This is a genomic window from Streptomyces wuyuanensis (genome assembly GCF_900103455.1).
GTDB classification, from domain to species: Bacteria; Actinomycetota; Actinomycetes; order Streptomycetales; family Streptomycetaceae; genus Streptomyces; species Streptomyces wuyuanensis.
Genome location: NZ_FNHI01000034.1, coordinates 1 through 57,671, shown reverse-complemented (window position 1 = coordinate 57,671; position 57,671 = coordinate 1). Strand labels below are relative to the sequence as shown.

The 57,671-nt window shown below is 67.9% G+C and carries 38 protein-coding genes and 10 pseudogenes (1 of these 48 running past the window's edge); 27 read left to right on the top strand and 21 right to left on the bottom strand.

Annotation, left to right across the window (positions count from 1 at the left end; translation table 11 throughout):
• Window positions 1-302, top strand: the 3' end of a protein-coding gene (locus tag BLT82_RS34630) for an ABC transporter ATP-binding protein (protein WP_093662158.1). Its footprint begins 385 nt before the window's first position; 302 of the gene's 687 nt are visible here — the last part of the coding sequence; its start codon lies beyond the left edge, outside the window; it ends in the stop codon at window positions 300-302.
• Entirely contained in the window at window positions 299-2,620 is a 2,322-nt protein-coding gene (locus BLT82_RS34625) for an ABC transporter permease (protein WP_093662156.1), read from the top strand. Before BLT82_RS34630 ends, BLT82_RS34625 begins: the two co-directional genes overlap by 4 nt.
• Here BLT82_RS34625 and BLT82_RS38995 read toward each other — a convergent pair.
• A pseudogene (locus BLT82_RS38995) lies at window positions 2,565-2,804 on the bottom strand (hydrogen peroxide-inducible genes activator); the annotation flags it as partial. The gene BLT82_RS34625 and the pseudogene BLT82_RS38995 sit on opposite strands and share 56 nt — an antisense overlap.
• Before the next feature lie 321 nt (window positions 2,805-3,125).
• Between BLT82_RS38995 and BLT82_RS34615 the strand changes: the two are divergent.
• Window positions 3,126-3,899 (top strand): polysaccharide deacetylase family protein, encoded by a 774-nt coding sequence (locus tag BLT82_RS34615; RefSeq protein ID WP_093662152.1) that lies wholly within the window; start codon window positions 3,126-3,128, stop codon window positions 3,897-3,899.
• A gap of 26 nt (window positions 3,900-3,925) precedes the next feature.
• Here BLT82_RS34615 and BLT82_RS34610 read toward each other — a convergent pair.
• Window positions 3,926-4,198: pseudogene (locus BLT82_RS34610) on the bottom strand (transposase); the annotation flags it as partial.
• Window positions 4,199-4,252: 54 nt separating this feature from the next.
• Here BLT82_RS34610 and BLT82_RS34605 point away from each other — a divergent pair.
• A pseudogene (locus BLT82_RS34605) lies at window positions 4,253-5,526 on the top strand (IS256 family transposase).
• A gap of 534 nt (window positions 5,527-6,060) precedes the next feature.
• Here BLT82_RS34605 and BLT82_RS34600 read toward each other — a convergent pair.
• The 3 genes from BLT82_RS34600 to BLT82_RS34590 form a co-directional block, all read right to left on the bottom strand.
• Window positions 6,061-9,060: a trypsin-like peptidase domain-containing protein gene (locus BLT82_RS34600; RefSeq protein ID WP_093662150.1), complete on the bottom strand. Its 3,000-nt coding sequence runs from the start codon at window positions 9,058-9,060 to the stop codon at window positions 6,061-6,063.
• On the bottom strand, window positions 9,057-9,335 hold the full coding sequence (locus BLT82_RS34595; RefSeq protein WP_093662148.1) for a CU044_2847 family protein: 279 nt from the start codon (window positions 9,333-9,335) through the stop codon (window positions 9,057-9,059). Before BLT82_RS34595 ends, BLT82_RS34600 begins: the two co-directional genes overlap by 4 nt.
• A gap of 81 nt (window positions 9,336-9,416) precedes the next feature.
• Window positions 9,417-9,860: a 6-pyruvoyl trahydropterin synthase family protein gene (locus tag BLT82_RS34590; RefSeq protein ID WP_244529889.1), complete on the bottom strand. Its 444-nt coding sequence runs from the start codon at window positions 9,858-9,860 to the stop codon at window positions 9,417-9,419.
• A 290-nt stretch (window positions 9,861-10,150) separates the two neighbouring features.
• On the opposite strand from BLT82_RS34590, the gene BLT82_RS34585 reads away from it, so the two are divergent.
• From BLT82_RS34585 to BLT82_RS38905, 5 genes are all read left to right on the top strand, one after another.
• Complete coding sequence (locus BLT82_RS34585; RefSeq protein ID WP_208868125.1) at window positions 10,151-10,576, top strand: preQ(1) synthase; 426 nt, start codon at window positions 10,151-10,153, stop codon at window positions 10,574-10,576.
• 90 nt (window positions 10,577-10,666) lie between these two features.
• Entirely contained in the window at window positions 10,667-11,362 is a 696-nt protein-coding gene (gene queC, locus BLT82_RS34580) for a 7-cyano-7-deazaguanine synthase QueC (RefSeq protein ID WP_093662146.1), read from the top strand.
• 879 nt (window positions 11,363-12,241) lie between these two features.
• Window positions 12,242-17,002, top strand: coding sequence for a DUF6531 domain-containing protein (locus BLT82_RS34575; protein WP_143041586.1), 4,761 nt, complete (start codon window positions 12,242-12,244; stop codon window positions 17,000-17,002).
• 33 nt (window positions 17,003-17,035) lie between these two features.
• Window positions 17,036-18,118, top strand: a complete 1,083-nt coding sequence (locus BLT82_RS34570; RefSeq protein WP_093662142.1) for a hypothetical protein — start codon at window positions 17,036-17,038, stop codon at window positions 18,116-18,118.
• A gap of 133 nt (window positions 18,119-18,251) precedes the next feature.
• The gene (locus tag BLT82_RS38905) at window positions 18,252-18,635 is read left to right on the top strand and encodes a transposase (RefSeq protein ID WP_093662140.1); all 384 of its coding nucleotides are present in this window, start codon (window positions 18,252-18,254) and stop codon (window positions 18,633-18,635) included.
• Between the two features lie 129 nt (window positions 18,636-18,764).
• Here BLT82_RS38905 and BLT82_RS38630 read toward each other — a convergent pair whose 3' ends face one another.
• Both BLT82_RS38630 and BLT82_RS34560 read right to left on the bottom strand, forming a co-directional pair.
• The gene (locus tag BLT82_RS38630; RefSeq protein WP_280142517.1) at window positions 18,765-18,887 is read right to left on the bottom strand and encodes a hypothetical protein; all 123 of its coding nucleotides are present in this window, start codon (window positions 18,885-18,887) and stop codon (window positions 18,765-18,767) included.
• 6 nt (window positions 18,888-18,893) lie between these two features.
• Window positions 18,894-19,181: a hypothetical protein gene (locus BLT82_RS34560; RefSeq protein ID WP_143041585.1), complete on the bottom strand. Its 288-nt coding sequence runs from the start codon at window positions 19,179-19,181 to the stop codon at window positions 18,894-18,896.
• Window positions 19,182-19,389: 208 nt separating this feature from the next.
• Here BLT82_RS34560 and BLT82_RS37470 point away from each other — a divergent pair, with 208 nt between their 5' ends.
• The gene (locus BLT82_RS37470; RefSeq protein WP_167746169.1) at window positions 19,390-19,554 is read left to right on the top strand and encodes a hypothetical protein; all 165 of its coding nucleotides are present in this window, start codon (window positions 19,390-19,392) and stop codon (window positions 19,552-19,554) included.
• Window positions 19,555-19,868: 314 nt separating this feature from the next.
• Entirely contained in the window at window positions 19,869-21,404 is a 1,536-nt protein-coding gene (locus tag BLT82_RS34555; RefSeq protein ID WP_455431886.1) for an ISL3 family transposase, read from the top strand.
• A gap of 119 nt (window positions 21,405-21,523) precedes the next feature.
• Here BLT82_RS34555 and BLT82_RS34550 read toward each other — a convergent pair whose 3' ends face one another.
• Complete coding sequence (locus tag BLT82_RS34550; protein WP_093662134.1) at window positions 21,524-22,591, bottom strand: sensor histidine kinase; 1,068 nt, start codon at window positions 22,589-22,591, stop codon at window positions 21,524-21,526.
• Complete coding sequence (locus tag BLT82_RS34545; protein ID WP_093662132.1) at window positions 22,588-23,262, bottom strand: response regulator transcription factor; 675 nt, start codon at window positions 23,260-23,262, stop codon at window positions 22,588-22,590. The genes BLT82_RS34550 and BLT82_RS34545 overlap by 4 nt, the downstream gene beginning before the upstream one ends.
• Window positions 23,263-23,643: 381 nt before the next feature.
• On the opposite strand from BLT82_RS34545, the pseudogene BLT82_RS34540 reads away from it, so the two are divergent.
• Together BLT82_RS34540 and BLT82_RS34535 are read left to right on the top strand one after the other, a co-directional pair.
• A pseudogene (locus tag BLT82_RS34540) lies at window positions 23,644-24,704 on the top strand (alpha/beta fold hydrolase).
• Window positions 24,705-24,877: 173 nt separating this feature from the next.
• Window positions 24,878-25,393 carry an allene oxide cyclase barrel-like domain-containing protein gene (locus BLT82_RS34535; protein ID WP_093662130.1) on the top strand — a complete coding sequence of 172 codons (516 nt, stop codon included), beginning with the start codon at window positions 24,878-24,880 and terminating at the stop codon, window positions 25,391-25,393.
• Between the two features lie 135 nt (window positions 25,394-25,528).
• Here BLT82_RS34535 and BLT82_RS34530 read toward each other — a convergent pair whose 3' ends face one another.
• Window positions 25,529-26,155, bottom strand: coding sequence for a TetR/AcrR family transcriptional regulator (locus tag BLT82_RS34530; RefSeq protein ID WP_093662128.1), 627 nt, complete (start codon window positions 26,153-26,155; stop codon window positions 25,529-25,531).
• Between the two features lie 73 nt (window positions 26,156-26,228).
• Here BLT82_RS34530 and BLT82_RS34525 point away from each other — a divergent pair, with 73 nt between their 5' ends.
• From BLT82_RS34525 to BLT82_RS38985, 5 genes are all read left to right on the top strand, one after another.
• Window positions 26,229-26,927, top strand: a complete 699-nt coding sequence (locus tag BLT82_RS34525; RefSeq protein ID WP_093662167.1) for a hemerythrin domain-containing protein — start codon at window positions 26,229-26,231, stop codon at window positions 26,925-26,927.
• 687 nt (window positions 26,928-27,614) lie between these two features.
• Entirely contained in the window at window positions 27,615-27,905 is a 291-nt protein-coding gene (locus BLT82_RS34520; protein WP_208868124.1) for a hypothetical protein, read from the top strand.
• A gap of 330 nt (window positions 27,906-28,235) precedes the next feature.
• A complete protein-coding gene (locus BLT82_RS34515; RefSeq protein ID WP_093662124.1) occupies window positions 28,236-29,417 on the top strand; it encodes a metal-dependent hydrolase family protein in 1,182 nt (393 codons plus the stop codon).
• A gap of 393 nt (window positions 29,418-29,810) precedes the next feature.
• Window positions 29,811-30,440: a helix-turn-helix domain-containing protein gene (locus BLT82_RS38990; protein ID WP_455431885.1), complete on the top strand. Its 630-nt coding sequence runs from the start codon at window positions 29,811-29,813 to the stop codon at window positions 30,438-30,440.
• Window positions 30,410-30,853, top strand: a complete 444-nt coding sequence (locus tag BLT82_RS38985) for an IS630 family transposase (RefSeq protein WP_455431884.1) — start codon at window positions 30,410-30,412, stop codon at window positions 30,851-30,853. Before BLT82_RS38990 ends, BLT82_RS38985 begins: the two co-directional genes overlap by 31 nt.
• A gap of 154 nt (window positions 30,854-31,007) precedes the next feature.
• Here BLT82_RS38985 and BLT82_RS34505 read toward each other — a convergent pair whose 3' ends face one another.
• Complete coding sequence (locus BLT82_RS34505; RefSeq protein ID WP_143041584.1) at window positions 31,008-31,433, bottom strand: hypothetical protein; 426 nt, start codon at window positions 31,431-31,433, stop codon at window positions 31,008-31,010.
• A gap of 342 nt (window positions 31,434-31,775) precedes the next feature.
• Here BLT82_RS34505 and BLT82_RS37465 point away from each other — a divergent pair, with 342 nt between their 5' ends.
• Complete coding sequence (locus tag BLT82_RS37465) at window positions 31,776-31,928, top strand: hypothetical protein (RefSeq protein WP_167746168.1); 153 nt, start codon at window positions 31,776-31,778, stop codon at window positions 31,926-31,928.
• Window positions 31,929-31,981: 53 nt separating this feature from the next.
• Here BLT82_RS37465 and BLT82_RS34500 read toward each other — a convergent pair whose 3' ends face one another.
• From BLT82_RS34500 to BLT82_RS34485, 4 genes and pseudogenes are all read right to left on the bottom strand, one after another.
• Complete coding sequence (locus tag BLT82_RS34500) at window positions 31,982-34,900, bottom strand: helix-turn-helix transcriptional regulator (RefSeq protein WP_404205768.1); 2,919 nt, start codon at window positions 34,898-34,900, stop codon at window positions 31,982-31,984.
• Window positions 34,901-35,350: 450 nt separating this feature from the next.
• Window positions 35,351-37,003: a hypothetical protein gene (locus BLT82_RS34495; protein WP_093662120.1), complete on the bottom strand. Its 1,653-nt coding sequence runs from the start codon at window positions 37,001-37,003 to the stop codon at window positions 35,351-35,353.
• A gap of 115 nt (window positions 37,004-37,118) precedes the next feature.
• Entirely contained in the window at window positions 37,119-37,628 is a 510-nt protein-coding gene (locus BLT82_RS36965; protein WP_143041583.1) for a hypothetical protein, read from the bottom strand.
• A 139-nt stretch (window positions 37,629-37,767) separates the two neighbouring features.
• Window positions 37,768-38,040: pseudogene (locus BLT82_RS34485) on the bottom strand (transposase); the annotation flags it as partial.
• A gap of 651 nt (window positions 38,041-38,691) precedes the next feature.
• Here BLT82_RS34485 and BLT82_RS34475 point away from each other — a divergent pair.
• Window positions 38,692-42,231, top strand: a complete 3,540-nt coding sequence (locus tag BLT82_RS34475; protein ID WP_244529888.1) for a LamG-like jellyroll fold domain-containing protein — start codon at window positions 38,692-38,694, stop codon at window positions 42,229-42,231.
• A gap of 12 nt (window positions 42,232-42,243) precedes the next feature.
• On the opposite strand, the gene BLT82_RS34470 is transcribed toward BLT82_RS34475, so the two are convergent.
• The 3 genes from BLT82_RS34470 to BLT82_RS34460 all read right to left on the bottom strand — a co-directional run bounded on the left by BLT82_RS34470 (window position 42,244) and on the right by BLT82_RS34460 (window position 45,164).
• Window positions 42,244-42,573 (bottom strand): hypothetical protein, encoded by a 330-nt coding sequence (locus BLT82_RS34470; protein WP_093662110.1) that lies wholly within the window; start codon window positions 42,571-42,573, stop codon window positions 42,244-42,246.
• A gap of 394 nt (window positions 42,574-42,967) precedes the next feature.
• Window positions 42,968-43,774 carry an IS21-like element helper ATPase IstB gene (gene istB / locus BLT82_RS34465; protein ID WP_244529887.1) on the bottom strand — a complete coding sequence of 269 codons (807 nt, stop codon included), beginning with the start codon at window positions 43,772-43,774 and terminating at the stop codon, window positions 42,968-42,970.
• Window positions 43,767-45,164 carry a Mu transposase domain-containing protein gene (locus BLT82_RS34460; RefSeq protein WP_244529886.1) on the bottom strand — a complete coding sequence of 466 codons (1,398 nt, stop codon included), beginning with the start codon at window positions 45,162-45,164 and terminating at the stop codon, window positions 43,767-43,769. Before BLT82_RS34460 ends, istB (BLT82_RS34465) begins: the two co-directional genes overlap by 8 nt.
• Before the next feature lie 59 nt (window positions 45,165-45,223).
• On the opposite strand from BLT82_RS34460, the gene BLT82_RS34455 reads away from it, so the two are divergent.
• Both BLT82_RS34455 and BLT82_RS34450 read left to right on the top strand, forming a co-directional pair.
• Window positions 45,224-45,562 carry a LamG domain-containing protein gene (locus tag BLT82_RS34455; protein ID WP_093662106.1) on the top strand — a complete coding sequence of 113 codons (339 nt, stop codon included), beginning with the start codon at window positions 45,224-45,226 and terminating at the stop codon, window positions 45,560-45,562.
• Window positions 45,563-45,696: 134 nt separating this feature from the next.
• Complete coding sequence (locus BLT82_RS34450) at window positions 45,697-52,653, top strand: polymorphic toxin-type HINT domain-containing protein (RefSeq protein WP_093662104.1); 6,957 nt, start codon at window positions 45,697-45,699, stop codon at window positions 52,651-52,653.
• A 615-nt stretch (window positions 52,654-53,268) separates the two neighbouring features.
• Here BLT82_RS34450 and BLT82_RS34445 read toward each other — a convergent pair.
• Both BLT82_RS34445 and BLT82_RS34440 read right to left on the bottom strand, forming a co-directional pair.
• A pseudogene (locus tag BLT82_RS34445) lies at window positions 53,269-53,456 on the bottom strand (IS5/IS1182 family transposase); the annotation flags it as partial.
• 56 nt (window positions 53,457-53,512) lie between these two features.
• Window positions 53,513-54,300, bottom strand: a pseudogene (locus tag BLT82_RS34440) (transposase); the annotation flags it as partial.
• 7 nt (window positions 54,301-54,307) lie between these two features.
• On the opposite strand from BLT82_RS34440, the pseudogene BLT82_RS34435 reads away from it, so the two are divergent.
• The 4 genes and pseudogenes from BLT82_RS34435 to istB (BLT82_RS34420) form a co-directional block, all read left to right on the top strand.
• Window positions 54,308-54,640: pseudogene (locus BLT82_RS34435) on the top strand (transposase); the annotation flags it as partial.
• A gap of 116 nt (window positions 54,641-54,756) precedes the next feature.
• A pseudogene (locus BLT82_RS34430) lies at window positions 54,757-54,897 on the top strand (XRE family transcriptional regulator); the annotation flags it as partial.
• A gap of 58 nt (window positions 54,898-54,955) precedes the next feature.
• On the top strand, window positions 54,956-56,299 hold the full coding sequence (istA, locus tag BLT82_RS34425; RefSeq protein ID WP_167746167.1) for an IS21 family transposase: 1,344 nt from the start codon (window positions 54,956-54,958) through the stop codon (window positions 56,297-56,299).
• Window positions 56,296-57,066, top strand: a complete 771-nt coding sequence (gene istB, locus BLT82_RS34420; RefSeq protein WP_093662102.1) for an IS21-like element helper ATPase IstB — start codon at window positions 56,296-56,298, stop codon at window positions 57,064-57,066. Before istA ends, istB (BLT82_RS34420) begins: the two co-directional genes overlap by 4 nt.
• A 10-nt stretch (window positions 57,067-57,076) precedes the next feature.
• On the opposite strand, the gene BLT82_RS34415 is transcribed toward istB (BLT82_RS34420), so the two are convergent.
• Window positions 57,077-57,478: a hypothetical protein gene (locus BLT82_RS34415; protein WP_241695328.1), complete on the bottom strand. Its 402-nt coding sequence runs from the start codon at window positions 57,476-57,478 to the stop codon at window positions 57,077-57,079.
• Window positions 57,479-57,575: 97 nt separating this feature from the next.
• Here BLT82_RS34415 and BLT82_RS38410 point away from each other — a divergent pair.
• Window positions 57,576-57,671 (top strand): annotated as a pseudogene (locus BLT82_RS38410) (XRE family transcriptional regulator); the annotation flags it as partial.

The window sequence follows — 57,671 nt, the reverse complement described above, 5'->3', positions numbered from 1 at the left end:
AGCGCCTGGAGGTCGACGACCTCGCCGCCAAGCGTCCCGGCGAGGTCTCCGGCGGCCAGGGCCAGCGCGTCGCTGTGGCCCGTTCCCTGGTCACCGGCCCGCGGGTGCTGTTCGCCGACGAGCCGACCGGCGCGCTCGACTCCCTCAACGGCGAGCGCGTGATGGAGCTGCTCACCGAAGCCGCCCGGTCCACCAACGCCGCCGTCGTCCTCGTCACCCACGAGGCCCGCGTCGCCGCGTACTCCGACCGCGAGATCGTCGTCCGCGACGGAAGGTCCCGCGACATGGAACGTGCCGTATGACCGCCCGGATCTGGGCGCGCGACCTGCTGATGGGCGCCAGGTTCGCTGTCGGCGGCGGCCGGGAAGGCTGGACCCGCACCCTGCTCACCGGCATCGGCGTAGGCCTGGGCGTGGCACTGCTGCTGGTCACCACCGCCATCCCCAGCGCCCTCGCCGCGCGCGATCTGCGCGGCGACGCCCGCAGCGTCCAGACGGCGTCGGCGGGCGAAAAGGCGGGGGACGACTCGCTGCTCATGGGTGAGGCCGACACCCGTTTCGGCGGCCAGGACATCCACGGCAGGCTGCTGATGCCGCAGGGGTCCGACGCACCGCTGCCGCCGGGCCTGGAGAAGTTCCCTGCCCCCGGTGAGATGGCCGTCTCGCCGGCCCTTGACCAGCTGCTGAAGTCGGACGACGGGACCCTGCTGCGCGAGCGGTTGGACGCGAAGGTCACCGCGATCATCGGCGACGAGGGCCTGCTCGGCCCCGCTGATCTCGCCTACTACGAGGGCAGCAACGCGCTCGAGCAGCTCGGCGGAGAGTTGGTCACCGGTTTCGGCAGCTCCGCCGAACCCGTGACGATGGACCCCGTCCTCGCCCTGCTGATCGTGCTGGTCTTCGTCGCCCTGCTGACGCCGGTGGCCGTGTTCATCGCCGCCGCGGTGCGCTTCGGCGGTGAGCGGCGCGACCGCAGACTCGCCGCGCTGCGCCTGGTCGGCGCCGACGGCTGGATGACCCGCCGGATCGCGGCGGGCGAGGCACTCGCCGGAGCACTGGCCGGGCTGGTCCTCGGGGCCGGGTTCTTCGCGGCGGCACGCCAGTCGGCGTCCGCGATCGAGCTGTACGGGAGCGTGTTCCCCGGCGATCTCGATCCGTCCCCGGCACTTGCCGCCCTTGTCGCACTGGCCGTGCCCGCCGCCGCGGTCGCCGTGACGCTGCTGGCCATGCGGAGCGTGGTGATCGAGCCGCTGGGGGTGGTCCGTGCCGCGAAACCGTCACGGCGACGGATGTGGTGGCGGCTGCTGCTGCCCGTAGGAGGGCTCGCACTGCTCTATCCGATGATCGGCATGGGCAACGAGAACGGAGGGTTCAGCCGCGGGCAGGTGAGCACCGGCGTGGTGATGCTGCTGGTCGGGATCACGGCCCTGCTGCCCTGGCTGGTGGAGACCGTGGCCTCCCGGCTCGGCGGCGGCCCGGTCTCCTGGCAACTGGCCGTCCGCCGACTCCAGATGAGCAGCGCCGCCGCGGCACGACTGGTCAACGGCATCGCCGTCGCGATCGCCGGCGCGATCGCCCTGCAGATGATGTTCACGGGCGTCGAGGGCATGTACAGCAGGAACACGGGCAACGACCCCTCGCGCGCCGCGATCTCCGCCTCCGCCGGTCCCGGCGACGCCGCCGCCGGCCGCGCAGAGGCCATCGCCCGCGAGATCGGCGGAACCAAGGGCGTCGCCGAGGCGACCGCGCTGAGCGAGACCCACCTCGCCAGGTCTCCGAAGGACCGGACGATGATCGCCAATCTCACCATGGGCAGCTGCGACGCGCTGCGCGAGGTGGCGCACCTGCCCTCCTGTAAGGACGGCGATACGTTCGTGCTGCGCGGCGGCTGGAACGATGAGTCCACCGCGGCGGTGGCGAAACCCGGCCGGACGGTCTATGCAGTAAACCTCGGCGACGACAGCGGCCACAGGCCGGTCGCCTGGACCCTGCCAGCATCCGCGAAGGTGGCCACGAGCCGCAGCGACCCCACCGGTCTGGAACGCAGCGGCATCCTCGCAACCACGAAGGCCGTGCCGAAGGGCCTCGGCCGGGGACAGGGGGCGGACATCTACATCCGGCTGGACCCCTCCGTGCCGCAGGCCGCCGAGCGGGCCCGGACGGCCGTCCGCAAGGCCGATCCGACGCTGCGCCTGATGCAGCTCCAGGCCACCGAGCGGTCGGACCGCTTCGAGTCGATCCGCACCGGACTGTTCATCGGAGCGACCTGTGTACTGCTGCTGATCGGGGTCAGCCTGCTCGTCTCCCAGCTCGAGCAACTACGCGAACGCAGGAAACTCCTGTCCGCGCTCGTCGCCTTCGGCACCCGCCGCTCGACCTTGAGTATGTCGGTCCTCTGTCAGACCGCGGTACCGGTCGCCCTCGCACTGCTGCTCTCGTCGGCCGTGGGCGTGGCCCTCGGCACGGTGCTGCTAAAGATGGCGAGCGTCCGGGTGACCGTCGACTGGGTGCCGGTCGCCGCGATGGCCGGGGTCGGAGCCGGGGTCGTACTGCTGGTGACACTGCTCAGCCTGCCGCCACTGTGGCGCCTGATGCGCCCGGACGGGCTGCGGACGGAGTGACGTCGGCGGATCCCCGGTAGGTCAGCTTCTGCTCCGGGAGGTCCGCCAGGGCCTCCCGGAGCGCGACCGCGAACTCCTCGAACTCGCCCTGTCGGGCCGCTGCCCTGCGCATCGCCAGGGCGGCGACCCGGCATGCGGCAGCCGGATCCACGAAGTACCCGGTCGCCAGGGTCGGATTACGGCCGGGCCTCCCTACGCGCCCATCACCGAGGCGAACTTGCCAATTGTGAAGTCCATTTCCTTCAGTGGCGTGCGGCCGAGGCGAGGGCAGATGTTCTGGCGCTTCGACGGGAGCCGGTCCCGCCAGACGTGGGGGTTCCATCCTGTGGCCGTCCACTGGGATGACCTCCGGAAGGTCTCCACGCTCCACGGCAGCATCATTCTTACGGCCCGTCAATGATCGGGAAGCGATAAGCCGCTCCGCGAAGCCCGCTGTGCACCACATGTAGACATCGTGCGTATAGCCCGATGACCACCACTCAAGACCATCGAGGGGATATTCGGCATGCCCGAAAGCAGGAAGAAGTCCAAGGTCGCCGCCGTCGCGGCCGCCGTCGCAGCACTCGCGCTGACGCTCGGCGGCTGCTCGATGGAGACCACGTCGCCTTCGGCCGCCCGCGACAGCGCGTCGGATGCGGCGTCCCTGTCCCTGTCAGCCGCGGGCGGCACCGACTGTGCGAAGGCCAAGTGCATAGCCCTGACCTTCGACGCCGGGCCCGGCAAGCACACCCCGGAGCTGCTCGACACCCTGAAGGAGAAGAAGGTTCACGCGACCTTCTTCCTGCTCGGCAAGAACCACGTGCTCAAACACCCTGACGTCGTACGGCGTATCGCCGCCGAGGGCCATGAAGTGGCCAATCACACCTGGTCGCACCGCCGGCTCGACGAACTCGACACCGATGAAATACGCAACGAGCTCTCCCGTACGCAGGAAGCCATCGCGAAGATCACCGGCCTTCGACCTACCCTGATGCGCCCGCCGCAGGGCCGGACCAACGACGACGTCACCCAGGTCAGCCGGGAGCTCGGCCTCGCCCAGATCCTGTGGAGCGCCACCGCCAAGGACTACTCCACCACCGACTCCGAGCTCATCAAGAGCCGGATACTCGACCAGGCCGGGCGGGACGGCATCATCCTGCTGCACGACATCTACGACGGAACCGTGCCCGCCGTCCCCGGAATCATCGACGAACTGAAGAAGCGCGGCTACACATTCGTCACCGTGCCCGAGCTGCTCGCGCCCTGCAAGGCCAACCCCGGTGAGGTGTACCGTCCTTGAGGAGCCGCTAGATGAATGAGTCCGATGACGGCTTCGATCCACTGGCGGACACGGGCGATCTTCCCGTGGCGGGCCGGCTCGTCCTTGCGGTCGGGCCGCACGAGATGAACGCCGAGCCGTTCGGTGAGGTGAGCCTCGAACTCCTTCCCTGCGAAGCCCTTGTCCGCGAGGATCACCTGCCCGGATCGCACGAGGTGGTGGTCGCGTTCCAGCAGTGCGGCCATCACCTCCCGCTCCCCGATCTTCGGGTTGGCCAGGCACCAGGTGACGGGCATGCCCTCGGCAGTGGTGACCAGGTGGGAGTGTCTAATCAACGGCGGATCTGTTGATCATGGAGACGCCAAGTGAGTGAGATGAAGATCGAGCAAGAGCCCGCGGCCGAGTCGGTTGATGCGGCTGCGTCGGACGAGCCGTTGATCGCGATGCTGGTCGACCGGGCCCGGAACGAGGGCCTGCAGCTGACGGGCGAGGGCGGGCTGTTGCAGCAGCTGACGAAGCGGGTGTTGGAGTCCGCCCTGGAGGGCGAGATCACCGACCACGTCGGCTACGAGAAGCACGACCCGGCCGGGAAGAACAACGGCAACAGCCGCAACGGCACCCGCGCCAAGACGGTGCTGACCGACGTCGGCCCGGTCGAGGTGAAGGTGCCGAGGGATGTGGCCGGCACATTCGAGCCGCAGAACGTCAAGAAGCGGCAGCGCCGGCTGACCGGCGTCGACGAGATGGTGCTGTCCCTGTCCGCGAAGGGGCTCACGCACGGAGAGATCTCCGCCCACCTGGCCGAGGTCTACGGCGCCGAGGTGTCCAAGCAGACGATCTCCACCATCACGGACAAGGTCATGGAGGGCACGGCCGAATGGCAGAACCGCCCCCTCGACCGCGTCTACCCGGTCCTGTTCGTTGACGCCATCAACGTGAAGATCCGCGATGGGCAGGTGGCGAACCGTCCATTTACGTGGTGATGGCGGTGACCGTGGACGGCACCCGCGACATCCTCGGCATCTGGGCCGGAGACGGTGGCGAGGGCGCCAAGTACTGGCTGCACGTCTTCACCGAGCTGAAGAACCGCGGCCTGGACGACGTGCTGATGCTGGTCTGCGACGGACTCAAGGGCCTGCCCGACGCGGTGGAGACCGTCTGGCCTCGCACGATTGTTCAAACATGTGTCGTTCACCTGCTGCGGAACAGCTTCCGCTACGCGGCCCGCCAGGACTGGGACAAGGTCGCCAAGGCCCTCAAGCCCGTCGACACCGCACCCAGCGAGGACGCGGCGACCGAGCGGTTCCTGGAGTTCCAGGAGGCATGGGGCCGCAAGTATCCGGCAATCGTGAAGCTGTGGTCGGACGCCTGGGCCGAGTTCGTGCCCTTCCTCTCCTTCGACGTCGAGATCCGCAAGGTCATCTGCAGCACGAACGCGGTCGAGAGCGTCAACGCGCGGATACGCAAAGCCGTTCGCGCCCGCGGGCACTTCCCCTCGGAGACCGCCGCCCTCAAATGCGTCTACATGGCGCTGATGAGCCTCGACCCGACCGGCAAGGGCCGCAAGAGGTGGACCATGCGCTGGAAGGCACCCTTGAACGCCTTCCAGATCGCCTTCGAAGGCCGACTCACCCCGGCCAACAACTGAACCTCAACAACCAAGGTCAGCCGTTAAATTGACACACCCTCATCACGGAATCGCGGCCAGAGCCGAAATTCGGGATCGGCATCAGTGCAAGCGTCCACTTCGCCGCAGCCGGTGTGCGCGAAGGAAGGCCCGCCCAGCCGCACCGATCGCCACGCCGTACTCCCGCCGCAAGGCCCGCTCACCGGCTGGCCGGCCGCACGCCGGGCGGAATCCCGCCCGGGGCGATCCCTGGTGACCACCCGGGCGAAGCCCGGCCGGGCCCTGGTGCCAAGGGCTGCCGTGCGCGACACTGGGGACTTGGGACCAGCAGAGGAGTCGAGTTGGCACTAGATCACGAGCAGGAGCAACCCTCTGAGCCCGACGAGCCGGCGCGCTGGTCGGCATCGGCGATCGACGGTCGACTCCCCGCCGACCTCGTGGACAGTGTGGCTGCGCAGCTGAGCACCACCGTGGGCAGCGGCGAGACCTCCGCTGAGTCATCGAGCGATACGACGCCGGGAACGTCGGCGGGCGGCCCGGAAGCCTGATTACAGCTCACTCCTGCCTCAACTCGTCGAGTATCTCCTGCACCGCCTGCTCACCCCAGTGATAGCCGATCTCCGCGCTCATCTGTTCGATGAGTGCGAGCTCGGACCATGCGTTTTCACCGTTACCCGATTCATGGTGGAGTTGGGCGAGGATCATGTGCCCGTCGATTTCGGCGAGCCGGTAGCCGCCCGCGGAGGCCATCCGGAGAGCCTGTCCCAGGTACTCCTCCAGCGTTGCGATGGAGCCCCCGAACCGGTGCTCCCAACGGCACATCCCCAGCATGGCGTTGATGAGAACGTCCCGCCGGGTGATCCCCCGGGCGAGGCGCAGTGCATCCTCGTAGGCCCCCCTGGCCTCGTCCGCATCGTCCCTATCGAGGGCCAGGTCTCCGAGGCCCACCAGGCAGTTGGCCTCGTCGCCGGTCCAGCCGGCCGCGCGGCAGACGGTCAGGTTGGTCTCCTGGACCAGGCGAGCCTCCTCCGCCTGCCCGATTCTGCGCAGATGCTGTGCGTAGCGGGTGCCGCTGCTGCTGTACAGCGCCGGGATAGGCGTGTGCTCGCGGGCGAGGCGCAGTGCCTCGGCGAAGGCGCGTTCTGCTTCTTCGACTCGTCCCTCGAAATGCGCGAGGGCGCCGCTGAGCGTCTCGGCGACCAGGAGGTCCTCCTGGTCCGTCGACCGGCGGGCGAGGTCGAAGGCCTCCGTCACCACGGCCCTGCAGGCCGGGAGGGCGCCCAGGCTGAGATAGAGCTCGGCCAGGTTCTGGCAGCTCACAGCCGCGTCGTGCCAGGCGCCGACCGCTTTGAACGCCTGCATGGCGCGCCGCGTCGCCACGCCCGCCTCATGCAGACGGCCGAGCATCTGCAAACAAGTGGCGACCTCGTGCTGCACCCAGCCGCGCGACTCGCTGTCGCGCATCAGCGGCTGGCGTATCAGTTCGCCCCGCGGATAGAACTCTGCGAAAATCGACAAAGCGGTTTCGTATGCTCCCAGCTCACGGGTAATCAAGCCTCGTTCGCCTTGGTAGAGCCTCGAATGCATCAGTTCGCATGCGGTTCCGTAGTCGCGCGCACCGCAGGCGTGGTGAATGGCCTCGACCGCGGGGCCGAGGTCCTCCAGTGTCCTCGGTGCCGGCATGTCGTCAGCCAGGGCAAGGTAATGGCCCATCGCCCTGTGGTGAAGGGCCCGGCGCTGTTCGCCATCCTCGGCACGGGCCGCGAAGAAGTCACGCACCAGAGGATGCATACTCGTACGGCCCGCTACATCGCGACGCAGGACGCGTGCCGCGAGCAGGTGCCGGAACACCATGGTGCGTGCTCGCTGCCACTCCTCGTCGGCCTCCTCCCACGGCGTCTCCGGCAGCACCAGGCGCAGCGTCTCGTCCGGTACCGGGGTGCGGAAGACGCTGTACCGGACGAGAAAGGAGCGCTCTTCCCCGGAGAGGCAGGCGTCGTAGTCGTGCAGCACTCGGCGGACCTGTTGGTCGCGTGGCAGGGAGGGGTCGGGCGAGGGCAGGGAGGTGATTCGCCTGCTGTCTCCTTGGTGGCGTTTGGCCAGGATCGCCGCGATCAGGCTCAGGGTGAGGGCGTGTCCTCCCCAGTCGTGCACCACCTGCTCCAGTGAGCGGTCGGGACCGTGGATACCCAATTTGCGCAGCAGCTCCGTGCCGGCTGCGACGGACAGAGGTGTTACGTCGATCTGCTGGTAGGTGACATAGGGCACAAGGTCGAACACCGGGGCACGAGTAGTGATCAGGCATAAGGAACGGTGGCCGGGGGTGGCGAAGAACGTCAGGAAGTCATGCAGGTCGGAGCTGAGGAGGGTGCCGTAGTGATCACCGGTTTGATGCTGCATCACCTCCAGGCCGTCGAGCACGAAGAGGAACCGGCGCAGTCCCAGGAGGCCGGCCACGCATTCGGCCCGGGCGCGGCCGTCGGGCAGTTCGTCCGAAGAGATCCGGCCTCCGCTGACGAAGTCGAGGGCGGCCTCGAAGAAGTCGTCGGCACTGGCGCGCTCGGCGAAGCTCCACCAGAAGACGTCCGAGAGTCCGCTGTCCGGCTCGGCCAGGGTACGGTCCACCCAGCGGCGGGCGAGACTACTCTTGCCCTCGCCCCCGAATCCCACCAGGGCCACGACGAGGGAGTCATCAGCGGCTGCAACCCGGTCGAGCTCATCGAGCAGTGTCTCTCGTCCCACCCACTCGGGAAGTGGCAAGGGCGCCGAGTCCATCCGGCGGCCGGCCGAAGCGGGTGCAGCGCGCTGGAGCAGACTGGGCTGTACGTAGGCGGGTTCCGCGCTGACCAGTGGCAGTGAATCCGGTCGCAGATCCACGCGGACCGGGGAGAAGTCCAGCACTTGGGCATTGACCGCCCATGCGGTGTCCCGGTCCTTGCCCGCGTTCTCGGCGATCCACGTCTCGGACACCACTCCGACGACCAGATTCCGCTCGACGTCGAGCACGGCCGCACCACTCATACCGCCGTCGATATGGCTGGATTCAAGCTGCACGGGATCGAGCAGCAGCCGGCGCCCCACAGGAGGTTCGACATCACCGAGGATCACCCCGCGGGCCCAGGCCCCGATGTACCCCTCCAACTGGCGGTACCCGTAGCTGCGGAAGGAATTCCACTGGGACTCGGCCGCGGTGCCGAGTATGGCCACCCTGTCCGCGGGTAACGGCAAAGGCCCCTCCACCTGGAGACACACCAGGTCGTCCTCGCTGTCCGGGAAGGAGGCCGCCACCCAGGCCGGACGCAGCTCCGCTGCACGCGATCGATGGTTGGCTGCGGGAAAGTACACGTGAACCAGGGCCTCGCGGCTGGCCAACGGTTCTACTCCGCATTCCCGTACGACGTGGGAACAGGTGGCCACGATCCCGCCCCGGGAGATCACCACGCCGGTGCCCACCACCCGGTCGTTCACCGGATCGCGAATCTGTACCGTGAAATCGCGGATGTCCTGGAGGATGATTCGGGGCGCGACCCGCCTCCGGCCGCCGTCCCTTGTCATGTCGCGCTACCGGTTCCCCACATCAGGGTGACGTTCACCGAGGCCTCGACACCCGCCTTGGCGATGACCGCCCCGGCCTCCGTGTCGAACTTGATTCCGAAACTGACCTGCACACCCTCCGGCCGTATGGACATCTCGGCCACGGTCGAGCGGAGCCTTTCGGCCATGCCGCGGATGGTGCCCATCGCTTGGTCGACCGCTTGCGCGGACCGCTCGACCGCATCGGGAGCGTTCAAGGCGACCTGGCGCAGACCGCTTCGCTGCTGGAACTCCACCAGGATGGTGTCCTGTTTCTGTTCCCCATTGACACTCAAAGACACCGCAGCCCCCGCCTGGTGATGAGTTGGTGAGTCCCCTTATTGTCGGCCGGTCGGATTGGGCAGGTCAAGCGCCGCCTCGCGGGACCGACGTGAAGGAGCCACGTACTCCGCCCACGACGAGGCGGTTTCCGACACCCTCACCGCCGCCAGGCGGCCAGGAACGCGGGGTTCGACATTCTCGATGAACCACTCCGCCAGGTGATGCGCCAGATTCTCCGAGGTCGGCGAAACCGGAAGGACATCGTTGAGTATCCGGTGGTTTAAGTGTTCGTTGAGGTAAACTCCGAAGACCGCAAGATCGACGAAGTCCGTCACGAAGCCGGGCGGTACGAGATCATCCGCGGTCAGAACGATCTCAGCGGTGTACGAATGCCCATGCAGTCGAGCGCATTTGTGACCGTCGGGAAGGCCGGACAGCCGATGCGCGGCTTCGAATGTGAAGCGCTTGGCGATGCGGTGGTGTCCTGTCAGCGGGTCCACAGGGCTGCCTCTCCTGGCGCTGGTTGCTTTGGAGCAAACGACGCGGATCGCGGATTTCGGCGCCTCTCGGGGCGTGCCCGGGACGAGGCTGCGGCACCGCGGATGGCACGCTCCGTCATCGCGCGAATGAGCGTGCGCGGTCATGTGTTCGCCGCGTGAATGCGCCCCTGGCTGAGAGCCGGTCAGCTCACTAAACTTGAGCGGACGGAGTGTGGGCCAATCCTTCGTTTCGCGCTGCGGGGCAGGGGCGAGTGTCAAGTAGACGGTCGTGACGACTCAAAGGGGCAGTGATGGAAGAAGATCAGTCGGTCTCGACGATGACCGACGGGCTGACGTTTCTCGGCCGTCCGGTGTACGGCCCCATACGCGCCGACGACATCGAGACGATCCCGAGCGCTTCCGGCATCAGCGAGATCACGTTCTCCTCGACCGAACTCACGGCCGTGTGTCCCCTGACGGGGCAGCCGGACATCTATTCGATTCGCATCTCCTATCGACCTCGCGACCGCGCGATCGAACACAAATCGCTCAAGCTCTATCTCGTCGGGTATCGAGACCGCGGCATTTTCGCCGAACACCTTGCTGCGGAGATCGCTCGGGACCTCGCTTCCGTCGTGGATGTGGCGGTGCGCGTCCAGGTCACGCAGCAACCGCGTGGCGGACTTCGGCTGGAGGTGGACGCGGAAGGGACCCCGGGGCCGACCTCCCGGTCATGACGCGCGCTGCCGTCATGATCGGTACGCACCGGGCGTCCACGACCGTACGCCGCAACCACGACGCTCATCACCGGTGGAGGAGGTAGCGCCATGGACCGTCCTGCGATCGTGCTGCTCAGTGGCGGTCTCGACTCGACCACCGCGCTGGCCGTCGCCAAGCATCGAGGCTTCGTGCCCTACGCCCTCAGCTTCGACTACGGGCAACGGCACGGAGTCGAGCTCGAGGCCGCAAAGCGCGTCGCCGAGGCACAGGGTGTCGCACGGCACCTGGTCCTCAGTATCGATCTGAGACTCCTCGGCGGGTCCGCGCTCACCGCGGACATAGCCGTACCCAAACACGACCACGTGGACGAACTCGTACGCTCCAGTGTGCCCGTCACCTATGTGCCGGCCCGCAACACCATCTTCCTCTCCTTCGCCCTCGCCTACGCAGAGGTCGTCGGGTCGACGGACATCTTCACCGGAGTGACCGCCGTGCAGTACAGCGGCTACCCGGACTGCCGCCCCGAGTACATGGAGGCGTTCACCACGCTGGCCAACCTCGCCACGCGGGCCGGGGTCGAGGGCACCCGGGAGCTGAAGGTGCACTCACCGCTCATGGCGATGTCCAAGGCGGACATCATCCGCGAGGGGCTGCGGCTCGGAGTCGACTACTCACTCACCCACAGCTGCTACGACCCCGACGAGTCGGGCCGCGCCTGCGGCCACTGTGACACCTGCCTGATGCGCCTCAGGGGATTCGCAGGGGTCCGTATGGAGGATCCAGTGCGGTATCAGGATCTGTGACGCCTCGCCGCACCTCTGGGTCCCCCAGCGCATCGGTCGGCAACTCACCCATGGTGCTCGGCGCAGTACTGCTCGCCGGCGAGGTGCCGACGCTGCAGTTAAGACTCGGGGAGGGGGTGACCGTCGGCGGGGCGGGGGGCTGGGGCGGCCACTGGACGGGCGCGGGGTCGGCGTGGCCTTCACGAGCGGACTGGTGGGGGCTGTGGGAGCGGGAGGCCGGAGAGCCGGTGACTGCCGTCGGGCAGCCGTTGCGCTGGGGCGTCCGGCCGCATCACTGATCCGGTCCGGCCCTGCTCCGGCCGGGTGGGTGGCGGGACGTTCCGGTGCCGCGAGGCTTGCGGCGGGGCCCCATAGCAGCAGTCCGGCCGCCGCGGCGGCCGCGGGAAGCGGGTTGCGCACGGTCAGGCCCGTCAGCCGTTGCACGCCCGCACCGAGCACCCGGATGACAAGGTCGATGAGGACGAGCGCGTTGGGGGCGCTGGCTTCCCAGGCCGACCAGGCGCAGCAGGTCCTGGGCGACGGGGACCAGTCGATGACGGTGAAGCCGAAGGCACAATAGGCCGCTTTGCTCACTATGCCGGCCCTGGCGAGGGCGGAATCGCGCCACCGGGTCTCCCCAGTGGAACCGGGCGCAACTCCCGGCGGTCACGGGAGGCAACTCGGCGCAGCCATCCGGGTGACACGCGGGAAGAGCCGAGCCCGACACCGACTGGCGCGATCCGGCCGACCGGGTGCTGCGGGAGGCCGTCGTGCCCGCGCCGGAACTCCCGGACGTGCTGCCGCAAGCCACCCGGCACTCGCTCCCCCGCCGTCGAGGAGCCCGCCTGAGGCGGTGTCAGTGGCGCATGGCATGCTGTTGATCTTGCCTGATGATCTGTGGTGAGCGGGGGGCTTTGCGCTGTGGGCTATGTGATTCCCGAGGGCGTCGACACGATGCTCGACGTCATCGGCGTCGGCTGGCCGAACGTGGACGAGGACGCGTACCGCGACATGGCGGATTCCCTGCGGGAGTTCGCAGACGACGCGGACGGTGACGGGCACACCGCGCACGGGCACATCCAGCGGCTGCTGTCCACGGGGGACAGTAAGTCGCTGCAGGCCCTGGACAAGCACTGGTCCAAAGTGCAGGGCAAGCACAAGGACTTGGCGAAGGCGTCCCGTACGGTGGCCGGCGCGCTGGACCGGGTGGCAGACATCATCGTCGCCCGCAAGATCGCCGCGGTCGGTGAACTGGCCGACCTGTGCGCGACGGTGGGCATCACCCTCGCCTTCGCGCCGGTCACCGCCGGCCTGTCGACCCTGCTGGCCGGTGCGAAAATTGCGGCCACCCGCATCGCCTTCAAGCGGATCCTGAAGGAGATGGCGGAGGCGGCCGTGGCGGAGATCATCGCCACGCTGACCGAGCCCGCGGTCGCGGCGATCGAGAACATCGTGGCCGACCTGGCGATCCAGACCGCGATGAACGTCGCCGGCTTGCAGGACGGCTACAGCACCGACCAGACCGTGCAGGCGGGGAAGGACGGCCTCCAGCTCAACTCCGTCGGCGGCGGCGGTCGCGGCGGCGGCCCCCGCATCGACCACGACGCCCACGGCAACACCGGCATGCACCTGGCGAACGTCCAGGTCTCCATGCAGGACAAGACCAAAGGCAAGATCAGCAAGGCGAAGGGGCACCACGGCCGCGCCAAGGGCAAGGACTCCCTGACGGCCGTCCTGGACACCACCATCGACGGCGTCGTCGAGAAACTGGGTAAAGCCCTGGACGACCTCAGCGACCACGTCGGCAAGAAACTCCCCGACGCGATCAAGGGCAGCTCCAAGACCCACAAGGACACCGACACCGACGTCCACGACGCGGCCAAGCGCGTCAAGTCCCGCGACGGCAAGGACGACGGAGGCCTCGACGGCAAGCGGGGACAGTCGGGACCGGCCGGGCGCCACGGCGACGACACACGTACGAAGCCCAACTCGGTGCGTTCCGCCACTGACGACCCGCGATCCCATGCGGTTTCCCTGGACAAGACGGTCTGCAAGAACGACCCCGTCGACGTGGCCACGGGCAAGATGCTGCTGCCGCAGACCGACCTGACACTGCCCGGGGTGCTGCCCTTGGTACTGCGTCGTACGCATGTCTCGACCTACCGCTTCGGCCACTGGTTCGGCCGTAGCTGGGCCTCCACCCTGGATGAGCGGATCGAGCTCGACGGAGTGGGCAGCGCGATCTGGGCGCGCGAGGACGGTTCCCTGCTGGTCTACCCCCACCTGCCCCGGCCCGACGGGGAGCAAGTGCTGCCCCTGGAAGGCGACCGGCTCCCCCTCGTCCACGGTGGCGTGCACGGCGAGGAGACCTCGTACGAGATCCACGATCCGCACAACGGCCGAGTCCGCTCCTTCACCGGTAGCCCCTACCGCGCCTCCACCGCCTACTGGCTCTCCGGCGTCGAAGACCGCCACGGCAACAAGATCACCCTCTCCCGCCGTCCCGACGGGGCACCCGTCGCAGTCACACACTCGGGTGGCTACGTCGTGCAGTTCACCGCGGACGCTTCGCGCGTCACGGGTCTGGCCGTCCGCGGCCCGGAAGGCGCAGTCACGGTGGTGGGCTACGACTACGACCCGGCCGGCGACCTCGTCACGCTGACCGGTCCCGACGGTCCCGACGGGCCGGCCATGCGCTTCACCTACGACGCCGACAGCCGCGTCACGTCCTGGACCGACCGCAACGGTGCGACCTTCCAGTACACGTACGACGCCCAGGGTCGGGTCGCGGGCACCGTCGGCCCCGACGGCATCCTGTCCTCGAGGTTCGCCTACGACGTCCACCCCGACACCGGCCACCGCATCACCCGCTACACGGACTCGACCGGTGCCACCACCGTCATGGTACTCAACGACCGGCTCCAAATGGTCGCCGAGACCGACCCGTTGGGCCACACCACCCATTTCACCTGGGACGCGTACGACCGCCCCCTCACCCGAACCGATCCCCTCGGCCGCACCACCGAACTGACCTACGACGAGGCCGGGAATCTCGTACACGTGCTGTTGCCCGACGGCAGCACGGCGACCGCCCGCTACGACGAGCGCAACCACCCCCTGGAAGTGACCACCGTCGACGGCACGAGCTGGCGGCAGACCTTCGACGAGCGAGGCAACGTCACCTCCACCGCGGGCCCCGACGGGGCGACCACCCACTTCACCCACGATCGCACCGGCGCCGTCGCCTCCGTCACCGACCCTCTCAATGCCACAATCCAAATCCACTCCGACCGCGCCGGCCTCCCGTTGGAGATCACCGATGCCCGGGGCGGGACCACTCGTGTCGAACGCGACCACCGGGGCCGCCCCCTCACCATCACCGATCCCCTCGGCGGCCGCGACGAATACGTCTGGGACCACGACGACCGGCTGCGCACCCGGACAGCCGCAGACGGCACGCGCGAGGAATGGACGTGGGACGCGGAGGGCAACTGCACGGCGTACACAGACGCCGCCGGCAACCTCTGGGCCACCGAGTACGGCCACTTCGACAAGCCACTCGCCCACATCGCGCCGGACGGCACCCGCCACGAGCTGCGCTACGACACGGAGCTGCGGCTCCTTCAGGTGACCAACCCGCTCGGGCAGAAGTGGCACTACCGCTACGACGCGGCCGGCCGGCTGGTCGCCGAAACGGACTTCGACGACCGCTCCCTCACCTACGGCTACGACGCCGCGAACCGGCTGACCAGGCGCACCACACCGCTGGGCCAGACCGTCTCGTACGCCTGGGACGCGCTGGACCGGCTGGTGGAGCGTGACGCCGACGGCGCTGTCACCCGCTACGCCTACGACCGCGCCGGCGCGCTCGTCGAGGCCCGCACCGCCACGTCCACTCTCACCATCGAACGGGACTCCCTCGGCCGTCCGCTCGCCGAAACCGTCGACGGGCGCACCCTGCGCCACTCCTACGACGCGTCAGGCCGCCGCACCGCCCGTATCACCCCCACCGGCGCCGTCACCCATCTCGCCTACAACGCCGCAGGGGACCGGATCTCGCTGACCACCGGCGGCCACGCCCTGGCCTTCACCCACGACCACCTGGGCCGCGAACTCACCCGGACGTGGAGGACCCAGGAGACGGCCACCGGCCTGTCCACCGTCTGGGACCGGCTCGGCAGGCCCGTCGAGCAGACACTGACCGCGACCGGTTCACCCGAGCCCTTGAGCGCCCGGTCATACGGCTACCGGCCCGACGGCTACCCCGTCACCCTCACCGAGCACTCCGCAGGCCGCCCCGTCCGTGACCGCCACATCACCCTGGACCCGTTGGGCAGGCCGCTCGCCGTCGAGGGACCCGGCTGGTCGGAGAGCTACGCCTACGACGGTGCCGGCAACCAGACTTCCGCCCACTGGCCTGAGGCCGCCGGACATGTCGAGGCCCGCGGTGCTCGCTCCTACGAGGGCACACGTCTGATATCCGCCGGCGCCGTCCACTACGAGCACGACGCCGCTGGCCGCGTCACCGTCCGTCGCCGCACTCGCCTGTCGCACAAGCCCGACGTTTGGCGCTACGCCTACGACGCCGAGGACCGGCTGGTCTCCTGCACCACACCCGACGACACCCGGTGGACCTACACCTACGACGCGCTCGGCCGTCGCAGCGCCAAGCACCGCATGGCTGCCGACGGCACCACGATCGCGGAGACCATCCGGTTCACGTGGGACGGGCCGCTGCTGATCGAGCAGTACGACGAGACCGCCGGAACCATCCTCACCTGGGAGTACGAGGGCCACCGCCCGCTGACCCAGTACGAACGCCGTATGAGGGGCGACGACGAGGTCGACGCCCGCTTCTTCGCCATCCTCACCGACCTGGTCGGCACCCCCACCGAACTCCTCTCAGCAGAGGGAAAGACCGCCTGGCGCAGCCGGTCCACCTGCTGGGGCACCACCGGCTGGAACACCTCGGCCACCGCCTACACCCCCCTGCGCTTCCCCGGCCAGTACTCCGATCCCGAAACCGGCCTCCACTACAACTACTTCCGCCACTACGACCCCGACACCGCCCGATTCACCAGCCCCGACCCCCTCGGTCTCGCCCCGGCCCCCAACCCCTCGACATACGTCGTCAATCCCTGGGCATGGACCGACCCCCTGGGCCTCGCGCCCAAGCGATGCAAGATGGACGCCTACGACTGGGACGGCTCCATCCGCTACGGCAAGCTGGACCATCTCGGCCGTCCCACCGGCGTCCACGCCTGCCTGCGGCCCGAGATCATCGACGCGAAGAAGGGTACGGAGGCCGGCAGACTCAAGCCACCGGGCTGGCGCGGCGACGGCAACGCCTTCAACGAAGCCCGCGGCCACCTCCTCGCCGACCGCCTGGGCGGCGCCGGCAAGGGCCGCCTCGCCTGGCACAACCTGGTCACGCAGACCAACAATCCGACGAACTCGCCGGACCAACGCGACCAGGTGGAGCAGGTCATCTTCGATCAGGTGACCAAGAACAAGGAGGTGGTCCAGTACCACATCAAGCCGATCTACGCAGGTACCAACCCCATTCCGATCCGAATCGAATTCACCGCGTTCGGCAACAAGGGCTTCAGCTTCTCCCACAGCCTGGAGAACCCCGCCGGCAACGTCCGAACCGGCATATAGCATCGACGCCGAACAGCCTTGGAGGACTCCCGCATGACCCGCACCACGCCACCGCGCCCCGTCGACATCGAGGCGGTCTTCCCCGCACTCGCCGCCCACCGGCGGACCGCGACACGGCTGCACCCACGCCCCGGCGCGCCCAAGCCGCAGGAGAGCTCGCTCGCCGGACCGCTGCTGTGGCCGGCCGACGAACCGTGGCCGGTCTGCACCGCGGTCCACCCCAAGGGCACGGGCCACCTCCTGTCCGACGTGCGCCTGCGGCGGCGCATCCAGGAGGAGGCGCGAGGACGGGACTACACCGAGGAGGAGCGGCTGGTCCTGGACGGCATGGCCTCCGGCCTCCACGTCCCGGATCTGGGCGATGCCGACCCGCTGCCGCTCCTGGCCGTTGCCCAGCTCTACGCGCGGGACGTGCCGGACCTCGTCGGACCCGACGGATGCGACCTGCTCCAAGTGTTCTGGTGCCCCTTCGAGGTACACGGCCCGGACCGCACGATCGACGTGGTCCTCAAGTGGCGGCGTGCAGAGGATGTCGGCACCGTACTGACGACGCAGCCCGAACCGCCGGTCGCCGGCCGCGAGGAGTGCGTCCCGACCATGTGCGTCCTCCACCCGGAACAGGTCGTGGAACACGAGTACCTCGGCCTGCTGAGCGAGGACCTCCAGGACGAGATCGCCGAGTGGGAAGACGGCCTCCTCGACGAGGAAGACGCCGAGGACGCCCACGACTCCTCAGCTCCGCCGAGCTACGCCACCTACGAGGAGTACGAAGCAGCCATGAGCGCCGCCCGCGCTGAGCAACCGGACGAGATCGACTACATGAGCGATCTCTCCATCGCCCCCGGCTGGAAAGTCGGCGGCTACGCCTCCTGGCACCTGACCGACCCAGCGCCCGTCGACTGCGCCCAGTGCGGGACCGCAATGCCGCCGCTGCTCACCGTCGACAAATGGGAGTGCGACGGCAGCTCACGGAGCTGGCTGCCCATCGAGGACCACGCCGCCGCCGACGACCCGGGAGTCATCGATCCCGTCGGGGTCTATCTCGGCCGTGGCCAGATGCGCATCCACACCTGCCCGACCGACCCCACCCACCCACACCGTCTCAGCTTCCAGTGACCCCATCAGGCCGCACGGAGCAGGCGGACGCTCGACACCCGGACCAGTAGAGCTGGAAGGGCCCACTGAAGCTTCCCCTTGATCGCGGACACCTGGAGACTGGGTCGTGAGGTTCCAGAGGAAGTAGTGCCAGGTGGGAAGCAAGAGCAACCGCAGCAGGCGGTACACGGGAGAATTCAAACGGAACGCGGTCGCGCTCGTGCACTCCTCCAGGAGGACCGTCACAGAGGTGTCCAGGGAGCTCGGGGTCGGCGCCGAGGGACTGCGGAATTGGGTCAAGCAGGATGCGGTCGACGAAGGGCCGATTCCGGACAACATCAAGGGTTGGCTCGCAGGGTCGAGGGTCGGCTTGCTGTGGGCGCTGCGCGCGGAGCGGCTGGTGAGGGCGGCCAGGGCGACGGCGGTTAGCGCGGCGGCGTGGATGCGCGTGAGGGTCCCCCAGGGGAGTTGGCGCGGGCAGCATCATCCGGCGTGTGGGGGTCAGCGAAGGTGCCGCAGCGGAATGGTGACGCTCTGATCGGCGATCCCGCTGGCGCAGTAGCCGCTGACCGGCCAACGAGCGGTCCCGCCCATCAAGCCGTACGGTCGCTGGTGGCGCGCCCGCGTTGACAGGACCGCGGGCCGTCGGCCCTGCTTCCATCGCACGTTACGTGGGACTGCCCCATCTTGCCTGTGGCAGTGAGTCGTGGAAGTCGGCGAAGAGATTCCCCGTCTCCAGCTCCCGCACGATGCTCACCGCCAGCATCAGCCCCGTCAGCGCATTGGCCACCGTGTACTACGTCGGACCGGCCGTATGGACGGTCGCGTGACGGTTGAACGCCGTGGGCACCGGGGGTTCCCAGAAACTCTCGCACGCCTTCACGAAGGGCCCGAAGACACACGCCTGCCGGAACTCGATCACGGTTTCCTCGTCGTCGATCTCGGGCAGTCGGCTGGCCACTCCGGCGTAACTCCAGCTCTTGCCGCCATTGAGCTCGGGTTCCGCCCGCCAGACGGCGCGATACGCGGGGTCCGAGACGCTCGCGGCGAGCGCCTGAGCGCCCATATGCCCGCCGCTGGCCATGAGGTCTACGCACTCCTTTGAGGTTGGGTGTCGGGGTCTGGTTAGGGTTCGGCGTATGGCATCGGATGACGGTATATCGCGTGGGGACCGGAAGTGGCTGCTGGTGGTTGCCGCGCTGCTTCTTGGGCAGGTGGCGGTGTACATCTGGTACCAGCCGCACCTGACGGCCGCGTTCGACTATTGCGTGGACTCGGCGTGCCGGAGATGAGTGATCGCCGCCACTGACGCCTCTACCTACTGGCAGGTGGGCGGTGGCGTTGCTGCGTTTGCCGGTCTGCTGAAGGCTCCCGGCGGCAGGACGACGCCGTGGCGCATCGGCTGCGTGCTCGCCACGGTCGTGTGTGTCGTCGCCTCCCTGCTCCAGTTGGACTGACCGGGCCGCCTGGGGGCATTGGGGACCCTTCCAGACCGTTGCCGGGGGCGGTCTGTATCGGCGTGCACACTGTGGTCTCGGGCGCGACCCTGTCGGCCGCGCCCGAGCGCTGTGTCAGAGGTTTCGGACGGGCCCGGTCGTTGAGCGCCTCGCCAGGGCGCGTTCCGTCTGCGGGACCGCCGGCGGTACCGGCCGCGGCTTGCCGTACGCGAAGACCGCGGCCGGCGGTGCTTCCCCTGCTGGGTCTGTGTAGCGAACGGCCCTGTCTCACATTCGGTGGTGACGGAGCGTCGTGAGGGCTCGTTGACATTCACGTGAAGGATTTCAACGAGCTTGTCCAGACGGTGTTCTCGGGCTTGTCGCCGCTGGTCATCGAGGATGTGGCTGACGAAGGTGAGCGGATCCTGGTGCGGGCACGGACACCGCGGGACACTGCGGCCTGCCCGGTGTGCGGGGCCCCGTCGGAACGCGTGCACGGCTATCACTGGAGGATGGTGGCCGACGTGCCGGTCGATGAACGACGGGTGGTGGTCCGTGTGCGGGTGCGGCGTCTGGTGTGTCCCACGCGCGGCTGCCGCCACACCTTCCGCGAGCAAGTGTGCGGAGTGCTGGACCGATATCAGCGGCGAACCGTCCGCCTGACCAGGCAAGTCAAGGCCGTGGTCAAGGAGTTAGCGGGCCGGGCGGGGACACGTTTGCTGGCGATACTCGCGGTGAGCCTGTCGCGTCACACGGCCCTGCGCACCCTGCTGCGGATCCCGCTGCCAACCGGCCGGGTGCCCCGGGTGATCGGCGTCGACGACTTCGCTCTGCGCCGGCGCCACCGCTATGCCACCGTGATCATCGACGCCGAGACCCACGAGCGGATCGATGTGCTGCCCGACCGCACCGCCGACACTCTGGAAGTATGGCTGCGCGAACATCCAGGCGTCGAGGTCGTGTGCCGTGACGGCTCCGCGACCTACGCCGAGGCGATCCGGCGCGCCCTGCCCGACGCGGTGCAGGTCGCGGACCGGTGGCATGTGTGGAAGAACCTGTGCGAAGCCGCCCTGAGCGAGGTCAAGGCGCACAGCACCTGCTGGGCCACCGTGCTGGACGCGCCGATCTACGACGGGCCCCGCGCCCAGACCACCCTCGAACGCTGGCACCAGGTCCACGGCCTGCTCAAGAAGGGCGTGGGCCTGCTCGAATGCGCCCGCCGCCTGCAACTGGCCCTGAACACCGTCAAACGCTACGCCCGCGCCGATCGGCCCGAGCGCATGCTCCGCGTCCCGAAGTACCGTGCCAGCCTCGTCGACCCCTACCGTGAACACCTGCATAAACGCCGTGCCGAGGACCCCTCCGTCCCCGTGAAGCACCTCTTCGAGGAGATCAAGGCCCTCGGCTTCACGGGCTGCCTGAATCTCCTGCACAAGTACATCAACCAGGGCCGTGCGGACGCCGACCGCAGCCACGTCTCCCCGCGCAGGCTCGCCCGGATGGTGCTGACCAGGCTCGACAACCTCAAGGTCGAGCAACACGAGCTCCTGGCCAAGCTCACCGCCGCCTGCCCCGAAATGACCCAACTGGCCACCGGCATCGAAGACTTCGCCCCGCTCCTCACGCCGCACGTCGACAATGCCGACGCGCTCACACGCTGGATCGCTCAAGTCCGAGCAGCCGACCTGCCCCATCTGCATGCCTTCACACGGGGGCTGGAACGAGACCGTGACGCCGTCAACGCCGCACTCACGCTTCCGTACAGCAACGGCCCCACCGAGGGCGTCAACACCAAGACCAAGCGGATCGCGCGTCAGATGCACGGACGAGCAGGCTTCACCCTGCTCCGCCACCGCATCCTCCTCGGATAGCAGCACTCTCCGTCACCACCGAATGTGAGACAGGGCCGCTCACCGTACAGACCCTCCCCTGGGAGACGACCTTCCATGACGACGTAGCCCCCTCGCCGACCGCCTGGCACCCTCCTGAGTCACGCGTCCTGGTGACCGGGCCACCAGTGCCTGGAGCGTCGCGGAGTATGACGGGGAACCAGAAGTGTGACGCAGGTCCCCTCGCCGGGGATCGAGCCAACGCTGAGGTGTCCGTTCAACAGGTGGCCACGCTCGCGCATGGCCGACAGCCCGGTGCCTGTGGAGACCACCGTACGATGCGCGGATCGGTTGACGGGACGGGAAGGCTTCTCGGCCATTCCCCGGCCGTCGTCCCTGATCGTCACGCGGAGCGTGCGGTCGTCGCTGGCCAGTTCCACGAGAAGGTGCCTGGCATGGGCGTGCTTGACCGTGTTGTTCACCGCTTCCTGCACGATGCGGTAAATATGGGCCTGGGCGTCTGGCGACGCTTCGTCCTCGAGTCGGTTCCAGTCCGCTCCGACGCGCAGTTCCGCTTCGATTCCGAAGGTTTCCTTCGCGCGTCGACACAGGGTCTCAAGAGCCGCCGCGAGGCCGAGCTGGTCGAGGGCGAGAGGCCGCATTTCCACGATCAGATGCCGCAAGGACGTGATCTGGTTCGTGATCAGGCCCTGTGCCTGGTCGATGGCCTCTTTCATTGCGCTGGACTGGCCAGTGCTGGCGCCGGCGGAGAGAACGAGCTGGACGGCGACCAGTTCTTGAAGGGTCTCGTCGTGCAACTCCCGGGCCCACCGCCGACGTTCTCGTTCTTCGCCGTCGCTGCGGGCTTGAACTCGCTCCCTTGCGAGACGGTGGCGGCGCGATACCGCACTGCGGCCCAGCATGGCGGCGGAGCCGATCAGCAGGAGAGGCACGATGTTCAAGCCGTTGAGGAGCGGCTCGTTGGTCATGCGAACGAGTTGCGCCACGGCGAGTATGAGTGCGAGCCCGCTCAGGGCCGCCAGCCATGCCCGCCGGACGGCAGTGCTCAGTGCCGCTGCGATGATCAGGACGACGGCTGCGCCGAGCGAGAACCTCATTACCCAGTGAGGCTGCTGCTGGAGGACCTCGAGCGCGAAGGCGATGGCGAGCAGAGCGGCTCCGGCGGCCTCCATGACCGGGCCGGGGTTGGCTCGCGGTGTGTTGTTCATCCCAGCAACCCTCGCTCGCGAGCAGCGGCGGTGAGTTCCGCCCGTGTCTCGGTCCCGAGCTTGTCCCGAATCCTGGCGCGGTGGGACTCCACTGTCCGAATGGAGACGTGGAGGCGCCGCGCGATCTCCTGATTGGTGTGACCCAGGGCGAGCAGTGAGAGAATCTGAAGCTCGCGCGCCGTCAAAGTGGCATCTGCGTCGGCGCCGGGAGCAGCGGCGTCCGCGATCGCCAGTCGGGCGCCCATCGCAGGTTGGAGGTAGGTGGCCCCATTCGCGACCTGGCGTGCCGCACCGACCAGTTCTTCCGTCGCCGCTTCCTTCAGCAGATATCCGGCCGCCCCGATCCGCAGGGCCGCGCGGGCGAACGCGGGATCCTCCTGCATTGTGAGGATCAGGATCCGGGTACCGGGTGACGCCGCGAGCAGGTCGGGGATCGAGGGCAGGCTGGTTCGGTCGGCCATGGTGAGGTCCAGTACCAGCACGGATGGCTGGTGCTGGGCCACGGCTCGCAGGGTGTCCGGGACGGTGGAGCTTTCGGCGACGATCTCGAACGCCTCGTCTTGGGACAACAGTGCTCGCATGCCCGCTCGGACGACGGGGTGATCGTCAGCGATCACCACGCTGATGCGTGACACGGTCTCGACACGCTGTACAGCGCCCTCGGCATTCATGGAAGCAAAGCTACTGCGTGAGGCGCGTCCGTCGTGCCCCCGGGGCATCGGTGGAGCGATCCGGTGGCAGTGGCCGGTTGGTTTTCCCGCCGGCGGCCACCGCGGCTCCCCACCGTGGCCAGTTCGATTCCCCGCTGGCGGCCGACTTGTGTACTCAGTGTGACGTCATCCGTACGGGGGGAGTCTCTACTGGCCGCCGTCGGGTCCTGAGGCAGCTTGGGCTGAAGAGCGGGTGCCGAAGCCGGGGTGCGGGAAACCCGCAGGATTCCTGCGGACGGACACCGAGGCTGCGAACGCGTCAGAGCACCACGATGGCTCTCAGAGAGCCCTCGGTCGGGTGCGGAGCGCCCGGTCAGCCGATACGGACAGAACGGTTCACAGATGATCGATAGACGTACTCTCGGCAAGGTCATCGGCACGGGCGTAGCGGGAACGGCTGCGGCGTCACTGATCGGGCTGGGCCGCCCCCGGCGGCGGCGGCCTTTCCATCCGGGAAGGGCGCCGAAAGTGCGGCAACCTTGCTGACACCCGGTACCGGTGACGGGACCTTCCCGGCGGTGAAGCAGGTCAAGGCCGGCGAACTGACCATCGGATATGCCGAAGCCGGCCCGGCCCACGGACCGGTCGTCATCCTCCTGCACGGATGGCCGTACGACATCCACAGCTACGTTGGCGTCGCACCCTTGCTTGCGGACCAGGGCTACCGAGTCATCGTTCCCTACCTGCGCGGACACGGCACCACGAGCTTTCTCTCACCCCACACCTTCCGCAACGCGCAGCAGTCGGTGGTTGCCCTCGACATCATCGCCCTGATGGACGCTCTGAGGATCAAGAAGGCCGTGTTCGGAGGCTTCGACTGGGGGTCGCGGACCGCCGACATCATCGCCGCGCTCTGGCCACACCGGTGCAAGGCTCTGGTGTCCGTGACCGGCTACCTCATCACCAACCGGGAGAACAACAAGCTTCCGCTGCCCCCGGCGGCCGAGTGGGCATGGTGGTACCAGTACTACTTCGCGACCGAACGCGGTGTGCAGGGCTTTGAGAAGTTCCGGCGCGATTTCACGAAGCTCATCTGGCGCAACGTCTCCCCGACATGGGAGTTCGACGACGCCACCTTCGTCCGCACAGCGGAGGCATTCGACAACCCCGACTATGTCCCCATCGTGATTCACAACTACCGCTGGCGGCTGGGTCTGGCCCAGGGCGACCCCCGCTACGACAAGCTCGAGGCGCGCCTCGCGACCGCGCCCGACATCGCGGTGCCCACCATCACCCTCGACGGGGAGGTCGACCCCTTCACCCCGGCCGGCGAGGGTGTGGCATACCGAGACAAGTTCACGGGTCCCTATGACCACCGGACCCTCAAGGGCATCGGCCACAACGTGCCGCAGGAAGCGCCTGGGGCATTCGCCCAGGCCGTACTCGACGTCGACCGATTCTGACCTGCGCCACCGAGGAAGGGGCGCTCGTCGCACCACCCGTCAAGCGGGCCACGCCTGCGACGGACACCCTCCATAGGCCACGGCTCGGCTGATGATGAGCGTGTCAATGTCCGAATTCAAATTCCCCGCCTTACTGGCCACGGAACCGACATACCAAGAAACGGAGAAGAAGAGTGACGAATAAGCTCAAGAACGCGAAGGTGCGCTATCTGAGTGCGGCCGCCGGAATGTCCGCGGCACTCGTCTGTGGGGTCGCCATCGCCCCGTTGGCTTCCGCCGACACGGCGAATCCCGTCAGTACGCCCGCGGCCGAGAAGCGCACACAGGTCTTCGAACTGGTCGGCAAGCAGACGTCGATCGCAGATCTCGATCTGGGGCAAACCGGAATCAGCCCGGGAGACCAGCGCGTCATCCACGAAGACCTCTACCGTGACGGCAAGAAGGTCGGCGATCACAGTGTGATCTGCACATACACCAGTGTCGACCCGGCCGCGCTGCAGTGTCTGGGCACCTTCTCCCTGCCTGAGGGGCAGTTCGCCGCACAGGCTCTGCTTCATCTGCCTGCCCCGTCCTATGTCGATGTCGGCATCACCGGTGGCTCGGGTGACTACAGCACCGCCCGGGGCTTCGTTCGCACCGTTCCCGCCGGTGAGACGGAGCGGCACTTCACCGTCCATCTCAAGCGCTGACGGCCGATTGCCGGGCCGACCGGAACGGCGGTGCCGCCCGACCGGCCCTAGGTTCCGCCGATGGTCGATCCGGCCGCGGTGGAGGTGGTCTCCAGTCGGTCGCCGCCGTACCTCTCATGGCCTTGAGGGCCGGCCTTAGCCGTAGTCCTTCAGCAGCGCCCAGCAGGCGGAGTGGGCGGTCCAGGTCTGGGCGCGGTCGAACGGCCAGGCGCGTTCGCCGACGAGTGTCATCCAGGCGTGCGGGCCGAGGTGGAACCAGAGGATGTCGACGGCCTCCGCGTGGGAGACGTCGGCACGGAGTGCGTCGAGAGCCACGAGGCGGTCGGCCACGCGGGTCAGCGCCTGGACGTAGTCGTCGGCCCCCCTGTCCAGGACCGCTTTCACGGCGGGTTCGCCCGGCGGGCTGCGATAGAAGAGCCCGTACACGAGGTCCCAGTGGCGTTCGTGGGTGAGCCGGGTGCCCTCGGCGGTCAGCTCGATCACGGTACGCGGGTCGTCGCTGGCCTCGACGGCGGCGAGGTTGTCGGCGATGGCCGGGTCGGTCAGGGCCGGCTCGAGGAGGGCCGTCAGGATGCCCGGCTTGTTCCCCACGCTGCTGTACACGGTCGGGACGGCGACCTTCGCCGCCTCCGCGATCTCCCCGATGGTGACCCCGGCGTACCCGCGGGCCAGGAAGAGCGTGTGCGCGCTGCTCAGGACGGCCTCGCGCGTGGCAGCAGCCGCGTCGGTGCGGCGCGGGGAGTGGTACTTCCGAGTGGTCACCCGCGCATCGTACCTCCTGCACAAGGAGTCACCATATTGACGATAATGGCCTTCAATGAATATGGTTGTCTCCATGCATATGGAGTCTGCTTCAGAATCTGCGTCGGTCATCGAGACCCGGCTCGCCCATGAGGTCCACCGCGTCGCCACCACCCTGCTGGCCGAGGCCGCCCCCCGCCCCTCGGTGCCACTCGCCGCACTGGCGCAGCTGCGCGACTTCCTCGTCGCGAACCTGCGCCATCACCACGAGACCGAGGACAAGGACCTGTGGCCGCGGATCGTCGCGGCGGCGCCGGCCACGGAACACGCCCTCGACGCGCTGAGCGACGAGCACGAGCGCCTGGACGCCGCGCTCGACCAGCTTGCCGCGGTGAACATGAGCGGCGACGAGGTCGGGGACGGGGCCGGTGAAGCTGGCGGTACCGGCCTCGGTGTCGGCGGCGTGACGGACGGAGTCCGGGCCGCGCTGCAGGACGCGGCCGTCGCCGTGCGCGACACGGTGCACGACCACCTGGACCGCGAGGAGCCGATCCTCTTCCCCGCGCTCCGCGACCACATCAGCGCCGATGACTGGCAGGACTTCGCGCAGCGGGTGATCGCGACCACGCCGCCCGTGGCCGGACACCTGATGATCGGCTTCCTCGACGAGGTGGGGACGCCCGCGGAGGTGGAACTGGTGCTCGCAGGCATGCCGGAGCCGGTACGCCCGCTCCTCCCCGTCATGCGCCGTCAGGCGACGGACGACCTGCGGATCCTGCGCGTCGCCGACTGATGACCTCCGCCTCGCCTGGGTGGCCGGACGCGGCGGACGCCGTGATCAGGGGCGACCTCACGGTCGCGGCCGCCAATGTCACCCCGGCCGACGGCGCCGTGGTCACCAGCGTCGCGCCGGTGGGCCTCGCGGACCGGGAGGCGGGCCGGGTCGGCTTCACCACCTCGCTCGGCCTCCCGAAGGAACCGGAACGCATTCTGCGGGACCCGCACGTGTCGGTCGCCCACCACACGCGTGATCACGGCTTCGCCGCAAGTGGCTCGTACGTGGTCGCGCAGGGCACCGCGTCGGTTGATCTGCGCCCGTCACCGGAGCGCCTGGCAGAGCTGATGTGGGCCTCGGAGCCCTTCCTCGGGGAGACAAGGCGCGGGCCGATACGGGACTGGCTGCTGCGCGAGAACCACCAGGAGCGCGTCTTCATCGACGTCGAGGTCGAGCGCGTCGCCGTCTGGCCCGATCCGGCGGCCCACGGACCGATGACGGCCACCGGCGCCGCCTGGCCCGAGGAACCGAACGTGCAGAAGTCCCCCGAAGAACGGTATGGGCCCGCGCGTCGGCCTCGCCGCGGTCGCACGGCAGATCGGCGGGCTGCCGCACCGGCTGCCGGCCTACCGCGGTGCAGACGGCCTCCCTGTGATTGTCCCGGTGGCGGTCCCCGGGCACGACGCCGCGAGGCTACGGCTCGACGTGGCCCCTGGACTGTTGCCGCCGGGCGGGCGCAGAGCCGGGTTCCTCGCCCAAGCCTTCCGGCCTCAGCGCGTCCGGCTGGGCATGCGCACGCTCACCGGACGGCTGACCGTCACCGACGAAGACTCCCGCTACGCCCCCCACACGTCCACGGGCCTGGCTGCGCCACCGTACAAGACCTTCCTGACGGCCTCGAAGCGCCTGCTGGCCCAGTACGAGCTGCGGCGTACCCGTCGTGACGGCACGGCCGCCCGCGCGCAGGCCCTCGCCGCCCACAGCCCGATGGACTGACCCGGACGGCCGCGGGGCCACCCCCGGACGCCGCAACCGTGACGGCCTGCAGAGCCGCACCTTTTGACGCCCGCAGCCAGAACGACATCTCCGCCGCCCACGGCATCCCAGCACATCACTCGGCAGCCAGGCCCCGACGGCTCTGCACCCGACGCCGGCACCGTCCTGAGAGTGCACCCCACTCGCTGCTGCACCGCTGACAGTGTCCGGCGCCCCGGTGCCTGGCCGGAGTCCACCAGCCCCTACCGACACGCATCTTCCGCACCTGCCCTGAGCAGGCCAGATCTCGGTGTCCCGCGTGACACACGCTTTCCGATCGGAGAATTACTGATGAATTCCTTTGCCATACACGCCGGTTCGATGTTCGACGGGTTCGCCTCGTCCGGACCTGTCACGGTGTACGTCAGAGGCGACCGCATCGTCCGCGTGGACCGCAGCGGCGCCCTGCCTGCCGACAACACTGAGGTCATCGATCTCGGCTCCCGGGCCTGCCTGCTGCCCGGCCTCATCGACACCCACATCCACCTCGCCTTCGACGCCGGCCCGAACCCCGTGACGTCCCTGGCCGCAACCAGTGACGCAGACCTGCTGGCCCAAATGCGAGCCGCGGCCCGGAGCGCACTGCACGCCGGAATCACCACCGTGCGCGATCTCGGCGACCGCAACTATCTCTCGCTGACCCTCGTGGAGGAATTGGCCGAGCACCCGGAGCAGGGCCCCGAGATCCTGGCCGCCGGTCCCCCGCTCACCACCCCGCGCGGGCATTGCCACTTTTTCGGCGGAGAGGTCGAAGGCACCGAGGCGTTGCGTGCGGCCGTGCGGGAACGCCACGCCCGCGGGTGCGCAGTCATCAAGATCATGGCCAGTGGCGGCATGATGACTCCTGAATCCGTGCCGCCGCACGCCTCGCAGTACGGCCTGGAAGACCTGCGTACAGTAGTGGACGAGGCACACCGCCTCGGGCTGCCCGTGGCCGCCCACGCCCACGGCGTCCAGGCCATCCGGGACGCCCTCGAAGCGGGCGTCGACAGCCTCGAGCACGTCTCCTTCCTCAGCGCCGACGGCGTCAAGGCCGACCCCGCTCTGATCGAGGCCATCGTGGAGAGCAATACCTTCGCGAGCGTCACAGCGGGCCTGGACCCCAGTGTGCCCATCGATCGGTCCAAGGGAATGGGCGCACGGGGCCAGACCATCTTCAGTACTTACGGCACCTTGCAGAAGGTGGGTGCCAAGGTCGTCATCGGCTCGGACGCCGGCATCGGGCCCGTCAAGCCCCACAACGTCCTCCCGCACGGCGTCGCCGATCTGGTCCGCGAGGGCGTGACCCCCATCGACGCACTGATCTCCGCGACCAGCCTGGCCGCCCAACTGTGCCGCGTCGAAGGCCGCAAGGGACGGATCATCGGCGGTGCTGACGCCGACCTTTTGGCCGTCAACGGCGATCCCGTCAAAGACCCCGCCGCCCTGCTGGACGTACGGGCCGTCTTCCGAGCAGGCATCCGAGTGCGCTGACATTCCTCCGGCTGATACACGCCCGCAGACAGCTCCGGGCCGACCGCACTCGCCGGGGAACCGTTCCCCAGAGCGGCGAGCTCGCTGGACGGCCCGGGGTGCTGGGGCGCCCGCGAACGTTCCCGCGCAGCAGCCCCGTAGTCGGGCCACTCGCAGTACTGATCTCTTCGTAAGTTCGGTGGGTGTGGTGGCCGTGTGGGTGGGAGGCTGTCGGGGTGGCTTATCAACCTTCCCTCTTCGACCGCCGGGACCGAGCACACATCACCTGATGACTTCGAGCAGCGCCTCAACGTCGTGTGTGCCGTCGACCAGAAGCACGAGATCGTCCGCGTAGCGGACGATTCGCCAGTTATTGATCCGAAACGGTAGCTGTTCTGGGTCGTTGGTCCCTGCGTGAGTGAACTGGTCGGGGACGCCCGGCAGTTGTCTCCGTCGGCGCAGGAGGCCCTTCGGTTGCGGGCGGTGGCCGCCTTGGTGGCGGGCCGGACTCGCGAGGACGTCGCGGCGGTGTTCCGGGTCTCGCTCAAGGTGGTGGACAACTGGTGGGCGAAGTGGCTGGCCGGCGGGCGCGAGGCGCTCGTGGCCCAGCCGCGTGGGCGCCGGGTCGGCGAGTATCAGGTTCTCAAAGCGGTCGAGCAGCAGGCGGTCCGGCAGGCCGTACTGGATCACCGGCCCTGTGATCTGGGGCTGGCGGGGCAGCTGTGGACGCGGGCCGGGGTAGGGGATCTGATCGCGAAGCCGTACCGGGTGCGGCTGACCGAGCAGGGCGTGGGCAAGTACCTGCGCCGCTGGGGCCTGTGGTTCCAGCGCCCGGACAAGCGGGCCGTCGAGCAGGATCCCGAGGCTGTGCGGGTCTGGCATGAGGAGACGTGGCCAGCGATCCGCGCGAAGGCGAAGGCCGAGGGCGGCGAGGTCCTCTTCGCCGACCAGGTCGGCACCGTTCCGACCAGGTCACCGGCCGCACCTGGGGCGCCAAAGGGTGCACCCCGGTCGTGCGCCGCTCGGGCAACCGCTTCTCGGTGAACGCGATGTCCGCGATCGGCACGAAGGGCCGGATGCACTTCATGGTGTTCACCGAGACCTTCGACGCCGACGTCATGTGCCGCTTCCTGGACCGGCTCGTCGGCCACTTCGACCACAAGGTGCACCTCGTCGTGGACGGCCACTCCGCTCACCGCTCCCGCAAGGTCCGCGCCTGGCTCGCCGACCACCCCGACCGGATCGAACTGCATTTCCTGCCCGCGTACTCGCCCGAGCTCAACCCCGACGAGCTGGTCAACGCCGACCTCAAGCGCAGGCTGCCCATGCGCAGCCGAGCCCGTGACCAGGCCCAGCTCGCCGCCGAGACCCGCCGGTTCTTCCACCGCCGTCAACGCCAGCCGCACATCGTCCGCGGCTACTTCGGCGGCCCACACGTCCGCTACACCCTCGAATAGACCCCTTTGAGTTTCGGATCAATAGGACGTCCAGCGAAACGGTGACGCCTGCTCGGTGGCAGGTACGAGCTTGATCGGGTTGGCTACTGTAGATGTGTTGTCCGGGCGTGGCGACACCGGAACGCCCTCCGCATCCGGTGTCGCCACGGTTCGGCTAAAGCTTTGCGATGTCCTTGTGGATCACTTCGATCCCGCCGTCATGGTAGGCGGCCAGGCGCACCTTGAGTTGATGGCCCTTGGGCGCCTTGATGATCCTGTTGAGCGTCTCCCCCAAGTTGCCGCCGTAACACGGAGGCTCTGAGTTGAGGGCGGCCCAACCGTCCCCCACGTCATTCGGGTCGTTCCACTCCACCCAGACGCAGTCGCGCTCGCTCGAGAAGGCAAGCAGCGAGATGATCTTGACCGAGTTCACCGCGCCGTCGACACGCTCGTATGTCACAGTCGCGGAATTGTGGTGGAGGCCGGCACCGGCCTCCAGGTTGACCGTGCTGACCAACGTGTCGGCAGCGGCCGGAGCCGCTCCTCCCGCTATCGTCGCGGCCACCACCGCGACAGCGACAGACAGGGCAGGTATGCGCATATTCCGTCTCCCCGAAGCTAGTTGAGGAAATTTCACTTGCTCGATTGACTTCGGCGGGAAGCGCGAAGGCTCCGGCTCCAGCGTCACACGACGAGAGCCTCGGCATCACCCGCCCCCCACAACGCCTTCACCCTTTCGCAGAGCAACGGCCGAGCGTATCGGTGAATCCACTTAATCCGACTACGTAGGTGTGCGTTCACCCTCATGAAGCCCCGTCGGAGCTCCGCCGGCAGGCGCCGCAGCCCCGAAGCCTCGTGATCCAAATGAAGGCCCGGCGCCTTGTCCCGTCAGTAGGCTCGGTCACGCCTGTCGGCCTGCTCGTTTACCCGTTGCCCGGCTGGCGTGGGTCGTATCGGCGGGCGACGCGCAGCATGGCGTGGTGAGCGGCTGCGCTACGACGCGTCCACCGACCGCTGCACCGACGCTATGTACCTGTTCCGGGCGGCCGGGGGCGTCTTCCGCTGCCTCGGCGACTACCAGGAGGCCACGGCCTGAGCCCGGGAGGCCACGGCCAAACCACGTGTCGTACCTCGACCATGGTGGGTTGTTCATGTGCGGCGGTCGAGGGCCGCACGCGTCATGAGGCCTGCCAGCGCCGAGCGGGAGGACACGGAGGTCTTCCGGTAGACGGCCGACAGGTGAGTTTCGACCGTACGCCGGCTGAGGTACAGCTTCGTCGCGATGGCCTGGTTGCTCAGTCCTTCGGCGACGAGTTCGGCGATTTCCCGTTCCCGTGCGGTCAGTTGGTCGAGCTCGGTGGGTGTGCGCAAGGGTTCCTCGAGCTGGGGGTGCACGAGCTCGGCCAGGTCGGACAGCAGGCGCGCGCCGCCTGCATCGGCGATACGGCGGGCGCGCTCCCACATTGCGGCGGCGCGCGGATGGTCGCCTGTCGCCTGCGCCTGGACGGTCGCCAGCAGCAGGGAGTAAGCCTCCCAGAGCGTCGCACCGGACGGCGCATACGCCTGCGCGGCGCGCTCGAAGAGGTCTGCGGCCGCGCGGCCGTCGCCGCGGTGCTGGGCGAGCGCCGCCTCGGCGCGCAGAGCCGCCCCGCGCTGACCGTGGAGACCCATTCGGTCGGCTTCCTCAACGGCTCGTGCGGCCCACCTCGCGGCCTGTTCGACGTCGCCGACCGCGAGGGCGGTGCTGACGAGGGTGTCTAGTTGACCGGGGCGTATGGAGGGTTGCAGCCTGAGCAGTTCGGGACCCCCCGCTTTCATGATCGCTTCCCGCGCCCGGTTCGGGTCGCCGCTCACGAGCGCCGTGTGGCCGAGCATGCACCCGGCCAGCGATGCCCACCAGTGCCTGCTTGTTCCGGCCGCGGCCACGGCTTCCTCGGCGGTCGCCAGGGCGCTGGTGTCGCCCAGGGGGCGGCGGACGAGCAGGATCAGCGCCTTGAAGCACAGCGTGAAGGTCAGGAGATCACTGCTGCCGATGGCTCGTGCGATGGATTCCGCTTCCTCGGCAGACTCCAGGGCGGACGGCATCCGACAGGTGCTGAGGTGCACGAAGGCCTTGCTGCTCAGCAGGTGGGGCAGGACGTGGACCTGACCGCTGCGGCGGGCGATGTCCAGACCCCGTTCGGCATGCCGCTCCGCGTCGGCATAGCGCTCGAGCAGGGCTTCCGCCCAGGCGAGCCACACCAGCGACTCGCACAGTTCCGTGAGGTTGGGGTCGGTGAGTCCGTCTGCGAGGCTGGCGGCGAGATCGGCGAACCGGCGGGCCGCCGCAGTCTCGCCTTCGTACGCCTCTCCCAACGACCCCAGCGCCAAGGCCCCCATCTCTCCCATGAGGTCGCCGTTTGAGCGAGCCACCGCGAGTGTTCGCTCGATCTCGTCACGTACGTCGGGATAGGAGACGGTGTTCAGGGCGGCCATGCCCAGCGCGAGTCCTAAGGAGACCGCCTGGCGGGGCTCAGGGCCGGGACTGCGGGTCAGTTCCCGCTGAAGCAGGGCTGTCGCTTCCGGGGAGTGTCCGAGATGGCGTTCCATCATGGCGCAGAGCGCTATCGCATCGCTGTAGAGCGATGCGTCGTTCCGCCCGGGACTACTGATCAGGGTGTGGAGCAGGTCACGGCTTTCCCGCAGGCTTCCGCCCACACCGAGTGCTCTGGCGCGCGCCAGTGTCAACTCTCTACGCTGCTGTGCGCAAGCGGGCGTCTGAGGCATGAGTCTCAGGACGACGTCCAGCAGATGAGCGGCCGTCGCGGGCGCCGTGTGGGCGAACTGGGCGGCCGCCTCGCTCAGCACGGCCGCCGATTCGGGATCCCAGCCGACCAGCGACCGCTCGACGTGATGAGCGCGCTCGGCGGCGGAGGCACCTGCGCGGGCCAGTTCCTCCGCTGCGCTGCGGTGGATCTCGGTGCGGCGTGGTTCGGCGGTGTTCTCGTACACCATCGCCCGCAGCAGCGGGTGGCGCAGTGCCCACCGGCCGTCGGCCCCCTTGCGCAGCAGATCGCGCCGCGCCAGTGCACTGACGCAGTCGTCGAGTTCCTCGGGCGTGGTGTGTCCGGTCGTCACGTTCAGCATTACCGGCGTGGCATGGTCGCCGAGGACCGCCACCGCTTCGACGGTACGGCGCTGCGTCGTGGTCAGCGCGGTTAGCTCGTCCAGGAGCAGGGACCCCAGTCCGCTCGGCACTCCGGACGAGGCGTTGTCGTGGGTCCGGACGGTGGTGCCGCGCGACGGCGCGCCATGACGATAGGCGTGCAGAAGGCAGTGGAGGTACAGCGGGTTACCCTCGCTGGATTCATAGATCTCCTTCGCGTCGCCGGGCGGCAGGTCGGGGGCGAGCGCCTCGATCGACGCCTGCTCGGGCAACGGTCGCAGCGCCATGCGAAGTACGGACCCACTGTCGATGCCGCGGGTCAGAGCGGCGGCAAGGGAGTGCGGCGTCTGCCGTTGTCGTCGGGCCACGACCAGAAGCACCCGGCCGCCCACCGGGTGACGGATCAGATGGTCCAACAGTTCCAAAGACGCCGGATCCGCCCAGTGCAGGTCGTCCAGGGCCATCACCACCCCGCTGCGCTCCCCGAGCCTGGTCAGCACTTCTGCGACGGCCCTGTAGAGGCCAAACCGGTCGCGGGCCGAACCCCACGCCGAGCCCTGCACACTGTCGGCTCCGCGCAGCACCGGTTCCGCAGCCCCGGGCACGGCATCCGGGCCGAGAAAAGCATGATCGAGGTCGGCGAACGCGTCGGTGAACGTCTGGAAGGGAGTGTGCTGCTCGTACTCCGTGGCCCTGCCGCGCAGCACGGTCAACCTGCCCCGCCGCGCCCACGCACAGAGCTCGCTCAGCAGCCGACTCTTCCCCATACCGGCGTCTGCGGCGATGTCCACGACTGAGGGAACACCGTCCTGACCTAGACTGCCGATCACCGAGCTGAGCCGTCTCAGCTCGTCAGCTCTGCCGACCAGCGTTGTCGCCGTCTCCTCCAAGGCCGGTACCAGCGCGTCTCCATTCCCCGCCACGTCCCGCGTGATCGTTCCCCAGTGGTTGCTCCTGCGCGACCTTCCCTGCACAACCAGCCGATTCCCTCATGGATACGTCATTATCCTACGGCGCTGTTCGGTGGCGCTGCTGCTACGAAACGGTGGCGCAGCACCACCCAGTTATGCGTGCGGCCTCCAGGGGGAGGCGGGCGGTGAGTTCGACGCGTTCGTCGCCGTTCGGCTGGCGTCCCCATCCTGCGAGGACGACGCATCCCTGCTCCAAGCGTGAAAAGAGATCACCGCCCCCTTCGCCGGATCCCGCAACGGCAGACGGCTGCTTACCAGGCCCTGGCGGCCAGCTCATGGTTCTGTTCAGCCGGCTGGTTTAGCGAACAGTGTTGACCGTGCGCGCCGGACTTGCCCGGAACAGCCCGCCGCGCGGCCTGCCTCAGCGCTTGGGAGCAAATGTCGCCGCGCAGCCCTGGGACGTCAGCGGGGTTCGGGGAAGCCGGGCAGTGCGAGCGGTGCGGGGACGGGTTCGTCGCGGGTGGTGGCGGATTGCAGTTGGAGCCGGAAGTGTTCTTTGTTGGCGGGTCGCACGGTGACGACCTGGCCGTCGCCGTGCCCGCTGTCGAGGGCGGCGAGGGCCTGCTGGGCGTCGTCGGCGGTCACGCGGGGGTGGAAGAAGAGCACGGGGCCCAGGTCCAGGCGCCGCCCGGCGAGCGTGATGGCGAACTCCTCGCACTCGACTCGCACGGCGTGGGGTTCACCGCTGAGCAGGGCCCGCAGGACGGGGGAGTCCTGGCCGTTGAGGATGAAGCGTGCTGAGGGCATGAACGGGGAGATCACGCAGTGTCCGTCGATGAGGAGGCGCGCTGCGCGCAGGGTGATCCGGTCGACCGGGGCGAGCTCGGCGGGTATGGGGAAGTACTGCTCGCAGTGGCGCTGGACCACTTCGAGGTCCTCGAGGTAGCGGCGCAACTCCGCGGCTTCCTTACGCGCTGCTTCGGGCTTGGCCGGCAGGTCGCCACCGCTGATGACGCCTGCGCGCGCACGGACGTGGAAGGCGCCGCCGGCCACGATGCGCTGGTGGATGCGCAGCAGGCGCAGAGCGGCAGCCGGCTCAAGCCCCTCCAGGGAGAAGGTGAAGCGCAGCGAAGCCGGGGCATCCGCATGGTCGGGGATCATCAGCTGCATGCAGCCGCCGGCCAGTTCCACGTCGACGGAGCGGCCGATGCTGCCGCGTCCCAGGTGGCGCAGCGTGCCCGGGTAGGAGGCGGTGACCTGACGGCCGTCGAGGAAGACCACCTCCACTTCCGTCTCGGCCCCTGGGGCCATTTCGGCCGGCCGCCACGGCACCTCGACGTCCTGGTGGGAGGCGGTCAGCCACTCGGGCCCGGAGACCGTCAAGCTTTCCACCGCCCCGCGCGGCAGCACCACTTCCTCGGGCAGTCCGAAGCCCAGGCTGCGCCGCACGGCCTTGGCGAGCTCGGGCGCCAGGGGGCCGTTCCCGGTCAGCGAGATCTCCACGGGCGAGACCTGGTGGGCCCGCGGGTGCTTGCCCCGCAACGTGTGCACCACCGTCTCGCCCTGCCGGGCGAAGTCCACCGTCCAGTGGTCGTCCAGTCCGTCGACCTGCCGGCCCAGTGCTGCGACCCGGGCGCGCACGTCGCGCGTGCCGCCCATCAGCAGCGCACGCTCCTGCCGGTAGACCTTGGCCGTCTCATAGAGCTGATCCAGGTCCGCGTGAGTGGCCATCAGACCGTCCAGCTGGGCCCGGTCCCACACCTGTATCCGCACTGACTGCCCGGCGGCCAGAGAGGTCACGAACTTCCGCTCCGCCGTCGTCAGGGTGGACGGAGCGACCAGGATCCACTCCCACGGCCTGTGCTTCGTGGCCCGGGCGAATGACCCCTTGATCGACTTGCGCCGCCCCTTGAACGACGCAGTCGGAAAACCGTCCAGATAGTACTTCAACTGGAAGATCCGCATCCTGGATCCGTTGGTGACCTTGATGTCGATCCCGTCATCCCCGCCGCGCCCGTTGACCACCTCCACGTGCGCGGATGCGTCGTACATCCGGTGCACCAGCGCCTCGACGATCCGGTCGAATCCGGGCTGGCCGACCCGCTCCCGCTCCACACCCGCCCCCTTCCGCCGCAGTCCTCACCCAGGCACGATGGTCCCACCCGGTGCCGACACTCCACCTGTGGTCCGCGTACCTGACTGGGTGCGTTCGCGTGTACGCCGGCACCTGTCACTTGGTGCAGTTCCCGATGACTGAGACTTGGATCATGCCTTTGTGGGGGGCCGCTTTGGCGGTGAGTTCCTTGGGCACCGGGCGGGCACGGAGCATGATGCCCCATGTGGCGTACCTGAGGTCGGCGAGGTCCGTCACGGGGCCGTCGGCTTTCCAACCCCGTTTCTGCAAGCGGTCGGTGAGGCGGAGTATCTCCGGTCGGCCAGGGGCCGTGAGGGTCATGATCAGGCCGTGGGCGTTGCAGTGCGGGAGTTTGTCGGTGACGGTCTTCTCGTCGCTCAGGACGCGCATGCGGTCTTCGCCGACGCCTTGGGCGGCGTCGTGGATATCGCGCAGGACCTGCTCCAGGGACTTGTGGGCGCCGGTTGGTGATGCCTTCGCGGCCGACTGCGGGGATGCTGTCGCGGAGGCTGTCGGCGGTGTTGCCCCGCTTGAGCCTGCGCAGCCGGTGAGCAGCAGCGTTGCGATCGTGGCGGCGATGGCTGTGGAGTATCTGAGTTCGGTCAATGTCCCACCCCTGGTATGGCGGACCCGGTATGGAGCACCAGGTCAGACGGGGGGAGTGTGCCAGCCCAGGGCCGTGCTCGCACGCGCGAATCGAGGATGCCGAACGGTCCCCACCTGATCTCTGCTTCGGCGCCTGTGAAGAGGCCGATCCGGCCCAGCGCGGGGACGGGCTGGAGCTTCGGGACGGCCAAGCCGTAGTCTACGCCAGCTTCCTCCAGCATGCGACGCAGCCGCCATTCCTGACCATAAACCGAGTCCACAGTTTCCCCGGTGATGGGCAGTGGAGACGCCAGGAGCCGCTGGATCCCGGCTTTGGCGAGGTCGCCCTTGGCCGCGAAGTCGCGGTCGTCGGGCATCTTCACCGCCTCGCAGTGGTCCCTGCCCTCCTCCAGGATCTCGGCAGATACCACTCCCACTTCCGGCACCTGACGCCACAGCAGCCGAACAGACTCGAGAAGGCGCTTCTGACCAGCAGAGACAGCGAACTACAACTGGAGACTGGCCAGTCCTCGCCGTAGGCGGATCCGGACGTGGGCATGACATGGGCGACGGGCTTGTTCATGTGGGCCGACTGGCGGGTGCGGTCGGCGGTGTTGAGGGTGTGGTTCAGGCCCAGGAAATCGGGGAGGGGCAGCGACCAGTACAGGTTGGTCTCCCGCTCAGGCGGGACGCTGATGCAGGTGACCGGGATGCTACCTGAGTTTCCAGCCCGTCTCCGAGCTGGTGATGCTCACCGGCGACCCTTCCATGACGATGGCTCAGGATGCCGACAGCCCGCGCGCCATCGCGGTTTGGGATCAGGGCAGCAGATCGGGCCTCGATCAACCCCTGCAAGCCGCCGCCGGCCCGGGGGACTGTTCACCGGACGTCCGTAGGCATCCCGAATCCGGAACAAATACTTCGAATCAGATTGAATTAGTGCAGCATTGTGCAGGATGTGACCCTGAGGGGGTTGACGTTCGGAATGCGGACGATCATATTTGGTCGGTCTGTGTAAGGATCATGTAAGACCTGGGGTGGGTTTGTGAGGGGTTGGGTGTGGCGTCGGGGGCGCCGCAGAACCGTGGCGGTCACTGCCGCAGCGATCATGGCCTCGGTGCTTCAGCCGTTGGCCGGTCAGGCTTCAGCGCAGCAACCAGCGGCAGCGCCGATGTCGGCGCAGAGTGCGTCGGCGCTGGCGGCTGAGACGGGTGAGCCCGTGGAGGTGGTCTCGGAGCGTTCCGAGTACACCAGGACTGAGGCGAATCCGGACGGCACGTTCACGTTGACGCAGTCGACGACTCCTCAGCGGGTCAAGGCTGATGACGGTTCATGGCGTGATGTGGATGTGACCCTTGAGCGCCGCCCGGACGGGACCGTGGGCCCGAAGGCGGCCGTGGTCGACCTCTCGTTCTCCGGCGACGGTACCGGCAAGGACATGATCCGTCTGGCCGCGCCTCAGGGTTCGGTGACCCTGGGCTGGCCCGATCAGTTGCCGCAGCCGACGCTCGAGGGGCCCACAGCCACCTACCCGGAAGTCTTCAAAGGCGTCGACCTGCAGCTGACGGCGACTGCCGAGGGCTATCGCGAGGTACTGGTCGTCAAGACCGCCGAGGCGGCGGCCAACCCCGAGCTCAACGAGGTGGCCCTCACCGCACGGGGCGACGGGCTCACCGTCGCCCCCGGGGCCGGCGGCGGCCTGCGGGCCATCGACGAGGACGGCAACACGGTCTTCAAGGGCCCGGCCGGCCTGATGTGGGACTCGGCCGGCGACGCCGACGAGACCGGTGCCCGGACCCAGCTGATGCGCAACACCTCCTCTGCGAACACGGGCGAACCCGCTGCGAGCGAGGCCTCCGAGGCGGCGGCGCCGGACAAGGGCGATGTCAGCGCGGTCCTTCCGGTGCACGTCAGCGACGGCGAGATCGCCGTCAAGCCGGACTTGGACGTGCTGCGCGGCGAGGGCACGGTGTACCCCGTCTACATCGACCCGTCTATGGGCCTCGGTGTCTCGGAGCGGACAGTGTTGTCCTCGGACGGTGACACCTTCTACGACTTCAGCGGCGACTTGGGCGTCGGCCGCTGCTACCGGGTCGGGCCGTACTACTGCGACGCCGACCACACCAACCGGATGTACTTCGAGTTCTCGCCGAGCAAGCTGGTCGGCAAGTACGTGATCGATGCGACTTTCCGCGCATATGAGACGTGGTCGTTTTCCTGCTCTGCGCACTGGGTGGACCTCTGGCGCACGAACAACATTTCGAGTGCGACTCGTTGGCCCGGACCGGCGCAACTGGATCTGATGGGGGACCGGCAGGTCTCTGCAGGCCGTGGTGACCACTGCTCACCGGAGCAGCCCGACAAGTGGATCGAGTTCAACGACAGCGCCAGTGAGACGGACGAGAACCTCACCAAGACGGTCCGCTCCTTCGCCGACGGCAACTTCTCGCGCCTCACCCTCATGTTGCGGGCGAAGGACGAGGGTAACGCGGACGCGTGGAAGCGGTTCAAGGAGAACGCCGAACTCAAGGTCGTCTACGTCATCAAGCCCGGCCTAGTGTCCAATGACGGTGTCATCCCGGGCAACGGAACCGTTGAGCGCTGCTCGACCTCGGACGCCACCCCCATCATCGCCACGCGCTCCGACCCGATGCTGCAGGCGCGCGCGCAGACCGCTGTGCAGCCTGCGAATGATGAGGAGCGCGGGTCGCTGCGGGTGCACTACTGGGTCGAGCGGAAGCTGCCCGGCGGTACTTGGACAGCGGATCCGCCTGTTCAGTTCAACGTGCCGTCCACCGGTTACATCGTGGACGACGCACTCGCCAAGCAGCGCCTGGCCAACGGTGTGGACGGGGCCCTGTACCGGGTGAGGTCGCTGGTGCAGACGTTCTGGACGTACGAGGGTGTCACGACGGCGATCTCCTCCGGTTACAAGCGCTGGTGCTACTTCAAGATCGATGCAACGGCTCCCAAGGAGCCGCAGATCACCTCCAACGGCCCTTACACGCAGTGCACGGCCGACCTTTGTGAGTCCAAGGGCGGACCTGGTGAACAGGGCTCCTTCACGATCAAGCCGAATACGGCGGACAAGGACATCAGCAGTTACCGCTGGCGCCTGTTGACGCAGTCCGCCGACGACACGACCATCGAGAGCGAACTCGCCGCCGACGGCAGTGTGACGATCAAACCGGTACCGACCACGGCCGGCACCCAGGTGTTGATCGTTGAGGCCGTCGACGTCGTGAACAGCCTCCCGCGGACAGGGACTCCTGCAGAGTTTCACTTCAAGGTCAAGCCGGGCGCGAATGCCGTGGGTCGCTGGCACTTCGGCGAGGCAACCGGCACCAAAGCCGCTGACACAGCCACGGAGGGCCCGACCCGGCACGAGATCACACTGCATCAGCAGGCCGGTACGGCGGCGACCTGGTCGGAACGCGGCCGCCGCGGCATCGGTGACCACTCGCTCCGCCTGAACGAGGACGTGACCGATCCGGCCAAACACATCGGCTACGCCTCAACGGCTGAGCCTCCCCTCAACACCAAGGACTCCTTCACCGTCTCCGCATGGGTGCTGCTGAAAGACGGGGCCAAGACACGGGTGGTGGCTTCAGCGCCAGGCACGAGCACATCCGCCGCGTTCAACCTGTTCTACTCCGCCTCGACGAAGAAGTGGGTGTTCAACAAGGCTGTCGCTGATTCGTCGACCCCTGCATATGTAAGCGCCTTGGCCGACGTGCCGAATCCGCCGCTGAACGTGTGGACGCACTTGACCGGCGTGTTCGATACGAAGAACGACACGGACAAGAGCAACGACACCATTCAGCTCCTTGTCAACGGTCGTCCGCAGGGCACGCCCATCACCCTCGCGACCGCGAATCCGGCTTACACGCCGTGGACGTCCGCAGCGGGTATGACCGTGGGTGCCTCGAAGGCCGGCGAGTACTTCCTGGGCGGCATCGATGAGCTTGTGGTGTGGCAGCGGGCGCTGAGCGAAGACGAGGTACGTCTGGAGAACCGGCTTCAGGATGCGGACGCGGCACCGGCGGCTGAGCTCGTCGCCTATTGGGACGCTTCTGACGCCGCCGGTGGAAAGATCCCCGGCCGCACCCCCTACGCCCCGGCCATGAACATCCAGGGCAGTGGGGCGACCGCTGACCCGGCGCAGGGCGAGGTACGACTGAACGGAACCTCCGGCTACCTGTCCACCACCGGACCCGTCATCGACGAGACCGGCTCGTTCACGGTGACTGCCGGCGTCCGACTGGACGGCGCGAAGTTCGCCGCCCTGCCGGTCGGGGCCAAAGCACACGTCTTCGGCCAGGCCACTCCGGACGGCAAGGAGTCCTCGTGGGCCCTGTGGGTGGAGAAGGTCGCCGACGACGGCTTCTTGTGGCACTTCAGCCGCACGGCCACTGACGCTGTGGGAACGGTCGTTGCCACCGCGTCGGTGCCCTCAATGGAGTCCGCTGCGATGGACGTTCCCGTTCAGGTGACCGTGATGCCGATCTCGAATTTTCCCCACTGCTGCTCTTCGCCTCAGTTGGTTCACGAAGTGAACCAACTGAGGAAAGTGGGGAGCGGAAAGCAGAAGGACTCACCGATCGCTGGGTCGATGAGTCCTTGAGCGCGGGGTGGGTCAGTGGGACGAGACGAAGCCCGCCGACTGGTCGAGGTGGAATGGTGAGCCGGGGCTCGCCGGCGTCCAGCCGCCGCTGAGAGCGGTTCGGATGCTGTCGGCCACCTGGGCGGGCAGGATCGGGCTGCCTTGTGTTCCGAACCAGTTGCTCGGGTGCGGCTGGTTGGTGGTGACCACCAGTGTGGTGCCGGGAGTGTCGGCGTGTTCGACCGCGTAGGTGAGGGGTGACCGGACCAGTCCCTGGTCATAGGTCGGCCGTCCGCGGAGTCGCCACCGGTAGGCGGTGCCGTCCACGTTGATGAGCCGCGATCCCTTTTTGACCAGTGCCATGTCCACATCCTTTCCCATGTGACAGTAGTGAACGGCGACTGATCGTGTCCTGCCGATTCCCGTCGGACGGTGTCAGCTTCTGCGCATCGGGATTACGTCCCGGCTTGCTGCTGGGATGGTGGGTCGTGCGGCCTCGGGAGTGGCCAGCAGGGCGACGATGGTGACGGGCTTGTCGCAGTGCGGGCAGTTTCGGACGGCCGTGGGCGCGAGTGGTGTCGGGTCTGGCGACGTTGGCGTCATCGGTTCGCCTTCAGCGACGTCGGCGGCTTCGTCGCGTTCGCGGCGTCGGCGCCGAGCGGCCTCTGCTTTGCAGCGGGGGGTGCAGTAGGTGTGCCGGGCCGCCGCATTGCGGTTGACCTGGAATGACGTCCAGCAGATGGGGCACTCCCGGAATTCAACCAGCACGTCCGGTCACTCCTTTGCGGAGGTTGTCGGCGTGGGACTGGTGCGAGCGGAGACGGTAGGAGGGTCCGTCGATGCCGACCACGGCGGCGCGGTGAAGGAGCCGGTCGAGCATCGCGGCAGCGACGGTCGCGTCGCCGAATGCGCCTGCCCAGTCGGCAATACCGACATTGGTCGTGAGGATCGTGCTCGACTTCAGATACCTCTGGTTGATCACCTGGAAAAGGGCCGAAGCACCGTCGCCGGGCAGCGGGAGATAGCCCAGTTCGTCGATCACGAGCAGGCGAGGGCCAGCGAAGAACCGCATGATGCTCGACCAGCGGCCTTCGAGGGCGGCCTTGTGGCACTTGGCGGCGAGTTCGGCGGCGGTGGTGAAGTAGACACGGTGGCCGGCATCGACCGCGGAGCGGGCGAGTGCGACGGCCAGCATCGTTTTGCCGACGCCGGGTGGGCCGACCAGCAGGACGTTGGAGGCGTTGTCGAGGAACCGCAGGGTGGCCAGATCGCGGATGAGTTTCTCGTCGACGCCGGGCTGGGCGGCGAAGTCGAAGTCGTTCAAGGTCCACGGTTCTGGCAGGCAGGCGAACCTCAGTCGGGAGGAGAGTTTGCGGGCTTCGGTCGCCTCGACCTCGATCTCGAGGAGCTTCTCCAAGGCGGTGGTGAGGGTCATCCGCTCAGCGCGGGCCTGGTCCAGGACGCGGGGAAGGGCTTCGGCGGCGTCGTTGAGTTTCAGATAGGACAGGTGGCCTCGCAGCTGCTGGTAGCGGCGGGCCTCGCTCATCGGCATGGTGTCACTCACTCTCACACTCCTGGTCTTCGTGGGTGGGGGCCTGCCGCAGCCGGTCGGCGACGGCGGCGTAGTGGGACAGGTCGATCACGACCCGGTTCGCGACATCCGACTCAGGTCGGCCGCGAAGCTTCTCGGCTTCCGCCTGGGCCGCAGCCGATGGAGGCCGCCGGACCTTGGTGCGGCAGGGCGCCTTTTCGGAGAACGAGGCGAGTACGGCCCGTTCGAGGGCGATGACGTGTCCTGCGTCCCGGACCGTCTGCCCGGCCCCGTCCGGTGCCCGGCGGTGGTGGGCGATGACCGCGCGACCGGCGGTGACCACATGCAGGTCGTCCTCGCCGAGGCGGATCCGGACGGTGACGTGGGCGCCGGTCAGCCCGGGCGGAACGGAGTAGTGGTTGCCCGCGAAGGAGATAAGTCCTTGCGGGCTGACGACGCGGGTCTGCTCCAGCTCGGCGGGGAACGGGCGGGTCGGCAGTTCCAGCAGCGGCTCGGCTTCGGCGAGCGCGGCGACCGTGGTCGACGCTCCGTCGATCTTGCGTTTGCGGCTGTCCATCTGCATGGCCAGCTTGTCGACGCCGTTCTGGCCTGCCTCGATGCTGATGCCGTCCGGGACGGTTCGCCACCAGCGTTGGGCTGCTGAGTGGTTGGCCTTCTCGACGACGCCCTTGCGGTTGCCCCGTCGCGGCGGGCAGATGTCGACGCCGGCTCCGTAATACTTCGCGACGGCGGCGAAGGTCGGCAGGATCCGTCCGGTCGGCGGGTGGCAGACGGTGGCCATCCGGTCGAACCGCCACCTTCGGGCTGTTCCGCCCAGGCGCCGCAGGACGGCGTCGATGGCCTGGACCAGGTGCGGAAAGGTCTCTGCCTCCGCGAGCACGGCCCGCCATCGGCCCGAGTGAGCCAGGGCACCGACGAGGAGATGTGCGTTGGCACCGACGCCCCACTCCGCAGGCGGGTCCGGGAGCTCGACCCAGTCGAATTGGATCTCCTCGCCCGGAGGATGCGCGATGATCGCCACGTCGCGGCCGCTCGAAGCCCGGCATGGTTCGCAGTGCGGACGTGCTTTGTATCTCCGCAAGGCCCGGGTGAAGGTGGAGTATCCGCCCGCATAGCCGAGTTCCACCACTTCGTCGAAGAGCGTCGAGGCCCACAAGTGGGGGTCGTCGCTGAGTCGTTGGCGGCAGTACTCCAAGAAGGGCATGAACGCGTCCGGCGACTGGCGGCGATATCCGGAGACCCGTTCGCCATTCAGATAGGCGCGGATCGTCTTGCGGTCGTGCCCCAGGTGCCGAGCGATCGCCGAGATCGACCAGCCCTGGCGACGCAGTGCGTGAGCGTCCACGTCTTCCTCCCAGGTGAGCATCCAGGGCCCTTCAAACAGGCCGAACTCCGTGCTCACGCAGGCTCTCCACGACACGCCGACACCAGTTCGACACGCCGGGAAAGATCACGCAATGGGTGGGGAGATCACCTGAGCAGGTTTGGCCACCTGAAGAGCGACACCTGAGGAGATTCAAAGAGCGCCATCAACCCGGAGTCTTCGACGCCACCGAGAAGGCCGAATCGGGAGGCTATGGGGTTGCCCGCCTGTATCTGGAGGGCGCTGATCAGCAGGTCTCCCCGACCTTCACCACCGCGCAGCAGGGGCGTGGCGATCTCGCTGCGGGCCGCGGCCGTGCAGCCGACACAACAGGCCACTACCTGCCGGGTGCGCTGACGCAGATGCGTATCTGGGCGGGGGCGATGACCGCGAACCAGATCATGGACAGGGTCGTGGGCGACCCAGTCGCCGAGTAGTTCGCATGCTGTGGGGCGGCACGCGTGACGCGTGCTGCCCCACAGCATCCACTTGGTCTTCCTTCCTCGGCACAGGCCGTGGACACATCACACACGCCGCCCCACAGGCGGCCCAGGGGAAAGCAGAAAACACCATGAACCGGTTCCCGTCGGTGGCCGGGAAGCGCGGCCGCCGCAGCTGGCCAACGCGGTCTCTGGGCACGGTCGCCGCGCTGTCCTTGATACCTGGGCTCCTGGCCCCGGTAGCTTTCGCGGCCGACGTCGATCCGCTCGGCAAGCCGAAGCTCAAGAAGCCGCAGTCTGCCGACGTGTCCCCCTTCACCCCGAAGGTGAGCAAGAAAGCCAAAGCCGTGAAGGCCGAGGCCGCGGCTGCCCGGCGCGCGGATACGGCACGAGCCAAGGCCGACCAGAACCGCAAGGTCACCTGGCCCAAGACGGGCAGCGCGACCCTGACCGTCCCCGGCACCGGCACGGCACAGGCGGCCCCGGGCACACTTCCCGTGACCATTGCTCCGCCCAAGCCCGACAAGGGCAAGAAAGCACCCCAGCGTGCTGGTGCCGTGACCGTGAACGTCCTGGACCAGCAGCGGACAGCCGCACTCGGGGTCAAGGGCGTCGTTCTGACCGTCACCGGTCCCGCTGCCGGGGGACAGGCCGACCTCGGGATCAACTACGCGGCGTTCGCTTCCGCCTACGGCGGTGACTGGGCCGGCCGCCTTCAGGTGCTGCGCCTGCCCGACTGCGCCCTGACCGCACCCGCGTCGGCGAAGTGCCGTGCCCGGACCCCGCTCGAATTCACCAACCACCGTAAGAAGCAGAACCTCAGCACCCAGCTGACGTTTACCTCCTCCTCGGGCGCCTCGGCTCGCTTCGCCGCGCCGCGTTCCGCCGGGCAGACGATGGTCCTCGCGCTCGCCGCGGGTACCAAGTCCGGCGGCGGCGACTACAAGGCCACCCCGCTCGCGTCCTCCTCCTCCTGGGAGGCGGGCGGCTCGTCGGGCACCTTCACCTGGTCCTACCCGCTGCGCGTTCCACCCTCCGCAGCCGGTCCGAAGCCGGACTTGAAGATCGCCTATGACTCCGGGAGCGTGGACGGCCGCACGGCGTCCACGAACAACCAGAGCACGGTGATCGGCGAGGGCTTCGACATCACCTCCTCCTACATCGAGCGCAAGTACGGCTCCTGCGACGACGACGGCCAGACCGACAAGTTCGACCTGTGCTGGAAGTACGACAACGCCTCCCTCGTCCTCAACGGCAAGGCCACCGAACTCGTCAAGGACGACACCTCGGGCAAGTGGCGCCTGAAGAACGACGACGCCTCCACCGTCACCGTCGCCACCGGAGCCGACAACGGTGACGACAACGGCGAGCACTGGACCGTCATCACCGGCGACGGCACCAAGTACGTCTTCGGCCTCAACAAGCTCGAGGGCGCCGGCGCATCGGACCGCACGAACTCGGTGTGGACCGTGCCCGTCTTCGGCGACGACGCGGGCGAACCCGGCTACGCGGACGGCTCCGCCTTCGCCGACCGGCACAAGAAGCAGGCCTGGCGGTGGAACCTCGATTACGTCGAGGACACTCACAGCAACGCCATGTCGTACTGGTACACCGCCGAGACCAACCACTACGACATGCTCGGAGACGACAACGACGGCACCGCCTACACCCGCGGCGGCTACCTGAGCGAGATCCGGTACGGTCAGCGCGCCGGCGCCCTCTTCACCGGCACTCCCGCCGCGTCGAACAAGGTCGTCTTCGGCTACGCCGAGCGCTGCATCATCGGCGACTGCGGCTCACTCACCGATGCCACCCGCGACAACTGGCCCGACGTGCCCTTCGACGCCGAATGCAAGGCCGACCAGAAGTGCACCGGCAACACCGGGCCCACTTTCTACACGCGCAAGCGGATGACCGGCATCTCCACCCAGGCCTGGAACGCCGCCGCGGCCACCCCGCTCTACGAGTCAGTGGACTCCTGGGCACTCACGCAGCAGTATCTCGACCCGGGCGACACCGGCGACTCCACCGACCAGTCCCTGTGGCTCTCCGAAATCCGCCACACCGGCAAGCGAGGCACCGACCTCAGCCTGGACCCGGTGAAGTTCAGCCACGAGTTCCGCCCCAACAGGGTCGACGGCGCCACCGACGACATCCTCTCCCTGGAGAGGCCGCGCCTGCGCACCATCACCTCGGAGACCGGCGCCGAGACCATCGTCACCTACATGGCCGCAGACTGCGTGGCCGGGCAGACCATGCCCAAGGCCGACACCAACACCCGACGCTGCTACCCGGTGTACTGGTCCCCGAACGGTGAGAAGGACCCGATCCTCGACTGGTTCCACAAGTACCCCGTCTGGACCGTGTCCACCAGCGACCCCGAAGGCGGAGCCGAGTCCGTCGAGCACACCTACACCTACTCCGGCGCGGCCTGGCACTACAACGAGGACCCGCTGGTCAAGGAGAAGGAACGCACCTGGTCCATCTGGCGCGGCTTCGAGAAGGTCACCCACCTCACCGGCCGCACGGGCCTGACACAGTCCAAGACCGTCACCGTCTACCTGCAGGGCATGAACGGTGACCGCGTCCTGGGCAGCGACGGCAAGACCCCGCACCCGGACACCCGCAAGACCGCTACGGTCACCGGCATCAAGGCACCCGCGATCACGGACGCCGACCAGTACGCCGGCTTCACCCGCGAAACGGTCACCTACAACGGCGCCCAGGAAGTCACCGGCGCCGTCTACGACCCCTGGTCCCAGCGCACCGCCACCCAGCACAAGTCCTACGCCGACACCGAGGCCTACTTCGTCCGCACCGGCGCCAGCCACGCCCGCACGAACATCACCACCAGCGGCACCCCCATCGACCGGGTCCGCACCGTGGCGACCACCTACGACGCCTACGGCATGGCCTCCACCGTCGAAGACAAGGGCGACAACGCCGTCACCGGCGACGAGAAGTGCACCCGCACCTGGTACGCCCGCAACGACAGCCTCGGCATCAACAACCTCGTCTCCCGCACCCGCGTCACCGCCAAGCCCTGCGCCATCACCGGCGACGCACTCGACCTGCCCGCCGACTCCACCCGCCCGGGCGACGTCATCTCCGACGACGCCACCGCCTATGACGCCACCACCTGGTCCTCCACCCAGACCCCGACCAAGGGCGAGGCACAGTGGATCGGTCGCGCGAAGAGCTACACCGCCGCGAACAACCCCGTGTGGCAGAAGGTCGCCACCACCAGCTACGACGTCCTCGGCCGCCCGCTGGAAGTCAAGGACACCAGCGACACCCTCACCGCGAAGAGCACCTACACCCCCACGGCCACCGGCCCGCTCACCAGCACCACGGCCGAGAACGCCAAGAGCCACATCACCACCACACTCGTCGACTTCGCCACCGGCGCCCCGACCAAGGTGACCGACCCCAACAACAAGGTCACCCAGAGCGAGTACGACAGCCTCGGACGCGTCACCAAGGTCTGGCTGCCCAACCGCTCCAAATCCCTGGGCAAGACCCCGAACTACGTCTACGCCTACAGCGTCACCGCCTCCGACCCCTCCTGGGTCTCCACCGGCACGCTCAAGGGCGACGCCAGCGGATACAACACCACCTACGAGATCTACGACTCCCTCCTGCGGCCCCGTCAGACACAGTCCCCCTCGCCGATCGGCGGCCGACTAATCTCCGAGACCCTCTACGACGAGCGCGGCCTCGCCGAATCAGCACTGTCCGACATCTGGGACCAGGCCAGTGCCCCCTCGGGAAGCCTCGTGGCCACCGACGGCGGCCAGGCCCCGATGCAGGTCGACACCACCTACGACGGCGCCGCCCGCGCCGTCAAGGCGGAAACCAAGACCAAGAACGTCCCCCTGTGGACCATCAACACCACCTACACCGGCGACACGGTCGCCACCTCAGCACCGGCCGGCGGCCAAGCTGCGGCCGTGACCAGCAACGCCCTCGGTCAGGTGACCCAGCGCCGGGAATACGGCAGCACCGAGCCGACCGGCAGCAACTACACCACCACTGACTACACCTACACGCCGGCAGGCCAGCAGAAGACCGTCGAAGGGCCCGACAAGGCCACGTGGAGCTACACCTACGATCTCTTCGGCCGCCAGGTCACTGCCAAGGACCCGGACACCGGCACCTCCACCACGGAGTACAACGACCTCGATCAGGCCGTCGGTTCCAGCGACTCGCGCCCCGGCAACAAACTCATCTCCGAGTACGACGTCCTCGGCCGCAAGACCGGCCTCTGGGACGGCACCAAGACCGACGCCACCAAGCTCGCCGCCTGGACCTTCGACGTTCTCCAGAAGGGCCAGCAGGACACGGCCGTCCGCTACGAGAACGGCTTCGGCCAGACCAACAGCAAGGCCTACACCCAGAAGGTCACCACCTACGACCCGCTCTACCGGCCGACCGCCAGCCAGCTGATCCTGCCCACCGGGGACCCGCTCATCGCTGCCGGTGTCCCGCAGACGCTGTCCTTCTCCACCGCGTACGACTTCGCCGGGTTGGTGACACAGACCGGCAGCCCGGCTGTCGCCGGTCTGCCCTCGGAGATCGTCTCCAACACGTACAACGCCACCGGCCAGCAGCTCACGGCCCAGGGCACCAGCCAGTACCTGCAAGCAGCCCTGTACTCCGAGACCGGGGACGTACGCCAGCTCACCCTGGGCAGGAACAGCACAGACGCCAAGGCTTACCTCAGCTTCGACTACGAGCAAGGCACCCGCCGCCTCACCCGCTCCTACGTCACTGACACGGTCCACGGCTACATGCCGCAGGAGCTGAAGTACACCCAGGACAAGGCCGGCAACGTCACCTCGATCTTCGACGCCACCACCCAAGGCGGCACCTCGAAGGCCGACTACCAGTGCTTCACCTACGACACCCATCGCCGAATCAGCCACGCATGGACTCCGAAGACCGCCAGCTGTGACACCAGCGGACGCACCGTCGCCAACCTCGACGGCGCAGCGCCCTACTGGACCAGCTACACCTACACGAGCTCCGGCCAGCGCGACCTGGAAACCCAGCACACCACGGCAGGCGACAAGACCACCGACTACACCTACGGCACAGCCAACAACCAGCCCCACCCTGTGGTCTCGACCACAGGAGCCAGGGCCGGCACCTACGGCTACGACGAAGCCGGTAACACCACCAGCCGTCCCGGCACCCAGGCCCAGCAGACCCTGACCTGGAACACCGAAGGCAAACTCGTCGGCACGTCCGAGCCCGCCGCAGGCGGAAAGCCCGCCACCGGCACCAGCTACCTCTACGACGCTGCTGGCGAACTCCTCATCCGCCGCAACACCACGGCTGACGGCGACGCCGTCCTCTACCTCGGCGCCACCGAGGTCCGCCTCACTACCAAGGGCACCACCAAGACCCTGACCGGCACCCGCTACTACACCGCCGCCGGCCAGACCATCGCCCTGCGCACTGCCACAGCAGGCGTCACCGGCAGCAAGCTCAGCTTCCTCGCCGGCGACCACCACGGCACATCAAGCCTCGTCCTCGATGCCACCACCATGGCGGTCACCAAGCGCTACACCACTCCCTTCGGCGCATCCCGTGGGTCAGCACCGACGTCATGGCCGGACGACAAGGCTTTCCTCGGCAAGCCTGCAGACACCACGACCGGCTTGACCCATATCGGCGCCCGCGAGTACGACCCCACCATCGGCCAGTTCATCAGCGTCGACCCCCTGCTGGAACTCGACAAGCACCAAACGCTCAGCGGCTACAGCTACGGCGCCCAGAACCCCGTTACCTTCTCCGACCCGTCAGGCCTCGGCCTGGGCTGCGGTAGCGGCCCCAACCAGGACGGCTGCCCCACCAACCCCAGTGGCGGCCAGAGCGGCCAACCCGACAAGATCAACACCGGCGGTGGTGGCGATTCAGACGGAACAGCCAGCTCACACCAAAGCGGCGACGTCACACGCGAGCTCGAAAAGGCGCTGCTCGCCATGGGGCCGACCACCGACGACGAAGACCGCCTCACTCGAGCCTGGATGAACTATTACCGGGTGAACGGAGGCGACTACTGGGACACGCCTATGGGCGACGGCGACCGGACCGCCATGGCCTGCTACGGCCGAGCAGGCTGTTCCGCGGCCTATCGCCATTGGGTGAATACCCGCGATGTAGCCGGCGCCAAGAAGATCGCAGCCACCTACTGTCTCCACAACGCCGAAAAGTGCGCTGTTGACAACAGTTGGTACAAGGTGGCGGATGCTGTCTTCAAGGCTCTCCCCGAGGCCATCGCGGCATCACGCGGCGCGCGAGCAGCACTACGAGGGGGACCCTGTAAGTGCTTCCTCGCTGGAACCGACGTGCTCATGTCCGACGGGGCGACCAAGGACATTGAAGATGTAGAGCTTGGCGACGAAGTCCTGGCCACCGACCCAGAGACCGGAGAAACCGGACCCCGGAAGGTCACCCGCCTCATCGTCACCACGGACGACAAGCACTTCAACGAGCTCACGATCGCAACCCCGGATGGAACAGAAAAGCTCACAGCGACACACGAGCACCCCTTCTGGTCCCCGTCCGAGAAGCGATGGGTCGAGGCCGGCGACCTCAAGTCGGGCATGACACTCCTCACGGACGACAACGCCACCGTCATCGTGGCGGGGAACCGCACCTACACCAAGCACGCGCGCACGTACAACCTGACGGTGGACGACCTCCACACGTACTATGTGCTGGCGGGGGACACGCCGGTCCTGGTGCACAATTCCAATGGATGCATTCACGCGTCCGTTGCATACCAGGATTGGGCAACCAAGGGGGCTCATGTCCACATTGGGAAGAATGAGGTCAGGATCTTCCCGAATGGTCAAGGCGGAATTGGTGCTCAAGGCATTCGCCTTCGGACCGGGACGGCTAGCCCGAAAGAGGTCCAGAAGGTTCTGGATGAGATCCATTCGAATCCGAGCCTAAGGGCCGATATTATCGATAAGGCCAAGTCAGCTCGCGCCAGCATGAATGCGGGAGAGTTTGGTATGCAGTCTAATCGGGCAGCCGAGATACACTTCCTCATCAAGGCATTGGAGAAGATGGGGTGACTGGTCTGAGCTTCTTCAGCGATGTGTCCGTGACTGGTCAAGTCCGAGGGTTGGGGTTGGGGTCCAGCCCTGCTCAATGGGAGCAGGCCCTCGGCGACGAGTACGTCGATGATGTGCGCAAAGGTCGCATGCGTCGAGACTATGGTCTCGTGGAGCTGTCATTCCTGCGATCCGAAGGATCATGGGATTGTGTCGGGATTAGTGTCCAGGTGCACCGATTGCCGCTGCCTCACGGGGATGTGATTCCTGAGTCGCTATTCCGTGCGTACGGAGCCTTCCCGGATCGAATCCATTTCTCCGGCTTGATGCAATCCGTCCTTGAAGTTGGCGTCAGGGTGGAAGCGATCGAGGATGCTACGCGATCGCGCTATAGGAGATTCTGGATCCCTGAATCCCGCGCACTCATTCACGTGATAGATGAGCGTTTGAGTGATCCTGGAATTCCGGCGCCAGGGGATGTGTGGTCCATTGCCCTGTCGCGTGACGTGGAGATTTGGAGGGCCCCGCTCAAATAGATTGCTGATGGTCTTCCGTTACGCCGACAGGCGCCCCACCAATTCTTTGGCGGGGCGCCTGTGGCGTCTTGACGGCAACGTCAGTGAGCCTTTTCCATCTTCAGCCTGAGCTGGCCAGATGCAGGGTGAGGACAGCCTGAACAAGGCTCGTGATGCCGGTGGTCGAGCAGCGGGCTTGCGGAGAAGCCGCCAGGACTTGAGGGTGGCGACGGCCTGCCCGACCAGGGCCCGGATCTTCGCGTGGGACCGGTTGACGGCCTGCTGGCCTGTGGACAGCGTCTCCCACCGGAGGGTCTGTCAAACGAGCGGGTCTGTTCCGTAGTCGGTGGTGACGGAGGGTGTGGTCAGGCGAGGAGGATGCGGTGGCGGAGGAGGGGGAAGCTCGCGCGGCCGTACATCTGGCGCTTGATCAGCTTGGTTTTGTTGTTGACTCCTTCGGTGCCGCCGTTGTGGTGCGGCAGGGTGAGGGCGGCGTCGACTGCGGCGTGGTCCTTCTCGAGGCCCCGGGTGAAGGCATGCAGGTGGGGCAGGTCCTCGGCCTGGGCCGAGGTGATCCAGGTGCTCAGCAGGGCGGCATTGCCGTCGGCGGGATCCAGCAGCACGGCGAAGTGGTGGATGAGGTCGGCCAGAGCGGTCATCTCGTGGCAGGCGGTGCGGGCGGCCTCGATGCGTTCCCGCTGGTGGTCTTTGAGGCGGTCTGGGCGGGTGAGCAGGTAGCGGGTCAGACGCCGGGGCGAGAGTGCGGGCCGGTCCGCCTCGACGCGGCCCTGGTTGATGTAGCGGACGAGCAGGTTCGAGCTGCCGGTGTAGCCCAGCTCCCTGATCTCCTGGAGGAGATGGGTGACAGGGACGGCCGGGTTCTCCAGCCGGCGCCGGCGCAGGTGATCGCGGTAGGGATCCACGAGAGTGGGCCGGTACTTGGGGGCGCGGATGAGGCGCTCGGGCTCGGCGACGCGGTCGTAGCGCTTGACGGTGTTGAGGGCCAGGTTCAGTCGCCGCGCGCACTCCAGAAGTCCGACTCCGCGCTCGCGCAGGGCGTGGACCTGCTGCCAGCGCTCGCGCGTGGTGGCGGCCTGTCTCCCCTCGGCCGGGGCGGGCCCGCTTTCGCCCAGCAGGTGCTGTGCGCGGCGACTTACGCGCTGGAGGCCAAGTTCCCGAAAGCCGCAGCCCACTTGGACGCTGCCCAGCATGACCTGCTGGCCTTCACGGCCTTCCCGCGTGAGATCTGGCGACAGATCTGGTCGAACAACCCGCAGGAGCGGCTGAACAAGGAGATCCGCCGCCGCACAGACGTGGTCGGCATCTTCCCCGACCGCACCGCCGTCATCCGGCTGGTCGGGGCGGTCCTGGCCGAGCAGAACGACGAGTGGACCGAAGCCCGGGTGAGGGCGCAGCGTGCACAGCCTCATGAGGCGTCCATTCCTCCTGCCCAAGCGTCAGATCCCGATCCGCTCCGTGCGGGAAGCGGGTGAGTGTCGGCGGCACACCGTGGTGCAGACCTCTGCCCTCCACCGTATGGCGGCCACCTGCGGAAATAGGGCAGAGGTCTGCACTGACAGGGCAGGGTTCTGCACCGTCGGATGGTGGGGTGACGATCTTCCCGCCCGACCCGAACCTCGCCGCGCTCCGCCTGGAGCTCGCGCGCCTGAGGAGCGAACGCGGCTGGAGCTACGACGAGCTGGCCCGCCGCAGTGGCCTGGCCAGGCGCACTCTCATCGAGATCGAGCAGGTGTCGGCGTACACGTGAACGTGCAGGACCGCGTACGGATGAACGTGCAGGGTTCCTGATGGAGGTCGCCAAGGAGACGGGCCTGAACTGGCGGACGGTCAGCAAGTACTTGGCAGCCGACGGCCCCGCCGCGCCTCCACGCCGGTCGCCGAACGGCCGGTCACGGGTCAGGGTGATCGACGAGTTCGCGCCGCTGGTCGACTCGATGTTGCGGGCGGAGATCCTGATGAAGGCCGCCGTGATCCACGAGCGGCTCGCAGCGGAGTACGGGTTCACCGGCAACTACCAGCGGACCAAGCTCTACGTTCAGGAAGCCCGACCCCGGATCGCCGAGGAACTCGGCATCACGCCGAATGAGCTGGCGGGCATGTACCGTCGCTTTGAGGTGATCCCCGGCGCCCAGGCCCAGGTGGACTGGGGCGACGAGGGCAAGATCCTCGCCCACATGGGCATCCCGAAGGTCTACTCCTTCCACATGACGCTGTCGTACTCGCGCGACCCGTTCTGCTGCTTCACCACCAGCCAGGACCTGCAGCCGTTCTTCGACTGCCACCGCCGCGCGTTCGCCCACTTCGGCGGGGTGCCGATGACGATCGTCTACGACCGCACGAAGACCGTCGTCCGACGCCACGTCGCCCCAGGCGAGGCGGTCCCGCTGCACCCGGAAGCGGTCGGGTTCGCCGGCCATTACGACTTCGACATCGACGTCCTGGCCGCCTACCGGCCCACCGGCAAGGGACGCGTCGAGCGCCAGGTCCTGATCGTCCGCGACCACGTCCTGTCCGGCAGGTCCTTCTCCTCCGTCGAGGAGATGGACGCCGCCTTCATTACCTGGGTCCCGCAGCGACGGGCCCAGGCCCACAGGACCCACCAGCAGATCATCGGGGAACGGGCGGCCCGTGATCACGTGGCTCTCAGGCCTCTGCCGCCGACCCCGTATCTGGTTGCCGAGCGGCACCTGCGGCCGGTCGGCAAGGACTGCCTGGTCGCCTTCAGCGGAAACCTCTACTCGGTGCCCGCCCGCAGGGTCCGCCCCCGGCAGCTGGTGGAGATCCGGGCCACGAAGTCGCAGATCATGCTGCATTCCACCATCGCCGACTCCAGCGGCGAGACGCTGCTGGCGATCCACCCGCGGGCGATCGGCCGTGGCGTCCGCGTCGTCGAAGAGGCCCACTGGGACGGCCTGCCCACGGGCAAGGGACGCCGGACCACCACCGGCGATGTCCTGCCACAGCCCCGTCGCGAACGTCCTCGGGGCGAGGAGGCAGGGCCTTTGCAGGCTCTGCTGAACCGGGCCGCGGCCACCCATATCGAGGTCGGTCGCCGGCCGCTGTCTGTCTATGACGAGCTGACCGGAACCCGCCCCTTCACCACCCGTCCGAGCACGAGGGAAACGTCTTGAGCGAGCTGGTCTCCACCCGCATCCGCAACACGGCCGGCAAGCTCGGCCTGCCCCACCTCGCGGAAACCATCAGGGAATACACCCGCAGGGCCGACGAGGGGAAGATGGGCTACCTCGACTTCCTCGACCTGGTCCTTTCCGAGGAACTGGCCGTCCGCGACGACCGCCGCTTCCGCCAAGGCCTGCGGCTCTCGAAGCTGCCGCACCACAAGACGCTCGACGAGTACGACTTCCCTTTCCAGCCCGAGCTCGACCCGCGCAAGGTCAAGGACCTCGCCACCCTCTCGTTCGTCGAGGGCAAGGCGAACGCCGCCCTGCTCGGGCCACCCGGGGTGGGCAAGACGCACATCGCCGTCGCCTTGGCGGTCGCGGCCTGCCGGGCCGGCTACTCGATCTACTTCACCAGCCTCGACGACATGGTCCGCAACCTCAAGGCTGCCGAGACCGCCGGGCGTCTGACGAACAAGCTCGGCACCTACCTGCGGCCCGGCGTCCTCGTGGTGGACGAGGTCGGCTACCAGCCCCTCGAACGAGCCGAGGCGAACCTGGTCTTCCAGGTCATCTCCAAGCGCTACGAGAAGGGATCGATCATCCTGACCTCGAACAAGACCTTCAGCGAATGGGGCCAGGTCTTCGGCGACGAGGTCCTCGCCACCGCGATTCTCGACCGACTCCTCCACCACTGCGAAGTGATCTCCATCAACGGCCCCAGCTACCGGCTCAAGAACCGCCTCCAGGCCATCGAGCGGGAGAACGACGTGGCCTGACCAGCTGCGATCAGTGCACCGGATCTTCGCCCGGCGCGATGAAGGCATCGGCGCCATCGGCATCCTCGACATGCCCCTGGGCATCGACCGTGATGGCCGTCGCCCGCCCCTGCGAGGTGATGAGCCAGGCCAGCACCTGTTCCGTCAGCGGCGTTCCCCCCGGTCCCTCGTCCTTCCAGTGCACCCGCCACCCTCCACCAGGCACCGCGGCCACGACCTGGTCGGCTCGCTCCAGGTGGGAGAAGTCCTCATAGTCCGTCACCGCACGCAGGGCGCCGCGCTTGGGATCGACGACCAGGGCCGTCCCGGTCGCCTGGTCCCAGCCCTCCACACGCACCATGCGGCCGATCTCTGTGTCGGTGCCGTTGAAGATCGCGGTCCAGCCGGTCTGATTGAAATAGCGAAGAGACACCTCTCCATCATCTCGAACCACGACGCTCGCACTTCACAAGGCTCACTGCTCTGCACGTTCATCCGTACGCAGCTCTGCACATAGCCGAGTACGCCGACAGCAGGGCCGCACCATCGGAACCCTCAGAACCTGGCACGCCCTCGCCCACGCCTTGAGCGTCCCGGTCGACCGGCTCTTCGCCACCCTCTGCGAG

What these genes read in the sequence shown, in the direction of transcription:
- BLT82_RS34625 (WP_093662156.1), top strand. Translation starts at nt 299, where the DNA reads ATGACCGCCCGGATCTGGGCGCGCGACCTGCTGATGGGCGCCAGGTTC.
- BLT82_RS34615 (WP_093662152.1), top strand. Translation starts at nt 3,126, where the DNA reads ATGCCCGAAAGCAGGAAGAAGTCCAAGGTCGCCGCCGTCGCGGCCGCC.
- BLT82_RS34600 (WP_093662150.1), bottom strand. Translation starts at nt 9,060, where the DNA reads ATGACAAGGGACGGCGGCCGGAGGCGGGTCGCGCCCCGAATCATCCTC.
- BLT82_RS34585 (WP_208868125.1), top strand. Translation starts at nt 10,151, where the DNA reads ATGGAAGAAGATCAGTCGGTCTCGACGATGACCGACGGGCTGACGTTT.
- queC (WP_093662146.1), top strand. Translation starts at nt 10,667, where the DNA reads ATGGACCGTCCTGCGATCGTGCTGCTCAGTGGCGGTCTCGACTCGACC.
- BLT82_RS34570 (WP_093662142.1), top strand. Translation starts at nt 17,036, where the DNA reads ATGACCCGCACCACGCCACCGCGCCCCGTCGACATCGAGGCGGTCTTC.
- BLT82_RS34560 (WP_143041585.1), bottom strand. Translation starts at nt 19,181, where the DNA reads ATGGCCAGCGGCGGGCATATGGGCGCTCAGGCGCTCGCCGCGAGCGTC.
- BLT82_RS34550 (WP_093662134.1), bottom strand. Translation starts at nt 22,591, where the DNA reads ATGAACAACACACCGCGAGCCAACCCCGGCCCGGTCATGGAGGCCGCC.
- BLT82_RS34545 (WP_093662132.1), bottom strand. Translation starts at nt 23,262, where the DNA reads ATGAATGCCGAGGGCGCTGTACAGCGTGTCGAGACCGTGTCACGCATC.
- BLT82_RS34525 (WP_093662167.1), top strand. Translation starts at nt 26,229, where the DNA reads ATGCATATGGAGTCTGCTTCAGAATCTGCGTCGGTCATCGAGACCCGG.
- BLT82_RS34515 (WP_093662124.1), top strand. Translation starts at nt 28,236, where the DNA reads ATGAATTCCTTTGCCATACACGCCGGTTCGATGTTCGACGGGTTCGCC.
- BLT82_RS34505 (WP_143041584.1), bottom strand. Translation starts at nt 31,433, where the DNA reads ATGCGCATACCTGCCCTGTCTGTCGCTGTCGCGGTGGTGGCCGCGACG.
- BLT82_RS34470 (WP_093662110.1), bottom strand. Translation starts at nt 42,573, where the DNA reads ATGGCACTGGTCAAAAAGGGATCGCGGCTCATCAACGTGGACGGCACC.
- BLT82_RS34450 (WP_093662104.1), top strand. Translation starts at nt 45,697, where the DNA reads ATGAACCGGTTCCCGTCGGTGGCCGGGAAGCGCGGCCGCCGCAGCTGG.
- istA (WP_167746167.1), top strand. Translation starts at nt 54,956, where the DNA reads ATGGAGGTCGCCAAGGAGACGGGCCTGAACTGGCGGACGGTCAGCAAG.